Raw genomic sequence first — 57,671 nt, 5'->3', positions numbered from 1 at the left:
ACCGATTTATCAGGACGGACCGTGGGTGGCGGTGGTGCGGCGGCAAGAGGACCGGGTGGGCTCGGTCACCAACGCTGTCGGCTTGTTGCAGGTGCCGGGATGGACCGTGTTAACCCGCGCGGGCTACAGCCATGGAGAATGGCTGGACCGGCTGTTTGCGTCGCTGCCGGTGGTGCGGCGGACCAGCCCGAGCGATCCCGCGCACCTTTTGGCGGCGGTGGCGGCCGGGCGGGCCGACTGCGTCTTCATGGCACGAGAGGAGGCCGAGACGTTGCTCGGGCTGCAGTCCCGTTTGGGCGCTTCCCTTCGACTGGTGACGTTGACGGACTCACCGGCCGGTCCGACCCGCCACGTGATGTTTGGACCGGCCGTGCCGGCGTCGTGGATTCAACGGTTCAACGACGCGCTGCGCGAGCATGAACAACCCGAGATGCACACAAACCCTACCGGGCCGGCGGGAGGTTCGACCTGACGGACAACTGCCGGGCCCGCGCGATTTCCGGAGCCCATGAACCGGCGAGCATTGTTCTGGACCGTGGCGACCGCGACCCTGATCGGGTATGGAGCCTGGGTGGTGTGGTACGAGGCGGCCACGCGGCGGAGGGCCTTGATGGAGCTGGACCAGCATGCCGCCGTGGTGGCACCGGCACTCTGGCATCTGGACCCCACGCTTTGTCAGGACTACCTGGAGCTGGCGGCCCGGTCGCAGGTATTCGAGCTTTTGCAGGTCAGGGACGAGAATGAGACAGCGTTCGCCAGTGCGAGCGGTCCCCGGTTGAGAGGCGTGGACGCGTTGTTGCAGCGGTTGGGGCTGATCCCCCGGGTGACCCACCAACGGCCCCTTGTGTATGAGGGTCGTGTGATCGGCCGCATTGAGGGGATCCGGCATTTGCGGACGATCCACGCAGAATTGGCGGTGCTGATGGGTCTGTTTCTGGGCTGGGGACTGCTGGAGCGGCATCTCCGGGTCCGGGAAATGCGCGATGCGTTGCAGGTTGAGGTTGCCGAACGCACGCGCGAGCTGACGGAAACCAATGCGGCGCTCAGAACCAGCGAGGCCCGCTATCGCAGTTCCGTGGAGCAGAGTCCCGATCTGTTCTGTCGGTTTACCGCCGAAGGTGTGTTGACCTATGTGAACCCGGCGTATTGCCGGTTCTTCGGCAAACGGTGCGACGAGTTGGTGGGGCGGCGTTTCTGGCCCCTGATTCCCGAACCCGACCGGGCGACCGTGGAGTCCCTGCTGCAACGGGGATTGAGTCCCGAGATGGAGCCACTGACGCTGGAACATCGGGTGATGGCCGGGGACGGTTCCCTCCGCTGGGTGCGCTGGACCCACAGTGCGGTCCGCGACGACCAGGGTCGGTTTCTCGATTATCAGGCCATCGGCCACGACATCACCGAACAGAAACAGGCCCAGCTGGAACTTGCCCGGAGCCACGAGATCTATCGCCGGGCCATCAGCGCCGCGGCGGCCGTGCCCTACCAGATTGAGCTACCGTCGAATCGCTGCGTCTTTGCCGGGGAGGGGTTTCAGGCATTGACAGGGGTTGAACCGGGGTCACTGGCCACGGGCCGGCTCTGTGAGATGGCCGAGGAGATCCTGCTGATGGGTCGGTGTGCCGGCCTTGGCGTGGAGGAGGCTCTGCGTCAACTGGCTGCCGGAACGCTGGACCACTGGCAGGCCGAGTACCGGTTCCGAACGCCCGGGGGCGAGGTTCGGTGGATTTCGGATTCGGCCGTGCCCGTCCGAAATGACGAGGGCGAGGTGGTGGGCGTGCTGGGGATCCTGCAGGACATCACCGAACGGCGTCGCACGGCCGAGGAACACGTCCGGCTTGCCGCGGCGGTGGAAGCCGTGGAGGAGGCGGTGTTCGTTACGGACGTCAACGGCGTGATCCTGTACACCAACCCGGCCTTTGAACGGATCACGGGGTTTGAGCGCACCGAAGCCCTGGGTCAGACGCCCCGGATTCTGAAAAGCGGGCGCCATCCGGTGAGCTTTTACCGCGAGATGTGGGAAACGATCCTCGCAGGACGATCGTGGATCGGTCGGGTCACCAACCGTCGCAAGGACGGCCGGTTGTATGAGGCCGAGGCGATCATCTCGCCGATTCGGGATGCTGCGGGTCGGATCACGCATTTCGTGGCGGTGAGTCGTGACATCACCGAGCGGGTTCAACTGGAGGAACGACTGCGCGCGTCGCAAAAGCTCGAAGCCATCGGCCGGCTGGCGGCCGGCATCGCGCACGAGTTCAACAACATTCTCACGATCATCCAGGGCAATGCCCTGTTGATGAACCGGGACGCCCTGGGTCCCGACGACGCCACCTGCGTGGACCAGATCGTACAAGCCAGCCAGCGGGCGGCCGAGCTGACGCGGCGGCTGCTGATTTACAGTCGGCAACAGCCGATGCAGACCCGGGCCGTGGACGTGGGCGAGCTGCTGCATCGCACGGCCCGGATGCTGGCGCCGGTGCTGGGCGAGATGGTGCGGTTGCGTCTGCAAATGCCGGCCGAACTGCCGGTGATCCGGGCCGACCCCGGTTTGCTGGAACAGATGCTGGTGAACCTGGCCGTCAACGCGCGCGATGCCATGCCGCAGGGTGGCGAATTGACCTTCTCGGCCGCGGTGTGTGAGTTTGGCGTGGGTGAGCTGCGCCATCAGCCGGAGGCCACGCCGGGCCGGTACATCTGCCTGAGTGTGCGCGACACGGGCACCGGCATTGCGCCCGAGCACATGCCCCACCTGTTCGAGCCGTTTTTCACGACCAAGGAGGTCGGCAAGGGAACGGGCCTGGGTCTGGCGTCGGTGTACGGCACGGTCCAGCAACACCACGGGTGGATTGAAGTGGAGAGCCAGGTGGGCGAAGGGACGTGTTTCCGCATTTATCTCCCGGTGGGTGAGCCGGAGCAGTCGGCCGCGGGTGCCGGGCCGGAGCCGCGCGTGCTGCCTCGCGGGCAGGAGACCCTTCTGGTGGTGGAGGATGACCCTTCGCTGGCGCGGTTGACGGAGGGTGTGTTGCGTCGTTGCGGTTACCGGGTGTGGACGGCCGGCGATGCCGAATCCGCGCTGGCCCTGTGGGCGTTGCACCAAGCGGAGATTGACCTGGTGTTGACCGATGTGGTGTTGTCGGGCGGGGTGTCCGGGGTGGCGTTGGCGAAGCGGTTGATGGAGGCCAAGCCCGGGCTGAAGGTCGTTTACACGAGCGGCTATTTTGAGGAACCGTTTCGGGAGGAGGTGCCCCTGGTGGAGGGCGAGAATTTCCTGCCCAAGCCGTACCGGCCGCATGAGCTGGCCGGGTTGATCCGGCGTTGTTTGGATCGCGGGTGATGCGCCCGGGTTCAGACCGGAGGGACGGATGGGTGGGCCCGTGGCGGGGCAATCAGCGGCCGAGCAGGCCGTAGGGTTGCAGGTTGTCTTCGCCCACGCGGTACTTGGGGGCGGCCTTGAGGGAGAAGGCGAAGGCCACGGCGTAATCGGTCGGGCCCTGGCGCGGGTTGCGCACGCGGAAGGTTACGGCCCCGGTCCAGCTGCGGAAATCGCGGTAGACGGTGTAGAACTGTTCCTGGAGCTGACCCTCGTCCACCTCGTAGTGGTGCGTGATGCGGAAGGCCCAGTTGTCGTCCCAGCGCCACAGGAGGCTGTGGAAAAGGAGATGATGGCCCGGTCCCCAGGCGGTCGGGTCGTTCCGGAAATCGTCGTGCAGGTAGTAGTGGCCGAGGGTCCAGTTCCAGCGGTCGTTGGGCTCGAGGGTGAGTGAATGGAAGGCGAGCCGGAGCTGACCGGCTTCCGGGGCGACGCGCACGGCGGAGCGAAGGACGGCCCATGAGCGGGGACGGAACACCAGGTCCGAGAGCAGGTCGTTCCATGTGTCCTGTCCGGGCCCGGTTTCCAGAGCCAGGTCGGTGTACAGGGACCACGCGGCCAGGGTGCTGACGGTGCGGTTGCGTTTGGTGTACCATCGCTGGTGCAGGCCGAGTCGCAGGACGTGCATTTTGTCCAGGGCATCCACGGCGTTGTAGGCGGGGAAGTCGAGCGGCAGCATCCAGAGGCTGGGCTGGAGGCCGTCGAAGCGGGGCAACGCCGTCGGCCGCGGGTGGGGTCGGGGCATGAACAGGTACCGGACCGAGGGTTGAACCACGTGTCGGAGTCCATCGAGGTCGAGCCATGCGGAATGAAGTTCCGGCCACGTGCGAGAGGCTTTGAAAGAGAGGTCGAGGCCGGTGTGGAAAAGGGCGCGGGTCTCGTCGCTGGTGCGGGCGCCGGGTCCGTCCGCTTCCCCGTACGCGGTGAGCCGGCCGCCGATTTCCGGGGTGATGTGAAGCCAGTCGCCGACCGTCCAGGGCCAGATCACCTGATGGAGGGAATCGCCACGCCAGGCTTCCACCCGGGGTTCGATCCATCCGTTGGTTTCCGGGTAGCGGAGACGGTAGAACCCGAGGCTGCTCTGGCTTTCGTAGAAGAGTGGGGTTTGGCCGATGGGCTGGCGCCAGCCGTTCAGGCGCACCTCGGGCAGTCGTTCCACGGTTTGGAAGAAGTCATTCACGCGGGGCTCGGCCAGCAGTTCGAGGCCCCAGCGCTCGGCGCTCTGTTCCAGCTCGAAAAAGGTGCGGGGCTGGGGATTCCGGCGGTAGAGGCTTTCGAAAAAGTCTTGTTCGACCCGTGGATCGGTGAAGTACCGCAGTTGGGCGCGGAGGGCGGTGTTGGTCCAGGGTCGGGCCAGCCACGCAAGGGCAAGCCGGTGCCGGTCGGGGTCAATGGTCCCGCCGCGTGGGTCGGTTCCGGGATCGGTGTCATGGGCGTAGTAGTATTCCAGGCGCGGGTCCCCCCATGGGCCGGCGTGACCCTGGAGGTCCAGGCCTGCGCCCGGGCCGCGCTGGGTGCGGTAGTCCAGGTGAACGGCGCCCTCGAGTTGTGGGGTCAATTGCCACCACCAGGTACCCAGCAGGTAGGCGCCGAACCGGCTGCGGTAACCGGGCACCACGTCCCAACGCGGCCCGCTTTCGGCCAGCGACCGCCGGTAGTACGGAAAGTAAAACACCGGCACCGATCCGAGGTACAGCGTGGCGTGTCGCAGTTCCACATACTGGCCGGGCACAACCACGATCTGCCGGGCTTCGATTCGATCGAACGGGACGGCCACGTCGTCGGTGGTGAGCCACGCGTTGGTGGCAGTGTAGACGGCCCCGGCGGTATCGGCGTCCAATCCCTCGGCCGCGACGAACACGGGAGGGCGGCCCGTGCGGAACTGTTCCGCCTGCATGCGCCGCGTTCGGAAATTGTAGCGGATCCGTTCGCCGACCCATACCTGGTCGGCGTGCATGATGCGGACGCGTCCTTCGGCCACGGCCTCGCCGGTTTCCTGGTTCAACCACACCACGTCCGCGGTGAGGGAGGCTTCGCCGTAGCGGATGACCACGCCGTTGGTGCCCAGGACGATGCCCTGGGCGGGCCTGTATTCGAACCGGCTCTGGTCGGTCAGCGAGTACAGTTCCCAACCGTCCGCCGGCTTGAGGGGCTGGTCCTGCCCGGCCAGGGCGAGGGCGATCCACCCGAGGGCTGCCAGTGCTGCGATTCGAAAACGACCGGTCATTGGGCGCGGTCAGGAAACCAGACCCCGCGTGCAGTTGCCAAGCCGATTAACGGCGGGCTGCGCCAGCTTGCCGGGGAAAACCCGGGTCACCTCCGCAGGAAACGGCAAATTCTCCGGCAGCCGGTGTTTCCATCCAGCGTGTAGGGTTGCCTTGGAATTCAGTCGTGCAGGCCTGCCGGCACCGGAAGCAGGGGGAGACGGGCTTCCCGACGAATCCGTTCCCGCGCGGCAAGCCGGGGCGCGGTGCTGCCCGGTGGGTTCCCTGTCCCGACTGCACGGCCGGCCGGGGCGATTGTTCAACGGCACGGCGGCGATCGTGCTTCAACCCCATCAGGCCGGAGGTCACTTCGTCCCTGCCGAACGGGTCCAGGTCCGGGGAGCACCGGTGTGCCGGCCCTGAACCAGCCCGGCACTGACGGCGGTGGTGGCGTAGTGGCCCGGGATTGGGCGCCTCACTCCACGATTTTTGGCACCAGAAACAGGCCGTTGGTCCGGGCGGGGGCGTTGGCCAGGGCTTCCTCCCGGGAAAGACCCGGGCGCGGTTCATCAGCCCGCATCACGTTGACGCGCGGCACGGCGTGAGCCGTGGGTTCGATGCCGGACACGTCCAGCTGCTTGAGCTGATCCACGTAGGCGAGGATTTGACCGAGCTGGGCCTGGAACAGGGCGGCCTCCTCGTCCGTGAGCTCCAACCGCGCCAGGTGCGCGATGTAGCGGACGTCCATGCCCGCGGGGACGTTGCCGGATGGAGCGCTCATTCCTCGTTGAATTTGTTTTTGACCAGGGCCTCCAATTCGGCCAGGGCCTGCGGCGCATCCGCCCCGCGCACGTGGAGGGTCAGGCGGCTGCCCGGCCCGGCAGCCAGCATCATCAGGCCCATGATGCTTTTGCCGTTGATGGTTTCGCCGTCTTTTTCCACAAGGACCTCGGAGGCAAACCGGTTGGCGGTTTTGACGAAAAGGGCGGCCGGGCGGGCGTGAAGCCCCAGCTTGTTGGTGATCACAACACTCTTGCGGAGAGTGGGAACCTTTTCGTTGGCCGTTGAGCCGCTCATTTTTGCCAGTGGCTAAATAACGCAAGTCCCACATGAACGCCACTCCAAAGATGGTGCCGCCCGCATGGGAACCGCCGGAGTCGACGTCGGTTGGGGCGGGTATGGGCCGGTGCAGGTTCCTTGACTTGGTCGCGCGGGGCCCGATACGGTGGCTTCCGTGAAACGTGTCCTGTTTTGGGCAGGTTGCCTGCTCTGGCTCGGCCTGTTGACGCCGGTTCGAGTGCCCGCGCCGCTGATTTACACGCCGGGCGAGGGCTGGACTTATGAACCGGTGGGAGGGGAGGGAAAGTGGCGTCGGGCCCGGGCCAAGGATCAACTGGACGTGGCGCGGGCAGCGTTCGAGCAGGGGGATTACCGAACAGCGATCAGGGCGGCCCGACGGGTGATCCGGGTATGGCCGCTGTCGGACTACGCGCCCGAGGCGCAGTTTTTGCTGGGCCGTTGCTACGAGGCCCGCAAGCAGGACGAAAGGGCGTTCCGAGAGTATCAGCGGTTCATCGAGAAATACCCCAGGGCCGAGCAGGTGGAGGAGGCGCTGGAACGCCAATACGCCATCGCCCTGCGTTTTTTGAACGGTCAATGGTTCAAGCTCTGGGGGTACATCCCGTTCTTCCCCTCCATGAGCAAAACGGCCGAGATGCTGGAAAAGGTGGTGCACAACGGCCCGTTCAGTTCCGTGGGACCCGGGGCCCAGCTGGCCGTCGGCACCGCGCGCGAAAAGGCCCGGGACTACGACCTGGCCGTGAAGGCCTACGAAACGGCGGCCGATCGGTACTTTGATCAGCCCGACGTGGCCGCCGAGGCGATGTACCGGGCGGGCATGGCCTGGCTCAAACAGGCGCGCACCGCCGAGTACGATCAGAGCGCGGCGGGCAAGGCCATCGCTGCCTTTACGGATTTCCTGTCGCTGTACCCGAATGATCCCCGGGCTGCCGAGGCCCGACAACACATCTCCGACCTGAAACGGGAACAGGCCCGCGGCCACTTCGAAATCGGCCGGTTCTACGAAAAGAACCGTCAGTGGGCCGGCGCGCTCATCTACTACAACGAGGTCCTCCTCCTGGATCCCACCTCGTCGTACGCCGACGAGGCGCGGCGCAGGATCGAACTGCTGAAGCCCCGCGTGCGCCCCCGGGAAACCGCCCGCGCAAACCAGCCATGAACTCGCGGTTCACAGCCTGCTGGCTGTTTCTCCTGCTCTGTCTGACCGGGGGCTGCGCCGGATACCGCCTGGGCGCGCCCGGCCCCGGCGACAAGGTCGGTCGCACCCTGCGGGTCCTGCCCGTGGTGAACGAAACCTTGGAACCCCGGTTGAGCGAGTTCGTCACCACCGCACTGCGCCGCCAGATCCAACACGACGGGACGTTCCGCCTGACCACGGGCGACGACGACCCGGCGGACTGGGTCCTCCGCGCCACGGTGATTGCCCTGGAGCGGCACGGTGTCAGTTTCAACCCCAACGACATCGTCCGGCCCCAGGACTTCGAGCTGATCCTGCGCACCCGGGTGCGTGTGACCGACCGCACCACGGGTCAGGTCTGGCTGGACCGCACGTTTGAAGGGCGGCGACTCATGCGGATCGGCCCCGACCTGACCAGCAGCGAACGGCAGGCCCTACCGCTGGTGGCGGAGGATCTGGCCCGGCAGGTCGTGCTGGCCCTGGCCGAAGGTGATTGGTGAGCGTCACGGCCAGCCGGATGAGCCCGGGCGGGATGCGGGCGGTTTTCGACTCCGCAACAGCCCCGGGGAAGATCAACCGCTGCCTGCAGCGCACACGTCAGCGCCCGGGAACCATCCGCGGGCGTTTTCTCCCGGGTCCTCTTGCCCGGTCGGGCAACGTGGTTCAGTCTGACGGCGCCATGCATTTGGTGGTGGTGCATTATCATTACCGGCCCGGCGGCGTTCGACGGGTGGTGGAGCTGGGGTTGCACGCCCTGCTCTCCCATCGGCCCGGGGCGTGGCACTCGGTGACGCTGGCGGGCGGTGAAGCCCCCGAAACCGCCTGGTGGGAAGCCCTGCGGGCGCAGCACCCCGAAGTTCACTGGCAACTGGCGGTGGACCCGGCGCTCGGTTACACGGCCGAATCACGGTTAACCTCCGTTGAGCGGCGGAGGCGGTTGCGCCGGTTCTGGTCGGAACTTTTCCGGCCGTTCCCGGACGGATCGGCCGTGGTGTGGTTGCATAATCCGGGCCTGGGCCGAAACCTGTTTCTGGTTCGGGAACTTTTGCAGGCCGGTGCCCGGCGCGGGTTCCGGATCATCGCCCATCATCACGACTGGTGGTTTGAACATCGCTGGCAACGGTGGGCCGAGCTGCGGCGGCACGGTGCACGGTCGCTGGCCCAAGTGGCCGGGGTCGTATTTGCCACCCATCCCGCGGTGCGCCACGCAGTGATCAACCGGCGCGATGCCTCGGTATTGGGACGTTATCTGGGACGGCAGGTGGGCTGGTTGCCGAACCTGGTCCAACCGGTGCGGTCGACTCCGGAAACACGGGTGCAGACCGCGCGGCAGTGGTTGCGCAACCACCCTTTGATCCGGGGCCGGCCCGTCTGGATCGTTCCCTGTCGGCTGCTCCGGCGCAAGAACCTCGCGGAGGCCCTGTTGCTCACCCGCTGGCTCCTTCCCGAGGGCTGCCTCCTGACGACCGGCGGACCCAGTTCCGAGGAGGAGATCCCGTACGCCCGGGCGTTGACCGAGGCCGCGCGCCGCCACCAATGGCCCGTGGCGCTGGGTGCCCTGGCCGAGGGCGGCCCGGATTCCCCGGACGTACTGGCGCTGATGCGTGTCAGCGAAGCCGTGCTGCTCACCTCCATCCAGGAAGGTTTTGGCCTGCCGTATCTCGAGGCCGCGGCGGTGGGGCGACCCTTGATTGCCCGTCGGTTGCCGGCAGTCGTGCCCGATCTCCGATCCATGGGTTTCACCTTCCCCCAAATGTACGACGACGTGCGGATCCCCGCCGGGTGCCTGGATTGGGCGGCCGAGCGGCGCCGGCTTCAGCGCGGGTTCGATCGCTGGCGCCGTGGTTTGCCCGGGGCGTTGCGGCGTCACCCGGCGCTCCAACCCTGGTGGGAGCGCGAGCCCGGCCACGTCGCGTTCAGCAGTTTGACCCTGGAAGGGCAACTGGAGGTGTTGCGGCTGCCGGCCGAGGAATCGCGGGCAGCCTGCGCGGCGCTCAATCCGTGGCTGGAAGAATGGCGGCAACGGGCCGGGCGCGGGCAGTTGGTCGTGACACCGTGGCCTGCCACGGCCCAACGGTGGATGAGCCCTGCCGCCTATGCGCGCCGGTTCCTGCGATTGCTGCGGCGTCGTCTGGACCCCCCGCCCGCCGACGCGGCTCGCAAGGTTCAGGAAGCGATGCTGGAGAAAACCCTTGCCGTGGCACTGCGTCACCCGCTTCTCTGGGCTCCGTCGCCATGAAAGTGCGGGCCGTGCTGTTCGACATCTACGGGACGCTCTTCCGGGTGGGTTTACCGCCGGCGGACGCGGATCTGCAGTGGCAGCAGCTCTTCGAAGAGATGCTCGGTGGACCCCCACCACTGAACCGGTTGCATTTCGCGGCTGCGTGCAGCCGGGCGGTCGCACGACGGCACGAGACCGCCCGGGCACGCGGCATTCCCCATCCCGAGGTGCTCTGGCCCGCGGTGGTGACGGAGGTGATCCCGGAGTTGCGGCGGTTACCACAATCGCAGCTGGACCGGTTCATCTACCGCCAGATGCAGATCGGCCGGCATATCGAGTTGTACCCCGGGGCGGTACCGGTGCTGCGGATGTTGTCCACCCGCCACTGTTTCCTGGGTCTGGTGTCGAATGCCCAGGCCTACACCCTGCTCGAACTGAAGCTCCACCTCGGCCGGGCGGGGCTGGACCTGGAACATTTCCGACCCGACCTGCGGTTTTTCTCGTTCGAGCACGGCTACGCCAAACCCGACCCGCACGTGTTCCAGTGGGTCACCAACCGGCTGGATTCCCTGGGCGTGGGCCCGACCGAGACGCTGATGGTGGGCGACCGTCTGGACAACGACATCGAGCCGGCCCGGGTCTTCGGCCTGCAGACCTGGCACCTGCAGACCGCAACCGGCGACGGTCGCACCAGCGGTTCCTGGGACCGACTGCGCGCCTGGCTGGAACAAACCACTGCAGGGGCGGAGTCCGCGTCGGACACGCGTTCCTGATGGATTCGACCTGACGAGGGTACCGGCTCAACCTCAACCCGGCCCTCTCGCACGCCACCGCCCGATGCAACAACACAAGGCCCGCGGACCTTCCGAAGACCCGCGGGCCGGGGATTCTTCAAACCGCGTCGGCTGTCAGGCCGTGGTTTCGCCCACCTGAAACCGCAGGAACCGCCGCACCACAATCTGGTCGTTCAGTTCCCGTCCCACGCGCTCGATGTACTCCCGCACGCTGATCTCCGAGTTCTGTTTCACGTAACCCTGGTCCAGCAGACAGACGGTCTGATAAAACTTTTCGAGCTTGCCCTCGACGATCTTTTGCACCACCGCCGGGGGTTTGCCCTTCACCTGCGCGGCCGCGATCTCCCGTTCCTTGGCCACAATGGACTCGGGCAACTGTTCCCGCGACACCGCCAGGGGCGAGGACGCCGCAATTTGCAGCGTGATGTCACGCACCAGTTGCTTGAAGGCGTCGGAAGCCACGGTTTCCTCGCGGCCGGCCCCCACCTCCACCAACACGCCGATCTGGGCGCCGGTGTGGATGTAGGCGGCAATCATGCCACAACCCTGCACCTCCAGACGGGCATGCCGCGCAATGCGCAGGTTCTCCCGAATCCGGCTGACGGCGTCCTGCCGGAGACTCTCCACGTCCGCGTTGGGGTCCACCGCCAGCCGCGCGGCCACCTCCTGGGCGAAATTGCGAAACATTTCGTTTCGCGCCACGAAATCGGTCTCGCAGTTGACCTCCACCAGCACGCCGGCACGGGCCCCGGGCAGCACATGCGCAACGATGACCCCTTCCCGGGCCTCGCGCGCCGCCTTGTGCGCCGCCGTGGCCGCCCCCTTCTTGCGCAGGATTTCAATCGCCTTCTCCATGTCGCCCTGCGCCTCCATCAACGCGCGTTTGCAATCCATCATGCCCGCGTTGGTGATCTCGCGCAGTTTGGCAACCTGTGCAGCTGTGATCTCAGCCATAAAAACCTCCCCTGGTCGTGATGCTCCTTCCCATACGCCCGGTTTCCGTCAAGCGGCAGGCGCCGCGGTCCCGGTCTCCTGCCCGGCAGGCTCCACACCGGAGGCGGGCGCGGCCACCTCCACAGGGGTCGCCGCAGCAGAGGAAGGCACCTCGGCGGCCGCGGCACCTTCAGCCACACCCGATGCAGCCGGTGACTCCGCCGCCGCTGCGGCCCCAGCCGCAGCCCCGGCCTCCGCACGGCCCTCGCCGCGCCGGGCCTGGCGCGATTCAAACTCGGCGCGCGCCTGCAAAATCGTCTGCGCCACCACTCCCAAAATCAGACGAATCGACCGAATCGCGTCGTCGTTGCCCGGAATCGGATAATCCACCTCGTCCGGGTCACAGTTCGTGTCCACGATCGCGACCACCGGGATCTTCTTCTTGCGGGCTTCAGCGACCGCGTTGTGTTCCCGTTTGGTGTCCACCACAAACACCGCGCCCGGCAGACGGTCCATGCCCCGGATCCCTTCAAAATACTTCCGCAACCGGGCCGCCTCCCGCCGGAGCCGGGATTGTTCCTGTTTCACGTAATTGTTGATCGCGCCGCTGGTCTCCAGCTTCTCCAGCTCATCCAGCCGCCCCATCGAACGGCGGATGGTAACAAAATTGGTCAGGGTCCCGCCCAGCCACCGCTCGGTGACCCAGAATTGACCGCACTCCTTGGCGGTGTCGCGGATGACCTGCTGTGCCTGCTTTTTGGTCCCCACGAAGATGATCCGATCGCCGCGCAGCACCACCTCCCGCAGGAAACTACAGGCCGACTCCAAATGCGCCAGCGTCTTGCTCAGGTCAATGATGTGGATGCCGTTGCGTGCATCGAAGATGTAGGGTTTCATCTTCGGATTCCACCGGCGCGTTTGATGACCGAAATGCACGCCGGCATCCAGCAGTTCCTTGATGCCAATGCTCAGCACAATGATCCTTTCCCTTCCACCCACCGGTCCGCAACACGATGGGCCATCCCGGCATCGGCCGGGATTGAAACCGATGTTGTTGGGGTCCCCTGCATGCCCGCCATGCAGGTTTTTTAAGACCGTTCAACCCTGTGCGGCTCACCGTTGCGGCGGCGGTCCCGGCACAAGGGACCGCCAATCTAGCAAAACCGTCCTGCCCCGCAACTCCGGACTCGACCGACAGCGCGCCGTCCATGGCGCAGGCGGCCCGGCGATTCCGGCTGCTGCGGCGTGGCGATTCCCTACCCGGCCGCTCCATCGCCCCGCTGATGCCCCTGTGGCATGCGTCGGGCGCGGCTCCCAAACCGAGTCCATCCCGACCCTCCACCGGCGGGGTTCGGGCCGGGGAATACTTCCCCGCTGATGACCCGAACATGACGACCGGGGCCGGGTCCGCATCTGGTCGAACCCGGCCCCGTCGCGCCTGTCATCCAGCGGGCCTCAGAAGCCCGTCACTGCCCGCGGCCCTACCGCACCACTCGGAAGTACTTCGCCGTACCCGTAATCGGTATGACCGCAGGATTGTCCGTCGTCTCCGTCGTCCACGTGGCACCCGGACCCAGAACCGGACTGCTCTCCAGCCGACCTCCCGCCGGACTCCACGAGATCACCACGTTGTTCCCCTGCCGACCCACCGTCAGCACCGGCGGCTCCACCGGCGCAGGCGCCGCCATGTACCCAATCACAGCCCCGGTCAACAAGGGCGCATCCCCATCCATCGGATCCGGAGCGTTGTACAACTTGTACGTCACCGCCAGGTTGTCCCCGCCGCTGCCCTCGCGGTGGATGGCTTCAATGTAGTACCGCCTCCCGGCCTCCAGGCGGATCCCCATCGAGTACGGGAACGTCATCCCACCATCCGGACTGAACTGGTCCGAACGCCGCTGGCTCGGGTTACTCCCCGACACCCACATCCGCGCATCGTTCCAATTCGGCTGATGCGCAACCCACACCTTGGCCGACGGCTGGTCACTGTTGGTGCTGATGAACAAACGACTCTCATCGTCCGAACTGATGAAGAACACATAGTCGCCCGTCTGCGGCGGGATGAAGAACCCGCTCACCCGACGAGTGTAGTTGTCCGCAATGTTCGTGCCCGACTCAAAGATCGTCCATTCATTCACCTGTGCCGGAGCCCCCACATTCCCGTACAGCACCGCGTCAAACCCAGCACCCGGGAAGTACTCCTCCTTCAGCTTGCCCGGCACAAACACCGTGTCGGTCAACACCGTCACCGTCGCCGGCTGACTGGTCACCGACCCGTACGCGGACAACGTCACCACACAGTCAATCTGCGCCCCGTTGTCGTTGGTCGAGGCCACAAACGAGTAGACCGTCGTCGTGGCGTTGGCAATCGGTTGACCGTTCCGACGCCACTGATACGTGGCCGGATACACGGCGTCGGTCTCCACACCCACGGTAAACACCGCCGGATGCCACGCCCGCACCGCCACGCTCTGCGGCTGCTGCGTAATCACCAGCGACGTCGGCGCCGGCAGCTTCAAACCAATCACGTTCCCCCGCAGGTTCGAAGGCGTACCATCCGCCGGCGGATTCTCTCCCAACAACGTGTAGTACACCGCCACGTTGTCGCCGCCGGTCCCCTCATGATGCACCACCTCAATGTAGTAGCGCTGACCGGCCGTCAATTGATAGCCATTGGCACCCGGCATGGACCCATCCGGGGCCACGTACGTGCTCGAGTTCCGTTGCGACACGTTATTGCCCGATTGCCAGGCGCGCGTCCCGTTATACGAGGTCTGCTGCGCAATCAGGCGCTTGTTCGCCTCGTTCTCGTCCGTGCTCAGGAACAGGTCGCTGTCGTCATCCGACGAAAGATAGAACACATACCGACCCGTCGTCGGCGGCACAAACCACGTGCTCAACCGCTGCACGTAGTTGTCCGCCCAATCCGTCACATCCATCGCCGTGATGTACTCCTTGATGTTCGGTTCCCCGGCAGTCCCAGCTTCCACCATCGCCCGGGTCACGCTGCTGTTGTTGGGACCCCAAACCTCCCGCCGGACAATGCCCGGCACAAACACCGACTGTTGGACCGTCAGCGTGGCTTCCTCACTGGTCACCGTCAGGGCCGTGCCCGGAATCCTCACCACGCACCGGTACCTCGCCCCGTTGTCCGCCATCGTCGCCACAAAACTCAACGTCGGCAAGGTCCGACCCGGCAAATCCACCCCGTTGCGCTGCCACTGATACGTGGGCGTCAACTCCGAATCCGTGTTCACCACCACCCGGAACGTCACATCCAACCCCTCCCATTGGGTCACCGATTGCGGCTGCTGCACAATCGTCAGCGTCGTCGGCTGCCAGGTCAGCAACCGAATCAACCCGTTGGTCAGATTCGAAGGTGTCCCGTCGGCAGGTCCCCCGCTCAAGTACTCGGCACTGTCGGTCGTCAGGAAGTACACCCCGAGGTTGTCCCCGCCGCTGCCTTCCCGATGGATGGCCTCAATCCAGTACTTTTGGCCCGCCACCAGCGGAATCCCCATGCCGTACGGCTGGGTCATGCCACCGTCCGGACTCCATAGATCGGAGCGTTTCTGCGTGGGCGCCAGCGGGCTCCCCCCGCCGCCGTGGGTCAGCCAGTTGTTGCGGCCTGACCAACCCTCCTGTTGGGCAATCAACCGTTTGCTGGCAGGGCTGGCATTGGTGCCCAGGTACAAATCCGCATCGTCGTCGGCCGCGATGAAGAACACGTAATTACCCGTCACGGGCGGGACAAAGAGGCCACTGACCCGGCTGGCGTAGTTGTCAGCGTAGTTAAAAGGTGCGTCAAACGCGGCAATGGCGCGGATCTCCGCAGGTCGTCCGTGATTGCCCGTGCGCAGGTCGGTCAGAGTCCGACCCGGATAGTATTCCCATTTGAGCGAGCCAGCGATCTCCACGGGGGCCACGACGGTCACCGTGCCGGTGGGGCTGTAGATGGAGGCGTCGCCGACGGTGGCACGGCAGTAAATTCTCAGGCCGCTCTGGACGGTGCTGGGAATGAAGGAGTACTCGCTGCCGGTGGCGTTGGGCACCGCCTGGTCGTTGATGTACCATTGATAGCTGCCGGAGCCCAGCAATGCGTTGGCCAACGCCCGGTTGGTGACCAGGAAACGGAAGGACTGCAACACACCCTCAACCGCCGTGACATCGGCAACGGTGGTGCTGACCATCGCGAGATCGGGCGGCGGCGGCGGCGCCTTGGCGGCCATGTAATTCACAGCGTTCAGGAACAATTGGGGACCGATGCCCACCAGGTCATAGATCCCGGCGATTTCAGACGACTGGCCCGAGGCTTCACGGCTGCCCGTCAGGAATACCATGCGCGGACCGGCCAGGGTTGCGTTACCGGCCCCGGCCATGACCGCACCTTTCTCCCACTCGCCAATGATCATGCCACCGTAGGCGGGGTCCCCTTCGGTGCCCACCACGGCAAGGACCGTGCCGTTACCCGCTACGGGATCGGTATTCACCGAGATTCCGCGCTGGATCACACCGTTCCACTCCACGATGGTGGCATAGGGATCCACGGTGACGTTGTTGGCATCGAGATTCACGCCATTGAAGATGGGGTGGGTGGGTTGTAGCACCCTGAGCCTCAGATCATAGCTGGCAGTATCGGGAATGGTGGTGCCGGTGGTGAACCCCAGGCGGTTGTTGCGCAGCACATAGCCACCCAGAATCATGACCGGTACGCGCAGCCCGTGCCAGGCGGCATTCTCGGTGGCCGTTTCGTAATGGGCGCTCGGGACCGAGCGACTGATGATGACCAGGTCATACTGATTGAGGAACCCCACGGTTTCGGGGGTGGCATTGTCAAAGGTGACCACACGGGTCACCGTATGGCCGTTGGCCCGAAGCAGTCGGGTGTACGGCTCGTCGGGTGCATTGGTGAAACCAAGCCCGGCCGCACCTGCAGAAGGCGAGTTATCAGCCGGGTGGAAGCTGATCCAGGCAATGTTGGCACCCCGGACCTGAACCGTCACCAGGGCGCCGCACAGGAGGAGGGTACGGAGCAGTTTCATAAGGGAGTTGTCGGGTTCGGAGGTTTGTACCGGATCGGCCGAAACAGATCCGGCTTTGGTGAGACCACTTCCCGCAGGCCCACCACCGGATGCCGACCCACCGCGGGGTTCGATCGCGGCAGGTTCCACACCGGCCGAGCCAAACCGCACGCTCGGACTGGTTGCCGACGGGAACCACTACGAGTCCCTTGTAATCTCCAAGCGGGCCGACTGTCAAGCCGCCGCAACCGACTCACGCCCGTGCCGAAACTTTGCAGGGCCACAGCGCATCCGGGGGGTTGGCAAAGACCATCGGGCCGGGACGCCGGATCGAGGCTGCGGGGAGCGGGCACGCGGGTCATGCGGGCCATGCCCTTCAGAGGGTTCGGGCCCTCTCGAAGGGCGGGCAGCCGCGAGGTCAAAGGTCCTCAGCGGTGCGGGCGGACTCGGGCCGGGCCGGTGACCACGGCTCGAAATCTTCGAGGGTGTTCGTGCTTGAGCCGGTCGGCGGGCGTGCGCCCGCGGTGTCGGGTGGAGGAAATGCGGGCAACAGGGCGGGACGGTAGGTTTGGGCCCGCCGAGTTCGGCGTGCGGCTCCGGGAGCGGGCCTGTTTCGGGCTTGCATTGCGGGTGGGCCGCGGGATTTACTGGGAGCAGGCGAGAACTGTGCATGAGCAGCCCTGCCGCCAGCCGGGTTCCACAAGAAGTCCAAGGGCGCCCCGTCGTCTTTGCCGTGGACGACGAGGTGATGATCCTGGAGCTCATCGCCATGGTGCTGGCGCCCCATGGATATCAGGTGGTGACTTTTGACGATCCGGTCCGGGCGTTGGAAGCGGTGCGGGCCGAACCCAACCGGGCCGCGCTGATGATCACCGATTATGCCATGCACAGCATGAACGGGATGGAGCTGATCGAGCAGTGCCGGGCGGTGGCGCCGGATCTGAAGGTCCTCCTGATCAGCGGCACGGTGAACGAGGCCGTCTACGCCGGCGCGCCCGTGCAGCCGGACGGTTTCCTGGCCAAGCCCTTCCCCACTCACCAGCTCCTGGCCAAGGTCCGTGAACTGATCGGCCGCTGAAGATCGGGCACCGGTCGGTCGTCCAAGCCCTTACCTATGATGACCCGACGGACGTTTCTGCGGGGCGCCGTGGCCGCTCTGGCCGGGGCGCGGTGGCTTGCCTCGGGGGCCGCTCCGGATCCACGGCGCGACCTGCCCCTTCCAACCCCGGCGCGGCTGCCCCGTTGGCGGGGGTTCAACCTCCTGGAAAAGTTTGTGGCCCGTCCCGGGGGCAATCCACCGTTTCAGGAGTCGGACTTTGAGTGGGTGGCCGGCTGGGGGTTCAATTTCGTGCGGCTGCCGATGTCGTACCGGTGCTGGGCCAGCGCGGAGGAACCGCGGAAGCTGGACGAAAGCCAGTTGAAGCACGTGGATCAGGCCGTCGAATGGGGTCGGCAATATGGCATTCACGTGAACCTGAACCTTCACCGGGCCCCCGGCTACTGCGTCAATCCGCCCAAGGAACCGTGGGACTTGTGGACCGAGCCGCAAGCCCTGGATCTTTGTGCGTTTCACTGGGCGCATTTGGCCCGCCGTTACAAGGGTGTACCGAACTCCCAACTCAGTTTCGACCTCCTGAACGAGCCGCCGGACATTCCCGAGGAAACCTATGCGCGGGTGATCCGACACCTGACCGCAGCCATCCGGGCCGAGGACCCCGACCGGTTGATCGTGGTGGACGGTTTGCGGTGGGGTCGCGACCCGGTGTTCAGCCTGGTGGATTTGGGCGTGGCCCAGAGCACCCGCGGTTACGATCCGATGGAGATCTCCCATTACCGGGCCGGCTGGATTCCGGGGTCGGATCGCTGGGCGGAACCGACCTGGCCGCTCCAGCGCGGCGACCGGCGTGTGGACAAGGAGACCCTCCGCCGGGAACGGATTGAGCCCTGGATCCGGTTACAGTCGCGCGGTGTGGGTGTGCACGTGGGGGAATGGGGCGCGTACAACCAGACGCCGCACAAGGTTGTGCTGGCATGGATGCGCGACTGTCTGGATCTCTGGCGGTCGGCCGGCTGGGGCTGGGCACTCTGGAACCTGCGCGGTCCGTTTGGGATCGTGGACAGCCGGCGTTCCGACGTCACCTACGAGAACTTCAAGGGACACCAGCTGGACCGCGCGATGCTGGAGCTGTTGCAGAACGGCTGACCCGCCCGCGCGTCCGGGGTCGGCGCGCAGCCCGCCGGGGAAAGCCGGGAGCCGCCCGGCTCACGACGTCCGGATCATCCCGGACGGCGGCCGGTCCCAACGTGGCCGGACCTGGCGGGTGACATTCTACTGCCTTCGCACCACCCGGACGCCGAACACACCCCCGGCGTAGTTGCCCGGGTGCGCTTGAAACCGCACCTCGACCCGTTGTTTCCCCCGCGTCAACCGCTCGGGCAACGGGTACACCTTGTCCCAGAACTCGTTGGGACGGTCCATGTGCAACCGGGTCGTATCAATTCGTTCGCCCTCCACCAGTACGTCGAACGTGCGGTTTCCGGTCTCGCTCCCCCAGTAGGTGATGACCAGGTCGGCCGGTGCGTCCGGGGGCACTGCGACTTCAAAGGCGAACCAGCCCCCGTCCCAGGCATGTCGGAACTTGCGCCCGTTGAACTCGCCGGGGGCGGTCTTTTCGCCCTTCAGATTGTGGTCCCGCTCCGGCTGCATCTCGCCAATGGCGAAGCGGTCCACCGTCCGGGCCTCCAACTCGCGCAGCCGTGCCTGTTCGGCCTCGTACTCGGCGCGGCGTTGTTCCCACTCGGCCTCGGTGAAGAGGTCCCAGTACACCATGTGCCGCACGTCGTAGGTCGCGTAAAACGGCTTGAGCCAGACGTCGCGCGGACGACCCACGCCCCGTGTTTGGAATTCCAGCGGGCGACCCCAGCCCGGCATCAGCCACTCGGACACTGGCCGGTCCCCGGTCACCAGCACCGGCACCGGATCATCAGAGCCGGGTGAGCCCACCTGCCCGGCCAGCAGGATGGGACCGTAAAAAATGGCCACGCGTCGCGGGTTGTCGGGCATTGGTTCCCAACGGAGGCTCATCGGCATCCGCACCACCAGCACATCCTCCGGGTGCCAGTCGCGTCGAATCCGCGCGTAACTGCCGGGTCGAGAGGGGACGCTCAACGGCTGACCGTTCAGTTCCAGCTCGAACCCGTTGGTGGCCCAGAAAGGATGCCGGATGTAGAGGGTCAGGTGCACCGGCCGGTCCGGGAAAAACTGGAGCCGCACCTCCGGTTCCTCCGGGAAATGGGTGTGCATGCGCAATCTCAGGCCCTTGTCCGGCCAGCGCAGCTCAGACGCAATGAACTGGTCCACCCAGAGGGATTCGGTCCCGTGGAAGAAAATGTTCTCGTTGTATCGGGCATGATTCTCCATGCCCGTGCCGCTGCAGCAGGTGAACGCATGATCGTCCATGAACCGTTTCACGCCGCCCTGGCGCAACGGCAGGAAGTAAAGGACGCGACCGTCCTCGGGGTTTTGCGACGCCAGGATGTGATTCCACAGAGCCCGCTCGTAGTAGTCGCCCAGGGACGCGTCCGGATGCCACCGGTACAGGGCCCGGGCCAGTTTGAGCATGTTGTAAGTGTTGCAGGTTTCGGTCGTGTTGTCGCCGAGGCGGCGGCTCAACTGTCCCGGCGGCCCGAAATGTTCGCCCTCGCTGTTGCCGCCGGTGGCATAGGTGTGACTGCGCAGGACGATGTGGAAGAAGTTGCTCGCCACGGCGGCGAACCGGGCCTCACCGGTCAACTCGAAAATCCGTGCCGCGCCGATGGTTTTGGGAATCTGCGTGTTGGCGTGTTTGCCCTGGAGCTCGTCCCGGCCCTCGGCCAATGGATCCAACACCGCCCGATGGTAAAACTTCCGCGCCAGATCCAGATACAGGCTGTTCCCCGTGCGGGCCGCCAGCTCCGCCAGCACCTCGTTCATGCCGCCGTGTTCGCAGGCGAGCATGCGCTGCCATTGGGCGTCGTCGAGGTTCTTCGTCACCCTGGCCACCCAGTCTCCCAGGCGCGCCGCCACCTGCAGGGCCTGTGCATTGGTGCAGTAGGCGTGGGCGTCCAATAACCCGGCAAACACCTTGTGCAGGTTGTACCAGGGCACCCAGGATCCGTTCAGGTCGAAGCCGCCGGACCGGATTTCGCCACGGGCGATCTCGTCAAAGATCCGGCGGCTCTCCGGCATGCCCCCCACGAATCCATCCCCGCGCGCCTCCTGGCAGGCCGCCAATTCCTGCACGATGTAGTCGACGCGCTGCTTGAACTGCGGGTCTCCCAGCGCCTGATACATTCGGGCGCAGGCTGACAGGTAATGCCCCAGGCTGTGGCCGGAGATGCTCTGCGATTCCCAGCCGCCGTACACGGGCGCCTTGAGGGGCAGTCCGGCCTCGCGCCGGTACGGCGCCAACAACCGGTCCGGCTCCAGCCGCAGCAACCAGCGCGCGTCCAGTTCCTGGGCCGTGCGAAAGGGTCCGTCCAGCAAACGGACCTGTGCCGGCGCAAACGGCTGCGCCTCCCAACGCACCACCTGGTCGGCGGCCGGCCACCATTCAGCCGCCCCACCGTGCAAACTTCCTCCAACCGCAATGCCCACGGCGCATGCAATGACGCGCGACGTCCATCCGCCGCCGCATCCTCTCCGCCCGGCCGCACGCCCGGCTGCCGGGCATTGCGTCATCCCTCCCTGTTCCCGGTCCGACCGCCAGCGTTGGTTCACTCCACGTTTCATGGTTGCCGTCCTTTGTTTGACCATGTCCAGGCCCGGTCGCAGGTGCCCACGGCCCCGGGGCAGGCACACCGGTTTTCCCGGGATCGAACCCACCTGCTCCGCCGCGCCGGTCGCACGTGGGTGGGGACCGTGGCGCAGCGGTACGGTTTCATTGTGGCGCAACCGGGTGCTGAACTCGACGCCAGTTTGCGACTTTTTCTCACCAAAATCCGCACCGCCGGTGCCCGGCAGTGCCGGTGCAGGGCCGGGTCGCCGGCCTCGTGGGAGGTTGCTTCAAGCGGACGTACAAGACCCGGGGGCCTGTTTTCGGCCTGAAACGACTTTGCATGAGCCGGGGAACCGTGGCGCCCCCGGCCGGTCGGGAACAATCGGGTTTCTCCCGCCGGCTGTCGGGCTCCGGCATTGACCCCGGCGGCTGCGGGGAGTACTTGGGGAACCAAGATGCTGCAGCCTCAAGACACCGCCGTTACGACGTTGGGTCCGTGCACAATTCCTTCACCGCTTCGACTGGGGCGGCAACCGGAGGCGGGCGTGCCCCCGTTCGTGTCCGACACGGCCCGGGTGCGCTTCAGGGTGGAATGCGATCCGGCCTGCCCGGCTGAACCTGACGTGTTTTTCGAGAAGGCCGGGCCGCGGGAACGGCTTTTTTTCGATCCCCGGAGGGTGCGTGCGGCGATCGTGACCTGCGGCGGGCTTTGCCCCGGCCTGAACAACGTGATCCGGTCGGCCTTTCTTGAACTGCACTACAACTACGGAGTACCGGAGGTGCTGGGGCTGCGCTACGGCTACGCGGGGTTGAATCCCGCGGTGGCGGAGCCGCCGCTCCGGTTGACTCCGGAGCTGGTGGACACCATTCACGAGGAGGGTGGAACGGTCCTGGGAACTTCGCGCGGTCCGCAACCCGTGGAGGTCATGGTGGACTTTCTGGCGTCGCGGGGCATTGACCTGTTGCTCTGCGTGGGTGGGGATGGGACGTTGCGGGGCGCCAGGTCCATTGCCGAGGAGGTTTTGCGGCGGGGACTGAAAATCGCGGTCGTGGGCGTACCCAAGACCATTGACAACGATGTGATGTACGTCGAGCGGACCTTTGGGATGCAGACGGCCGTGGACAAGGCCCGCGAGGTGCTGGATGCGGCCCACAACGAAGCCAAGAGCGCGTACAACGGGGTGGGCCTGGTCAAGGTGATGGGCCGGGACGCCGGTTTCATTGCGGCCATGGCCACGCTGGCCAGCCAGGAGGTGAACTTCACGCTGATCCCGGAAGTGCCGCTGGTCCTGGACGGCCCCCGTGGGTTTCTGGAGACCCTGCGGCGGCGGCTGATTGCCCGGCATCATGCGGTGGTGGTGGTGGCCGAGGGCGTGGGCCGCGAACTGCTGGCCGGTGAACCGGTGGAGACCGACGCCTCCGGGAACCCCAAGCCGCCCGACATCGGCCCTTTCCTGAAAAACCGGATCGTTCAGCACATGCGAAAGTATGGCGTGCCGGTGGACGTGAAATACTTCGATCCCAGCTATCTCATCCGCAGTGTGCCGGCCAACAGCGACGACGCCATCTTCTGCGACGCGCTGGCCCGGCACGCCGTCCATGCCGCCATGGCCGGCAAGACCAACGTGGTGGTCGGCCTCTGGAACGGGGTCTTTACCCTGGTGCCGATCCCGCTGGCCGTTTCCGGCAAGAAGCACGTGGACCCGGCCGGCCCGCTCTGGAAGAGCGTGCTGGCCTGCACCGGTCAGCCGCCCGGTTGGACCTGAATCCGCTCCGGGCAGTCTCCCGGGTCAACGACTCCCCGACCGTGCGGCCGCCCGGACCGCGCTGCGGTTCCTCCTTTGCGCCGGGTCTCCGGCAATGGAACGGCTCTTGAGACCTGGTCCACGGCAGGGGTTGAACATTGCCGCGAACCGGGGCTCGCATACTTTGAATGCCGTGGAAGCTCGGGCACAACAACTCCAGGTGGGGCAGCGCCTCACCCTCCGAATCGAAGACCTGGCCTTCGGCGGAGAAGGCGTGGGCCGGGTGGACGGCTTTGTGGTGTTCGTGCCCTTCGTGGCCGTGGGCGAGACGGTGGAGGCGGAGGTCACCGAACGCAAATCCCATTATGCACGCGCACGGTTGATCCGGGTGCTGGAACCTTCCCCGGACCGGGTGCAACCCGAGTGCGCCCACTTCGGTCGTTGCGGCGGCTGTCAGTACCAACATCTCCGTTACGAAACCCAGCTCCGCATCAAACAAAAGCAGGTGGCCGATCTGTTGCAGCGCATCGGCGGGTTCGATCCCTCCCTCGTGAGGCCGGTCATTCCGTGTCCCCGTCCCTACGGGTACCGCAACCGCATCATGGTCCGCAGCCAATGGAACAAACCCGAACGCCGAATGAACGTCGGTTTCCTGCGCTGGGACTGCGGGCTGGTGGAGGACGTCCTCGAATGCAAGATCGCCGAGCCGGAGATCAACCGACAACTGCAGGACGTCCGGGCTCATCCACCGCCCAAAAGCGGGCTCAAAGTGGTGCTCCGGCTTCCGCCCGCCGACTGGGTGGTACCGCCCGACTCATTCTTCCAGAACAACTTTCATTTGTTGCCCGAACTGGTGCGCACGGTCCGGGAAGCGGTCCGGCGCAGCGGAGTGCGTCACCTGGTGGACCTTTACTGCGGAGTGGGCTTCTTTGCCATCGAACTGGCCGATGCGGTGGAAAGCTTCATCGGCGTGGAATACGACCAGCGCGCCGTGACCGCCGCCCGGGAAAACGCCCGTCGGCGCGGCATCACCAACGGCGCTTTCCTCGCCGGCCGCGTGGAGGAGCTGCTGCCCGAAATCCTGCAGCGAACCCCGCCCCATCAATCCGCCTTCGTGGTGGACCCGCCCCGCAAAGGGCTGACCCCCGAAGCCGTTCAACTCCTGCTGCAGGCTCACCCGCAGGCGCTGATCTATGTGTCGTGTCATCCGGCCACCCTGGCGCGCGATCTGAAACTCCTTTGCAGCGAGGGCACCTACCAGCTCGTCGGCCTCACGCCGCTGGACATGTTCCCGCAGACCCAGCACGTGGAATGCGTGGCCGAATTGCATCGCACCCCGCCCGTGGCGCAAGGGTCGGGTTCCGACCACGCCGGCCCGGACCCCGCACCGGATGCCGGTCCGATCCGGCCCGCACCGGCCGCCGGCCCGGCGGCTGCCTGACCCCTTCCTGCACGAGCCGGAGGAACGCCGGAGCTCCCCGGGCCCGGTCTCTCTGGTTCTCCGGTTGCCGTCTTTGACCGGCCCCTTCGCGGTACCGGCTCTCGTGTCACCATCCTTTCCTGCGGCTTTGACACCCGGGCGGAATCGTGAGATGCTCCGCGTCACTTGACTTTGCGTTCCGGCGAACGCGCTCAACCGTATGAAGTCGTTTTTGGTCACGTTGCTCATGGTGTTCGCCCTGGCCCTCTGCGGCTTGGTGGCGTTTCAGTGGAAGCGGGAAGTACGGCTGCGGCAGCGTCTGCAACAGCTCGTGGACGAGGTGCAGGACCAGAAAGAGGCCATTCAAAACCTCAACGGCCTGGTCAAGCGCACCGAGGAGGAGGTCGAGCGGCTGGAAAACATCCGCAAGCAGCTCACGAGCACCATCCAGACCAACATGGCCGAGCTGAGCCGGCTGGACAAGGAACTGGACAAGGCCCTCCGCGAGAACGAACAGCTCAAGCAGCAGGTGGAGGTTTACAAGGAAGCTCTGACGCAGGCCAACGCGAACATCGAGCGACAGAACGAGATTATCGCCCAGCAGAATGAGGAGATGCAAAAACTCGCCGAGGAACGCAACGCCATCGTCGTCAGGTACAACGACCTGGTGCAGCAATTCAATGACCTGGTGCAGAAGTGGAACGCGCAGCAGGAGGCCCTGGCCGCAGCCGCCACCAACGCGCCAGCCACGGCACCGCGCCGCTAACCCGGCGGCAGGCGTTGCTCCCTCACCTGCCCCGGTTCTGCGGGCTAAGACCGCAAGCAGCCCTTGTTGACGAAACCAGCCCGGGTCGCCGGCCTACATGAAGGGTCCGATCCCTGGACCCTCAAAGTCTGATCACCGGCACGAAGTTCTTCCCCGGCCCTTTTCTCCCGCTTGAACCGATTCCTCCGACACGCCGGCAGCTCCCACGAGCGGGCGTTACCTCGGCCGGCCCGCCGGTTGGCGGGGTGAGAGGCACGGAAAAGCTAGATCCTCCGGGCCTGACCGGTTTGGGACCCCGGGACCCGGCAGGCGTACTATCTGGACTCCTCGGGGCCGCTGCTCTGGGGCGAGATGGCGAACGAGACCTTTTGGATGCCCTCGCGCCGCACCACGTCCAGCACCCGGATCACCGCCCCGTGGGTCGCGTCCTTGTCCCCGCTGATGTACACGGGGACGTTGGTGTTGATCCGGTACTTGTTGGAAAGGTACAGCCGCAACTCCGCCAGGGAAACGCGCTGTTTCTCGATGTATACGTCGCCCAGCTTGTCCACGGCGATGTTGATGATGTCGGGCTTGAAATCGCGCGTGGCGGCCGTGGCCGTGGGCAGGTCCATCTTGATGGACTGCAGCCGGATCATGGTGAGGCTGGCCATCATGAACGACGCCAGCAGGAAGAACATGATGTCGATCAGCGGAATGATTTCGATCCGCGCCTTCTTGTGCGGCAGAGGTGAACCGATTCTCATGACGGCCTCATCGGCAAATGGGTTGATTCAACGCCGGCTCCGGCCGGCGCCACCGGCTCAGGAATCTCTCTCCCGGGCGGCTTCCGCATGGAATTCCATGGTGTCGAAGCCCCGCTTCTTGGCCGCAGCCACCATGACCTCCAGGTTGGTGGCCGCTGATTCCAGCTCGAATTGCAACCGGCTGACCTTGCTGGTGAAGTAGTTGAACGGAATCAGACAGATGATGGCGATGGCCAAACCGCACATGGTGGCAATCAATGCCTCGCCGATGCCGCCGGTCACCTTTTCCACGGCCAGCTCCACGTCGCCGATCGACAGGAACGTGCGGAAAATCCCCGACACCGTGCCCAGCAGCCCCAGCAGCGGCGCCAGCGTCACCATTGTGTCCATGACCGTGAGAAACCGTCCCGCCCGTTGCAGTTCGGCACCCGCGGCCACCTGCAAAGCACCCTGCAGGGACGAGTGATGGTGATTGAGCCCGTGCCAGATCATCCGGATCACCGGATCGCTGGAGTCCCGCGACAGCTGGGCAGCGCTCCGAAAGTCGCCGTTCTCAATCGCAGCGAAGATCTGTTCCAACTTCTCCGGTTCCCGGCGGAACCCCTCACGGATCCACCAGAAGGTTCGTTCGCCCACCACGGCCACGGCCACGATGGCCGTGACCAGGATGGGCCACATGATCCAGCCGCCCATCTCGAAGTACTCCACCAGAATGTTCGCCAGCATCATAATCGTTGCTCCTGCTTTTCAACCTGCACTTCGGGACGACCTCCGGCGTGCCGCCCCATCGTTGTCTGCACCGGGGACCCGGGTCCTTTGCAGCCCTCTCGGGATGCCAGGTCCCCCACGCCGTCATTTGGGCAATTGATACACAAACGGCACGTAATAGGCCCGGGGCGGTCCCGGCGGCCAGCGCCAGTGATCCCGAACCCATTCCAGGGCATGCCGATCCAACGTACCGTACCCGGAACTCTCGTGTATGGTGACCGAGGTGGGCTGACCATCCGTCCCCACCTGCACCAATAACGTTACCGTCCCCTGCTGTCGCTCCAACAGGGCCTGCCGAGGATACGACCTCGGCCACGGAAAACTCCCGACCTCCTTCCCCGTGGGCACAAATCGTGTGGGCGCGGGCGGTGGCGGTCTTTGCACCCGGGGAGGCGGAGCCGCAAATCGCGCCGGAGCCAGGATCACCGGGCCCTGGACCGGCACCGCAAAAGCAACGTTGGCCGGATCCGCCGCCACAACGGTGGCCACCACCGGGGTGTCCAAAGTGGGTTGGGACAGGTCCTCCTCCGGCGGCTGCTCCATGGTGTCTTCCTGGGGTGTCGGCGGGGGCTGATCCGGCGGCGTGAACACCACCGGCACGATTTCCACCGGTTCCGGAATCGCCCGCACATGCGGCTCCGGCATCTTCAATCCCACCAGCCCCACCAGCAAAAAGGCCGCACAAATGGAGTTCACATAAGCCAGGCGCCGCAACGAATCCCGGCTGGCCGCCGGAAGACACAGCTTGGCCAGGTCCGAGTTCAGTTGATATGCCGTTGCTGCCGGACTTACTGATTCGCTCATTGGCTTCTTCAACGCCACGCTCTTCGTGCCGTACCAACCTGGTTGGCCTCGGTGCGCGGACAGACGAACTCACAGCGGCCCGCCCGTCAACACGGGGTCCCGCCCGGCCGCGTCGGCCAGCCAAGGGTTTTGTACGCCCGGAACAGGCACGCCCGGGGGGCTCACCCCGGTTAAGGCAACAAAGTGTATACCTCCGCAAATGCTGCGCAAGCCCGCGAATCAACCAGGCCTCCCAAGGGGTACGTCCCCGTTTTTGCACCCCTGGGTCGGCCGCGGACTTCCACCCCGGCAGCCCCAACCCCTCGGAAGCCGCAACTTCAACGGTTTCTGCGCCCAAACCGGGAGGGTGCCGCTGAAACGGTTCCGGAGGTCTTGGTGGCAGCCCCGGCCCGGACAGGCCCCGTCCCAGGTCGAAAAACGCGGGTGCCACAGGACTGAAATGAATCCCATCAACAACGCGGGCCGGCCCTGGCGCCTCTGCCCCGAACCACCAAAAGGCCTTCCAACCTCGTCCCGCTCCGGAAACCAGGCAGTCCCGGAGACCCGCAAACCCGGGCAACTTTGGCCGGGCACCGGTGTTGTCCCCCTTGGCAACCATGAACAGGGACGAGCTGGAACGGTTGCGGGCGGAACTGTGGCGGCGGCCTTTGCGGCCGGAAGAGTCCGCCCGGCTCCGGGCATGGCTACAGGCACATCCCGGGGCGCGCGAGGAATGGGCACTGGAAGAGGCCCTCACCCGGCTTCTTTACGAGTTGCCCGACCGGGAGCTCCCCGCCGGTTTTGAAGCCCGGGTTCGGGCCGCGATCGAGCGGGAAATCCGCCGGCCCGCCCCGGTCATACCTGCTGGGTGGGACTTTTGGGCCGCGGCACGCGCAGCCTGGTTCCGATGGGCCATGGTCGGGGCGACCGCCCTGTTGGCGGGGGTGGTGTGGTGGAGGGCCCACGTCGCTTTCCAACCGGTCAGTCCCGAGGTGGTCCGGGTCTGGAACGAATGGGCAGCCCCTCCGGAGGTCTGGGCCGACTTCGAAGTGGTCGCCCGCCTCCCCGCCGGTCCGGGTCCCGACACGGAACTGCTCACGCTCCTCCAGTAAATGGCCGGCTCCGGGTCCATCCCCTGCGCGCTTTGCACTGGACAACGTCTCCGCACCGGCGGAGCCGGGGGACGGGCATGGCTCGTGGCGCTCTGGCTGGGGCTCATTGCGGGGATGCTCTGCGCCGCCGAAACCCCGGGAGGCACCCGATCCACGCTCCCGCCCATGCCGCCACCGAGCTCGCCCGTGGACTTTTTCCGCGAGTTGCTGGCCATGCGACCGGCCGAGCGGGAACAGGCCTTGAGCAACCGCACGGAGGCCGTCAAAGCCCGGATCCTTGCCAAGGTCCGCGAATACGAGGCGTTGCCGGCCGAGGAACGGGAATTGCGGTTGCGCGCCACGGAACTGCGCTGGTTCCTCACCTCGCTTATGCAACAGCCCCCGGATCACCGGCCGCCCCTCGACCAGGTCGTACCCGCCCATTTGCGCCAGGCGGTGGCGGACCGCCTCGCCATCTGGGATGCCCTGCCCGAGCCGGTGCGGTATCAGTTCCTGCGGGATGAGCTGGCGCTGAACTACTTCAGTCGGGTGCCCCGCCTGCCGCAGGGCGGGGGCGCCGCAGAACCCATGGGGGTGGCGGTCCGCACCGGTGCCCCACCCCCGCCCCCGGACGACACCGACGCCCGTCTCGAAGGTCGGGACCTGCGGGAAGTGGCCCGTCAACTCCGCCGGCTCTTCGAATGGACACCGGAGGAGCGCCAGAAAGCCCTGGCCACGCTTTCGGAATCCGAACGCCGCCAGATCGAGGAAAGTCTCCGGCGGTTTGAGCAGTTGCCCGGGGAACAGCGTCGCAGGGTCATCGCGTCCTTCGAACGGCTGGCCCGAATGACGCCGGCAGAGCGCCGCGCCTTTCTCCAAAATGCCGAACGCTGGAGCGCCATGAGCCCGTCCGAGCGCGAACGCTGGCGCCGATTGGTGCAACAAGTACCCGAACTGCCGCCCCTGCCGCCGGGGTTCTACGAGGCTCAACCCCCGCCGCTGCCTCCCGGTGCAGGCCAGCCGTCCGTGTCACACCCGGCATCCAACGCCGTGCCGCTGCCATGACGGAGGCCCCGGATCAAGAACCGGCCGCTCCCCGGGATGGAAACACCCCGCCGCAGACCGATGAGGCGTGGCAGGCCGGCCCCGTAACGCCGGCGTCCGGAGAAGGTCCATCGGATCGTGAATTGGTCGGGGCGGCCTGCAGTGGCGACCTGGCCGCGTTCGAGGTCCTCATGCGTCGGCATGGCCCACGCGTTTTCAGGACCGTCCGACGCTACGTCCGTCGGGAAAGCGACGCCGAGGACCTGGCACAGGAAATCTGGATCAAGGCGTTCCAAAAACTCTCCGCCTACCGCGGGGACGCGCCCTTCGAGCACTGGCTGATGCGCCTGGCCGTGCGAACCTGTTACGACGCGCTCCGGGCCGGCCGCCGGAACCGGGAAGCCAGTTTCACCGACCTTTCCGAGGTCGAACAGCAGTGGCTCCTCGACCAGGTCCATCACGCAGCCGATCCGGATCCTTCCCGAGCCGAGGCGGCTCGGCATTTGGTGGAAAAGCTGATGGAACAGTTGAACCCGGCCGACCGGCTGGTATTGACGCTTTTGGAACTGGAGGATCGGTCCGTGAAAGAAGTGGCTGCCCTGACCGGGTGGTCGGTGGCCACGGTCAAGGTGCGGGCATTCCGGGCCCGGTCAAAGATGCGCCGGCTGCTGGCCCGCTGGCTGGAGGAACATTCGAACGATGCCCTGTAACCCCGGGACAACGCAAACCGTCTGAGACTTGGGACAGAATGGAACATGAAGCACGACGTTGAACATTTGCGCCGGGCACTGATGCGCGCCGCTCGCGCCTGTCCGCCCTCCGCAGCCGTGCCGGAGGGGTTTGAACGGCGCGTGTTGGCACGGTTGCGCCAGGGGGCTCACGAGCCCGAGCCGGTGCTGGCCTGGGTTCATGGTCTGGTCCGGGCCGCCTGGGCCTCGGCGGCTGTGGCACTGGTGCTCTGTGCCTGGTTGTGGGGCAGCAATTCCGTCCCCTCGGGGACCGGCCCTGCCCCGGACCTGGAGACCACCCTGCTGGCCGTGATGGAAGATTCAAGCTCACTCGGTTGGTAACCGGGGCCCTCGCGTCAGGCCGCCCCGGGCCCCAACCCCCGGAGTCGTACCATGAGCACCAACCCGAATGAAAGTACACCGTCCACCAGGCCGGCCTTCTCGCCTGCCTGGTGGAAAATCGCCCTCGCCACGGCGGTGATCTTTGCCGCCGGAGTTGTCACCGGGGGCGTGCTGGTGGGCAGGTCCCTGCGGCATGAGGCACGACTCGCCCGGGCACATGAGCCATTCCGGCCCCCGACAGAATCACCCGCCCCGCCACTGCTGCCGCCACCAGCCGAATGGCCGCGCCGGCCCGGACCCGAGTTGCAACGGCGCCTGGAACAACGTCGGACCGACTTCCTGCTCCGCGCAGCCCGGGAACTGAACCTGCGCCCGGAACAGCGGGCGCGCATCGAACAAATCATCCGCGAAAGCCAGGACCGAATCCGCGAGCTCTGGGACTCCGTCCAACCCCAAATCCAACGGGAACTGGCCGAGGCCCGCGAACGGATCCGCCAGGAATTGACCCCGGAACAGCGCCGCGCCTTTGAGCGATTGCTCCGCCGGGAAAACGGGCGCCGCATGGAGGAACCCACCCCGCCGGGGCCCTCCGCACCGCCGGAACCGGGTCGCCGAACCGATCCGCGACCCGGCCGTTGAGCCGGTCCACCTCCGGTTTCTCCAAGCCGGTTGCCGGTCCCCGGGAGGTATCCGGACGAGGGTCGACCCCGCTTCCGGTCCCCGCCGACTCGACGGGTCAGGTCCCCCGGGCTAACCTCCCGCTCATGGATCGCAACACGTTGGCATCGGTGCCGGATGCGCGTGGTCATTTTGGCCCTTACGGCGGCCGGTTCGTTCCGGAAACGCTCATGCATCCGTTGGAGGAGCTCGAGCAGGAGTATCGCCGCGCCTGGGCCGACGCCTCTTTCCGGGCCGAATTTGAGTATTACCTGCGGGAGTATTGCGGCCGGCCCACACCCCTCTACTTCGCCGAGCGTCTGACCCGCCAGCTGGGCGGTGCCCGGATCTACCTCAAACGCGAAGACCTCCTCCATACCGGCGCCCATAAGATCAACAACTGCATCGGCCAGGCCCTTCTCGCACGGCGCATGGGCAAACGCCGCGTCATTGCCGAAACCGGCGCCGGCCAGCATGGCGTGGCCACCGCCACCGTCGCCGCCATGTTCGGCATGGAATGCGTGATCTACATGGGCGCCGTGGATTGCGCCCGCCAGGCCCTCAACGTGTATCGCATGAAACTGCTCGGGGCCGAGGTCATCCCCGTCACCGCCGGCCAGCAAACCCTCAAAGAAGCCATCAACGAGGCCATGCGCGACTGGGTCACCAACGTTCGCACCACCCACTACATCCTCGGCACCGTCTACGGCGCCCACCCGTATCCCGAAATGGTCCGGAACTTCCAAAAGATCATCGGCGAGGAAGCCCGGCAGCAAATCCTTGAAAAGGAGGGGCGCCTGCCGGACCTGCTCATCGCCTGCGTGGGCGGCGGCTCCAATGCCATGGGACTCTTTTATGCTTTCCTCGGGGATTCCGCCGTTCAGATGGTCGGGGTTGAAGCCGGCGGCGAAGGGATTCTGCCCGGCAAACACGCCGCCCGCTTTCAGGGCGGTTCTCTCGGTGTCCTGCAGGGCACCCGATCCTACCTCCTGCAGGATGAATGGGGCCAGATCCAGCTCACCCACAGCGTCAGTGCCGGACTCGACTACGCGGCCGTGGGGCCCGAACATGCCTGGCTGCGCGATCAGGGCCGCGCCGAGTACACCTACGCCACCGACACAGAGGCCCTCGAGGCGTTCGAACGGCTGGCCCGAACCGAAGGAATCCTGCCCGCGCTGGAAAGTGCCCACGCCGTCGCCGAGGCCATCAAACGCGCGCCCCGGATGCGGCCCGACCAGGTGATCATCGTCAACCTCTCGGGCCGGGGCGACAAGGACGTGGCCCAGGTGGCCTCCCGCCTGGGACTGAAGCTCCCCGGCGGTGTCCAACTTCAGTGAAACCGAGCGCCCGCCGCGTCGCACCCGCTGCACACCCCCGGGATTTGCAAGGGGTTCGATTCTGCGGTTAGATATCATCCGTCATGTGCCTGGCAGTACCAGGGAAACTTTTGAGCGTGAACGGTGACGACCCGCTGGAGCGGACCGGCCGGGTCAGCTTCGGCGGCGTGGTCAAGGACGTCAGCTTGGCCTGCGTCCCCGAGGCCAAACCCGGCGATTATGTCCTGGTCCACGTCGGCATGGCCCTGAGCGTCGTGGACGAATCCGAGGCGCAACAGGTCTTCGAGTACCTGCGGCAAATGGAAGATCTGGAGGAGCTTGCCGCACCGGGCCTGGCCCCTCCCCAAAACCCCGGCTTTTCGGATGAAATTCGTGGATGAGTATCGGGACGCCGCCGGCGTCCGGCGCTTGGTCGAAGCCATCCGCAAATGTCAGACCCGGCCCTGGGTGATCATGGAGGTCTGCGGCGGGCAGACCCACGCCATCGTCCGGTTCGGACTCGACGAGTTGTTGCCCCCGGGCCTGACCCTGGTGCACGGCCCCGGTTGCCCGGTCTGCGTAACCCCCGTGGAGTTGATTGACAAGGCCGTTGCACTGGCCCGGCAGCCCGGGGTGATTTTCTGTTCCTTCGGCGACATGCTCCGCGTGCCGGGCACCAAGGAGGACCTGCTCTCGGTGAAGGCCGCCGGCGGGGACGTGCGCATGGTTTACAGCCCCCTCGATGCAGTCGCCCTGGCCCGACGCCACCCGGATCGGCATGTGGTCTTCTTTGCCGTGGGGTTTGAAACCACCGCGCCGGCCAATGCGCTGGCGGTGCTTCAGGCACACCGTCTCGGCCTGAAAAACTTTTCCCTCCTGGTTTCCCATGTCCGGGTCCCGCCCGCCATCGTGACCCTGCTGAGCTCGCCGGACAACCGCATCCAGGGATTCCTCACCGCCGGACACGTCTGCACCGTCATGGGTTACACGGAATACGAACCCCTGGCCGAACAATTCCACGTGCCCATGGTGGTCACCGGGTTCGAACCTCTCGACATCCTGCAGGGCATCTACCGCTGCGTCCGACAACTTGAGCGCGGCGAGGCGCGGGTCGAAAACGCCTACGCCCGGGCTGTCCGCCGCGAAGGCAATCGCCCTGCCCAGGCATTGATGCAGGAGGTGTTCGAGGTGGTGGACCGGCAATGGCGGGGACTGGGCCGGATCCCGGCCAGCGGTCTGGGCCTGCGCGAAAAATACGCCGCTTTCGACGCCGAACGTCGGTTCGACCTGACGGTGGACTCCCGCCCTGAAACCGGCGAGTGCATCAGCGGGTTGGTCCTTCAAGGACGCAAAAAGCCCATCGAATGCCCCGCCTTCGGCACGCGTTGCACACCGGAACATCCCCTGGGCGCCACCATGGTTTCCAGCGAGGGCGCCTGCGCCGCCTACTACCGCTACCGGCGCAACCCGGCCCGGCCTGCGCCGACAACGGGTTGAACCCGGCCCGGCCCCACAACCGCCCCAAACGCGCTTGCCTCGCACCCGCCCAAGGCCGCATACCGATCCGGCCATGAACGACATTCCGACGGGAACGAGTTGTCCCCTTCCGATCAGCCGCTACGAAAACATCCTGCTGGCGCACGGCGGCGGCGGCCGGCTCATGCACCGGTTGTTGGAAGAGATCTTTCTCCCGGCGTTTGACAACCCCGCCCTGGCCGCCCGTCACGACGGCGCGCAACTGAACCTGGGGGGCGAACAACTGGCCTTCACCACCGACGCCTACGTGGTGCGCCCCCTGTTCTTCCCCGGCGGCGACATCGGCACACTGGCCATCAACGGCACCCTCAACGACCTGGCCATGTGCGGTGCACGGCCGGTGGCACTCTCGGCCGCGTTCATCCTTGAGGAAGGTCTGCCGGTCGACACCCTCCGGCGCGTGGTGCAATCCATGCGCCAGGCGGCCGCGGCCGCGGGCGTCCCCCTCGTCACGGGCGACACCAAGGTCGTGGACCGCGGCCGGGCCGACGGTCTCTATATCACAACCACCGGCCTCGGCCGGATCCCCGCCGGCGTACGGATCGGTCCCGACCGCATCCAACCCGGTGACCATCTCCTGATCAATGGGGACGTGGGTCGACACGGCGTGGCCATCATGGCCGTGCGCGAAGGGCTCGGCTTTGAGACCTCCATCACCAGCGACTGCGCGCCGCTGGTGAATCCGGTCTTCCGGCTGATCGAAAACGGAGTGCAGGTGCGATGCCTGCGGGACCTGACCCGCGGCGGCCTGGCCAGCGCCCTGGTTGAACTGGCCGAAACCACCGGACTCGACCTGCTGGTGGACGAGTCCGCCGTTCCCGTGAGTGAGGAAGTGCAGGGCGCCTGCGAAATCCTGGGCCTGGACCCGCTGCACGTGGCCAACGAAGGCCGGTTCCTCGCAGTCGTGGCACCCGGGGATTCCGACCGCGCCCTGGAACTGCTGCGCGAGGCGGCACCCGACCTTCCCGCAGCCCGGATCGGCGAGGTGCGCGGACCCGGCCAGGGCCGGGTCACCCTCCGAAGCCGCATCGGTGCCCCCCGGATCCTCGACATGTTCAGCGGCGAACAATTGCCCCGGATTTGTTGATCCCCCGGCGGACCGCCCCCGCTCACGGGCCGATGCCACCCGGCCGGCACGCCGCCCGACCCTGCGAGTGATCCGCAACCTGCCCCCGCCAGGTCAGCCCGCCAACCCACCGGCGCCCCGCCCTACCCGCCGCCGGACAAACACGAACGACCTCGAAACCGATCGTGTCTTCCGTTCCGAACCCCGTTACACTGCAAACCGCATGATCAAGTCGGTGCGCATCGAGCGATTCAAGTCGGTTCGACACCTGGAACTGGACTGCCAGCGGATCAACCTTTTCATCGGCGAACCCAACACGGGCAAGTCCAACCTCCTCGAAGCCCTCGGTCTGTTGTCGTGGTTGGGCTGGCCTTACGACGACCTGCAGCGGTTCGTCCGCTTCCAGTTCACCCATCAGCTCTTCCATGACGGACTGACGGAGGAACCGATTTGCATCCGGTGCCGCGGCACGCCGGACGTCGAGACCCTTATCCGGTTCGAAGAGGCCGCCTATCTCGTCCAGGTGGCCGGGCAGGTCGTTTGCAGGCTCGATCCGCACGGACAGGGCAGACGGCCAGAACCCATCCCGGACCTGTCCGCGGTGCGGTTCTACCGCTACGACGCTGCGCCCCGGCCGGGCCGGGCCGAACCCGGTATCTTGATCCCACCCCACGGGCCCAACCTTTTCTCCGTGGTGTACGGTTCCAAAGCCCTGCGGGAATGGGTGGCGGAACTATTTCGGCCCTACGGATTGGCCGTCGTGTTCAAACCTCACGAACAGGCCGTGGAACTGCAAAAACTCAAAGATGGCGTGGCGATCAGTTATCCACTGGGCGTGGCCTCCGACACCCTGCGCCGCGTGTTGTTCTACAAAGTGGCCATGAGTTCCAACCAGCCGGGCGTGCTGGTGTTCGAGGAACCTGAGGCCCACGCCTTCCCGTACTACACCAAGCACCTGGGCGAGCAGATCGCAGAGGACCCACTCCACCAGTACTTCATCGCCACCCACAATCCGTATCTGCTCGCCGCCGTGATCGAAAAGGCACCCCAACAAGACGTGTCCGTGTTCGTAACAAGGTACGTGAACCACGAGACCCTGACCACGCGACTCAACGAAGGTCAGATCTCCCGGTTGCTGGAGGCCGATCCGTTCCTGGATCTCGAAAGCGTCCTGGAAACCCCGTGATGGTATACGTCGAGTGTTATGCGGACAAGCTGCTGGTTCAGGTCCTGGGAGTCCCCGGCCACCTGGTCCTCCACGCACGTTGTAAAGGCAACGTCATGAACGGGCTGCGCCGTGCTCCCTGCGGGTTGGGTATGGTGGACGAGGATCCCGGCGCGGCCCAACCTCAAGAAATGTCGAATTATTGTCTCTTGAGTCAGCTTCAATGGACCGTCCGTCTCATCCACACCACACAGCCCCAACGACACCTGATCGTCCTGAAGCCCCGGCTCGAGGACTGGCTTTACCACTGTGCCGGCGCTGCAAAACTGGATCCGTCAAGGTTTGGCCTCCCCGACACTCCTGCAAAGCTGCGGGATAAGCCGCGTTTCGATAAGTCACCAGGCTTCCACAACTTCCTGCGGGCCCTTTCCGAGGTCAGTCCGGAATTGCAGACCCTGCGCAGGTGGGTCCATGACATCCTTCACCTGAATCCGGCCTGAACCGCGGGGTCCGCTTCGTCCCCTGCCTGCCTGCGACAAACGGACCCGGTCGTTGCGCTGTCCCGGACCGAGCTATCGGTCGGCCGACCCCCGTGACGCCGGGCCGGACCGCGGAACAAACGCGGTCGCGTTCGGCTCGAGATTGCGGCGACTGTTGCTGTTGTGACCGCCCGGGGCCGTCACGGGCCGGGAGTTGCGTTGGGCCCTTTGCGAAGGGCCAGAAACCGCCACAACCGCGCCGGTTGGTCCGTGATGAGACCGTTCACACCCGCGACCAGCACCCGCTCATAATCAGGGTCTGCATTGACCGTGTAGACCCAGACTTTGAACCCCCGCTTTTGCGCCGCGCGCACGCCGGCCGCGTGGATGTGGTAATGATCCCACACCAAAACCCGAGCACCGGTAGGTTCCGCCCGGCGGGCCCGGGCATCGTCCAGGGAGGGATCGGTCTGATCCCCTCGGGAGCCGTCGGGAAGCCTCGAGGCGGGACCAAGGGCGGCCAGTGTTATCTCGGGGGCCTCCTCATGCACGAGTCGCAGGAAGTGCCAGTCGAAGGATTGCACCACCACTTCGCGGGCCACATTCAGTTCGCGCAGCAGCCGGGCCAGATCGGCTGGCTCACCGGCCTTGCGTTCGATGAGCGGGATGCAGCCCCCGGTGCGGATGAGCCGCACTGCTTCGGTCAGGGACGGCACCCGGGTGCCGGCGTACCGGGGTTGAAACCATGAACCGGCGTCCAGTGCGCACAGTTCCTCCCACGTGACGTTGCGCACAGCCTGCCTGCGGCGTCCGCGGCGCGACACCGCATCGGTCGTGCGGTCCAACGTGGCGTCGTGGATCACCACCCACACTCCATCCGCGCTCCGGTGCACGTCCAGCTCCACCAGATCCGCCCCGGCCGCCAGTGCCAGCTGAAAGGCCGGCACGGTGTTCTCGGGTGCTGCAGTCGAAAACCCCCGGTGCGCGATTACCAGGGGCCGCGCGATCTCAATCACGGCTTCCGCAGGACCGGGGGTCCGGTGTTGAGCCGGTGCAGTCATGGACGTGACGAGGGCCGGGGACCAAGGGCCCGTGACTCCCGGGCAGCCGGTGCGTCGCATGGAGCCGGCCGGGCGCACGGCCGCATGAGCTCCAGGTGGGGGCCGGGTGATGGATGGGCAGCACGGTCGGCCCGGCGCATGCCGGTCAGACGATTTCGACGGGGCATGGGGGCAGGGCCTCCAGGAACGCGCGGCCGTAACGTTTGGTGAGGATGCGGTTGTCCAGCACCACCACAATGCCGGTGTCGGTCTTGGTCCGGATCAACCGCCCGACCCCCTGCCGGAACTTCAGGATCGCTTCCGGCAGGGAAAACTCCTGAAACGCGTTGCCGCCGCGGGCCTCGATGGCCTCGATGCGCGCCTCGATCAGGGGATGGTCCGGCACCGCAAACGGCAGCCGCGTGATGATCACGTTGCTGAGGGCCTCTCCGGGCACGTCCACCCCCTGCCAGAAACTGTCGGTGCCGAACAACACCGAGTCGACGTCCTCCTTGAACCGTTCCAGCAGCACCGAACGCGGCGTGCCGGTGCCCTGTACGAGGCATTCAATGCCCAGCGCGGCCAGTTTGGGCTCCAAACGCGCGGCCAGCTCATGCATCAGCCGGGTGTTGGTGAACAGCACGAACGCCTTGCCGTGCGTCAGCCGCAGGAAATGCTCGATCCAGTGTTCGAGGGCGTCCCGGTAACCGGGTTCGCGCGGGTCGGGCATTTTGCCCACCACGTAGAGTTTCATCTGCCGGGCATAGTCGAAGGGGGTGCCCACCTGCAGTTGCACCGCCGATTCGCCACCGACGCGGCGTGCGAAATAGTCGAGGCCACCGGGGCCGGTCCCTTCCCGGCCCGGCCGGGCCTCCGCAGGGTTGGGTCGCGGACCTTCATCCGGCCGGCGCGTGGCCAGCGTGGCGCTGGTCATGATGATACTGGTGCCGCTCTCAAAGAGGCGGCTGCGCAGATAATCCGCCACCTCCACCGGGGCGGCGTTGAGCGTCAGGTTTTGCTGCGTGCGGCCGGCACGTTCCACCCAATAAACATGGTGCTCCGCGCTCTGGCTCAGGAACACCGCCACCGCCTCGCGCAGTTCGCCCAGACGACGATTGCATTCGGCCAGTTCCTCGCCAATTTCACGGTCCTCGCTGGCCTTGATCAATTCCCCGATCGCCTCCCGCAACCGTTGCAGCGGCACCGTGAGGCGGTCCGGCACAAGATCGGGTCGCCGGATCCGCAATTCGGTCCAGCCGGCGGCCCCGCCGCGTTCGCCCTCGTCCCCGTCGCCCCCGCGGCCGCTTGGCCTGCTGGTCCGTGCCAGTTCGTCGCAGGCCGCTTCCAGTTCCCGGAAAAACGCCTCGGCCGCCTCCAGCGTCTCCGCCACCCGGGCCACCGCGGCCCCCTTGCGGAGTGTGGCCAACAAGCCTTTTTGCGTCCGCGGGTTCCAGAGCCGCTGCAGCGTGTACCGCACCTGCGCGTACGAAAGGCTCAGGCCGATGTGACGGGCCGCCACGTTCTCGACCGTGTGTGCCTCGTCAAAGATCACGAAATCATTCTTGAACAGCACGCCCCCGTCCGGCGGTTCCTCGTCCCACCCCCCCAGCAACGTAAACAGCAACGTGTGGTTCAACACCAGCACGTCCGAGGAAAGGATCTTCTGCCGTGCCCGCTGGTAAAAACAAACCCCGTGTTGTTGGGCGAACTCGGACTGCGGTCCGCACAGCCGGGGCGCGCACAAACCGCGCTCCGAACACACCTGGTCCCACACCTTCGGATCCGGTTGCGGGTCCAGATCCGACAAACTGCCGTCGTCGGTCTGTTGTGCCCATTGTCGGATCCGCTCCAGTTCCGCCTGTTCGGGCGAGGTGAACAACGCGGGGGCCTGTTCCAGCGCCTTGTGCAGCCGGCGCGTGCACAGGTAATTGGCGCGTCCCTTGAGCATGCAATAGCTGAACTTGACCGGCAGGATGCGCTCCAGCAGCGGCAGATCCTTCTGGATGAGCTGTTCCTGCAGGTTGATCGTGTGCGTGGAAATGATGGCCCGTTTCCGGTGCCGGACCGCAAACAGGATGGCCGGGATCAGATAGGCCAGGCTCTTGCCCACGCCCGTACCCGCCTCCACCAACAGGCTCTCTCCACGCACCAGCGCCCGGGCCACGGCCACCGCCATGGCCTGCTGCTGGGGACGGTACTCGAAGTTCCTGGCCCTGGAGAGCAGACCGTGCGGGGAAAAGATGGCCTCGACCTGCGCCACCAGGTCGTTCGCCTCGGCCAACGGATCCACCACGGCAATCATGCGGGGTCCCTGCCTCCCGTGCGTCTGCCCGTCTCCGTCGCCGACGTGTCAGGTGCCGGACGCCGGTGCGCCGGGCGGGCCCGGTGGGGATGTCGGCGGCGCCGCGTTCGTTCCCGCCAAAGCCGCCTGCAGGGCCGCGACCTGCTTTTCCAGTTCCGACACGCGGCGCAGCAGGTCGGGCAGTTGTTGCAGGGCGATGATCTGGCGCTTGGCCTGGCGATCCGGCTGCGCCGGGATGCCCAGCCATTTCTGGCCGTCAGGGATGTCGTGCATGACCCCCGACTTGGCCGCCACGCTCACCCGATGGCCGATCTTCAGATGCCCCGCCAGCCCCACCTGCCCGGCCAGCACCACGTAATTGCCCAAACGCGTGCTGCCCGCAATCCCGGTCTGCGCCACGATCAGACAACGCTCCCCCACCGTCACGTTGTGGGCGATCTGGACCAGGTTATCAATCTTTGTCCCGCGCCCGATCACCGTGGCCCCCAGCGCGCCCCGGTCCACCGCCACGTTGGCCCCGATCTCCACGTCCTCCTCAATGATCACCGAGCCCACCTGCGGCACCTTCAAATGCACCGGCCCGTCCTGCACGTAACCGAAACCGTCACTCCCGATCACTGTCCCGGAATGAATCCGGACCCGCGCCCCCAGCTTCGTCCGCGGATACAACACCACCTGCGGAAACAGCCACACGTCCTCGGCCAGCTCACAATCCTCCCCCACGTACACCTGCGCCCACAACACCGACCGCGGCCCCACCACTGCACGCGCCCCGATCACGCACCACGGCCCCACGTGGGCCGTCGGATCCACACGCGCCCCCTCCCCCACCACCGCCGTCGGATGAATGCCCGGTTCCGGCCGGACCTCGGGGAAAAACAGCGGCAACACCCTGGCAAACGCAATCCGGGCGTTGGGAACCCGGATCAGCGTCTTGGCCGACTGCACCGGTCGATCCACAAGGATCGCCGAAGCCCGACCCTGTTCGGCCCGGGCCAGAAACACCTCGTTCTCCGCAAAGGTCAGGTCTCCGGGTTCGGCCCGGTCTGCCGGTGCAAACCGGTGGAGCAGAACCGACCCGTCCCCGATCACCTCACCCCCCAGATGCCGGGCAATCTCAGCCGCTGTGAATGGCATAGGTAACAGGCCGCAACCGGGCAGGTTGCCGGCCCGGACCTCCACTATGGAACGGCCCGCCTCCACACGCAACCGCAAGCTCCACCCCTGCCCACCGTGGCCCGGGGCCGAAGACAGGCCCCGGCCCGGTGGGGGAACCCCGGCGATCTCCACCCCCTTCAAGCCGTCGGTCTCAACCCACCAGCCGCACCCACCCGCACCGGTTCAATCGAACATCTTGCCGGGATTCAGGATCCCCTGCGGGTCCAGCACCTGGCGCAACTGTTTCAGCACCCGCATTTCCACCGGGTTCAATTGCAATGGCAGGAATGGCTTCTTCGCCAGCCCGACGCCGTGCTCGCCCGTGATCGTTCCGCCGAGCCGGATGGCTTCCTGAAAAATCTCGCGGGCGGCGGCCTCCACCCGGTGCATCTCCTCCGGATTCCGCTCATCGGTCAGGAAGGTGGGATGCAGGTTGCCGTCGCCCATGTGGCCGAACGTGCCGATCTTCAGATTGTATTTTCGGGCCACCTCCTGAACGAACCGGACCATCCGCGCCAGTTCACTGCGCGGCACGGTGGCATCTTCGAGAATGGTTGTCGGGGCCACCCGCGCCAGGGCGGAAAACGCATTGCGGCGGGCCGCCGCCAGACGCATCGCTTCGGCCTCGTCCCCGGCCACGCGCACCTCGCGCGCGCCGTTGCGCCGGGCAATGGCCTCCATCCGGGCCGCCTCCTCCTGCACCGCGGCCGGGTGCCCGTCGGTCTCCATCAAGAGCACCGCCTCGCAATCCAGCGGCAACCCCACATGAGCATATGCCTCCACACACTGCAACGTGGTCCGGTCCAGAAACTCCAGCGTGCAGGGAATGATCTGGGAGGCGATGATGTCCGACACCGTCTGGGCCGCCGCCTCCATCTGATCGTACAGCGCCAGCAGGGTTTTCTTGGCCGCCGGCCTGGGGATCAACCGCAGCAGCACCTTGGTAATCACGCCGAGCGTGCCCTCGGACCCGATGAACAGGTCCTTCAACGAATAGCCCGCCACGTCTTTGACGCATTTGTTGCCCGTGAAAAACACCTCGCCATCGGCCAGCACCACTTCCAGGCCCATCACGTAATTGCGGGTGATGCCGTATTTGAGCCCGCGCAGGCCGCCCGAGTTTTCCGCGACGTTCCCGCCGATGGTGGAGATTTTCATCGAACCGGGGTCCGGCGGGTAGAACAGTCCGGCCGCAGCCGCCGCCTCGGCGATGGCCTGGGTGGTGGCCCCGGCCTCCGCCAGCAGGGTCAGATTGGCGCGGTCCAGTTCGAGAATCCGGTCCATCCGCGCCAGGCACAGCACGATGCAATCCGGTACCGGCACGCTCCCGCCGCTCAGGCCCGTGCCCGAGCCGCGCGTCACCACCGGCGTGCGCGTCCGCTGCGCCAGTTTCAGAATCGCAGACACCTGGGCCGTCTCGCGCGGGAACACCACACACCCCGGCATCTGCTGCAAAGCCGCCGTGCCGTCGAACGAGTACGGAATCAAATCCTCCGGCGCCGTCAGCAAATGATCCGGCCCCACGATTTCCCTCAGCCCGGCCAAGACAGGATCAGGCAAGCCCATACGCAGCCGGCAGCATCGGTAAAAACGCCCGCCACGGCAAGTTAGTGTTGAACCAGGGCCCCTCCGGACAAGAGTTCCTCATACACGGCCAACGTGCTCCGGCACATGGCCTCCAGCGTGTACGGTGGTCCCACCGGTCGCGGCTCCGGCGGACTCTCCAAAAACCGACTCACCACCGCCGCCGCAGCGTCCACGTCCCCCGGCCGCACGGCGCCCTCGGGCAGGAACACCCGTAACTGTTCGCCCACACCGCCGTGATCGTATCCCACCACGGGCCGCCCCAGGGCCAATGCCTCCAACGATGTCCGACCAAACGACTCCGGCTGGCGCGACAACGAACACACCACATCCGAAACGGCCAGGATCTCCCGGACATCGCTCCGATGCCCCAAAAACCACACCCGCGACTTCAACCCCAGCCGCTCCACCTCCCGCAACAACTCGCCCCGATACCGCTCCTTGCCCCGCGCCACGCCACCCACCACCACGCCCGCCACGCCCGGCCACCGATCCCGCAACCGCACCAGTACCTGCAAAAAATCCTCGTGCCCTTTCAGCCGGGTCAACCGACCCACCAGCGTCACCAGCCGGCGCCCGTTCAGTTGCGGATGTTCGCGCCGCCAACGTTCCCACCAGGTCGCATCCGGACGAAACCCCCGTGGAAACTCCTGCGGATCCACGCCACGCGGAATCACGCGGATGCGATCCGGTTCGGTCCCCGGATAATGCCGCAAAATGTAGGCGCGGATGCTGTCCGACACGGCAATCACCCGCTCGCCCCGCATCATGATCGCCGAATAGGCGTTCACGGAATAAAACCCGTGCACCGTGGTGACGAGCCGCGGGCGCCCGGCCGGATCCAATCCGCGCCAGGCCAGCCAGGCCAGCCAGGCGGGCCAGCGCGATCGCAGATGCAGAATGTCGGGCCGCTCCCGACGCAACCAGCGGCGCAACGGCCGGATCCAGAGCAGGCCCAGAGGCCCCTTCCGATGCACCGGCATCGCCACGTGACGCACCCCGGCCGCCACCAACACCGGGACCAACCGGCCGCCGTGCGAGATCACCACCGCCTCGTGCCCCTCCCGCACCAGAAACCGGCCCACCTCCAGCGTGCCCCGTTCCACGCCGCCCTCGTTCAACTCGGGAACGACCTGCAACACCTTCATGGCGCGTGTCCCGGGAAAAACCGTTCCAGGATCAGCGCGGCGCAACGGGCCGTCTCGTGCAGTCGCCGCGGCGGCGGCAGACGGCGCCCCTGCAATCGCCACGCCGGAAACAAGGTCGCGTACCGGCCCTCCACCAAGGTTTCCAGGGCGCGCACCGGCCCGCCGCCGGCATCCCGCACGGGCATGGGAAACAACCCCACCCGCGCACCGGCCGTCACCGCCTCAAAGGCCATCGAGACGCTGTCGCTGGTCACCCATACCTCCTCGGCCACCAACAGTTGTTCCAACAACTGCCGGCTCGAGGTGCGTTCCCGCGGCAAGGGTGTCACCGGCACACCCGCACGCACCACCGCGGTCAGGAATCCCGCCGGAGTCCGATGCGAATCGGCCGCCGCCCAATGCAACTCCGGTCGGGCCGCAACCACCTCGTGCAACCACGGGATCAACGTGTCCCCGGCCCACTCGTGGCTGCGGGAGGGGCCGCCCAACAGAATCAACCCGCGCGGTTCCTTGGGGGGGAGTTCTTCGGGAATGCGGCTCAGGGCCCCCCAGGTGGGAACGACCCGGGGACCGGCGCGGCCGCCTTCCAGGTCATGGCGTGGCACCAGGCAAAGGTCGAAGAGGAACGTGGGCCAGGTGGGTTTCATGATGACCACCGAGCGCGCACCAAAACGGCGCGCCGCCAACCACAAGGCCAGGTGGGTCTTGTGACCGGCCCCGAGGATCAGGTCCGGCGCCGGGCCGCCGTGGCGCACGGCCGCCCACCACCGCAAAGGCGGCCCGCCAACGTCGGGTAGCCGTTGACAGTCCACCGAGGCACCCGTGCGCCGCGCCAGAGCCTCCGCCAACCCCAAACTCTGGTTCTCATGCCCCGGACGCCCGTCGGATAGCACCCGGATCCGGTGCAGCCGCCGCCCCACCGGTCCGGCGCTGGCAGCCACGAACGATTGCATCGGGCCCCCGTCTCCGGCCGCAGCCGGTTCCCCCCGCGGTTACCGACCGTAAGCCAGCCGCTCCGCCAGCCGCTCGGGCAGGCCGGCGGCGCGGATCTTTTTCTGCGCCGTGGCAATGTCGTAGTCCAACCGCCGCAGCTCCACCGTGCCCTCGTCCACGTCGTACACCACGTAGGCGGCCTTCGGATTGCCGTCCCGCGGCTGCCCCACGGCGCCCACGTTGATGAAGTACTTCTTGCCCGGCTCGATCTTGAACTTCGAATAGGTGCCGCCGCGCACCACGCTGTCCCGCACAAAGGCCACCGGCACGTGCGTGTGCCCGAAAAAGCATACCGGCGTGTTTTGGTAGGGGAAACTGGCCGCCGCAGCCAGCTTGTCAAACACGTACCCCCAACGCTGCGGCGCATCCAGCGTGGCGTGGACAATCGTGAAATTGGTCACCATGCGGACATACCGCAGGTCCCGCAACCACTGCCGATCCTCCTCGCTCAGTTGCTGGCGGGTCCACATCACCGCCTCGGCCGCCAGGGGATTAAAACCCTCGGCATCCTCCTCAATCGAGCAGTACTCGTCGTGGTTGCCTTTCACGCACGGCATTCCCATGGACCGGATGATGTCCAGGCATTCCTTAGGATTGGCGCCGTAGCCCACCACGTCCCCGATGCACGCGTAATGCGTGCACCCCTGTTTCCGGGCATCCTCAAGCACTGCCTGCAGCGCCTCGAGGTTGCCGTGAATGTCCGCCAGGATCGCAAACTTCATCGCTATGACCTGTCTAACCTACAATTCGAAACCCTTGCATGCCACCCACTGCTTCGGACCAACTGACCTCCTCGCCCCGGATAAACCCGCCCATGGAACTCCGGATGGCCTCCCGAAACGCTTCCAGCTCCTCACGTGTCCCTTCCGCAATCAACTCAACGCGCCCGTCCGGCAGGTTCCGCACCGTCCCGGTGACGTCAAACCCTCGCGCCACCTGACTGGTGGTGTATCGGAAGCCCACACCCTGCACGTGGCCCGAATACAAAACCGTCATTCGGAATCGGCCGGTTTCTGCCATGGCATCCCGAATTCGCAACCCGCCGGCCCGTCGGTTGCTCCAACGCTCAACCCTGCCCGGGCCGAAATCTCCCGCAGCATGAAGCCACAACCACCCCGCGCGCGCAATGCTTTTCCCGGGCACCCGGCCACCCAGGCCCGAACCGCCCCCTGCAACACCTGCGGGCTGCAAAGCCCCAAATCCCGCAGAACGCGGCGCCACTTTCCCCGAGCGGCAGCACGGCGCATACCGGCTCCGAGCCTGTCCCCGTCCCGACGCTCCACCCTTCGTCGCCGCCCGGTTCTGGAAAACCGGGTGCGGACGGCCGGGATCCCACGCGACCTCTGATGGTTGTGCGCCCGCCCGGGAATTTTTCAGCCCCCGGGCAAACCGCCACGCGCGGCAGGGCACGGCGGACGACCTCAGGTTGGGCGGCCTTCCAGAGATCCGGACCCGGACCATGGCCCTCCACCGCCCCCCGCGAGGCCGGTTCGTGCCCTTTGCACCCGCACCGCAAGGGCTATAGAACCGGTCGAGCACCCCGCAAGGGTCCAAACCTGCACCCCTGCAATCTTCCGGCCGGCCGGATCCAATCCGGCAAGGCCGGCTCTGTGCAGCTCCCCGGGCGGCACGGGCTTGAACCGCCAATGTACACCGCCGCTGCGGATTGCCCTCGGAGTCGCAAGCACCTCTACGACCGTCTCTCCCGGGGCAGCCGGACCGCCGGTCTCGGGGATGGATAGATCCGGGCCGTGCGCGCCGGCAGGCGTGGCCGGGCGCAAACTCCACCCGACACGCGGGAGCGGTCGGGCCGACTTTTGCGCTGTGATTTCGGCCGGGTTTGGCCTTTAATGCGCAGCGGCATGGCATGGTGGAATGATTTGGAACCGTTGAAGCAGGAGGCCCTGGCCGCGTTTGCGGCCGCGGGTGATCTGACGGCGCTGGATCAGGCCAGGGCGGCCTGGCTGGGCTCGCACGGTCGGTTCACGGCCCTGATGAAGCACCTCGGCAGCCTGCCGAAGGAGGAACGACCCGCCGCCGGCAAGGCCATGAACGCGGTCAAGGCGGAGTTGGAGGCGGCCCTGGCGGCGCGACGTCGGGAACTGGAACTGGAGGCGGCCCGGCCCAAGGTGCCGTATGACTTCACGTTGCCGGGCCGGCGACGTCGGGTGGGTCGGTTGCATCCGTTGACCCAGGTCATCGAGGACATTGTGCGAAGTTTCCGGCGGCTGGGGTTTGCGGTGGCAGACGGGCCGGAGCTGGAAGATGAGTACCACTGCTTCGATGCACTCAACACGCCGGCGGATCATCCGGCGCGGGACACGCAGGATACGTTTTACCTGCCGGACCCGGCCGGGCCGCGGGGCCGATGGCTGCTGCGCACGCACACCTCCAGCGTTCAGATCCGCGTGATGGAAAGCCAACCGCCGCCGGTGCGGATCATTGTGCCGGGCCGGGTGTACCGGCGGGACAATGCCGACGCGACGCACAATCCCACCTTCCACCAGATCGAGGGCTTGTACGTGGACCGCGGGGTGACCGTGGGGGATCTGAAGGGCACGGTGGAGCATGTGTTTCGCGAGTTGATGGGGCGGGACGTGCGGATCCGGTTTCGACCCCACTACTTCAGCTACACGGAGCCGAGCTACGAAATTGATTTCAGCAACGCGCTGACGCGGAAGATGGGACGCGAATGGCTCGAGATCGCCGGATGCGGGATGGTGAACCCGGTGGTGTTTGAGACGGTGGGCTACGATCCGGAGGTGTGGACCGGCTGGGCGTTCGGGTTCGGAATCGAACGGATCGCCATGTTGCGGTACGGGATCCCGGACATCCGGCTGTTTTACGAGAACGACCTGCGGTTCCTGCATCAGTTCTGAACTCTGCGGTCGCGCCGGGTCAAGCTGCCCGGCGGCCGGTCGGCAGGCTTCCGTGGTTGGGGTCGACGCACTCGAAAGGTGGAGGGGTTGCATGCACGGCAGGGGCACGACCAGGTATTCCGGACCGGACGGTCCGTGGGCATGTCTTTGCCTTTGGATCGGTTGGATGGCGGTCGGTTGCGGACCGGCAACGGTGCAGGCGCAGGTGGATCCCGAATCGCGGGACCTGATCCAGTTTGGTTACAACCAGGCGTTTCAAGGGCATTCGCCCTTTTCGGGCTATGCGTTCTACTACCGCAATCAACCGGGCTTTGCCGCGTCCAACCTGACCCTCCGGTTGGCGGTGGCGCCGGTGTATCTGGACAGTGAACTGGTGGTGCGCGAAGCGCTGGGTCGGGAGACCCACCTCGCGTTCGGGGTGGCGGGCGGCGGCTTCGGTGAGAGTTACAACGAAATCCGGCGCGGCCGCTACATCCCGGCCGAATCGTTTGTGGGACACGGGGGGTCGGCCTCGGTCGCTCTTTACCACCGCCTCGACCCCGGCTGGCGGGTGCCGCTGCAGGCGGTGCTCCGGTTCTCAGGGTTCTACGCGGATTACGACGAGGAAGACGACACCGCGCCCGGGTTTGCATTGCCCCCGGACCACTTCGGATGGCGGATGCGGACGGGCTTGCGGTGGGGCGGAAGCGAACCGGTCCTGTTCCCCCGGGCCGCTCTGGAACTGTCGCTCTGGTACGAGCTCGAACGCCGGACCCGCGCCGGAGCCTACGGGTTCGGCGGAGACCGGATGCTGGAGTGGTGGAATCATCGTGGGTGGTTGCGCCTGCTGCTGGCACATACGCATGAGGAGTTGGGGGTGCACTGGTCCGCCGGGCTGACGGCGGCCTGGAGCGCGCAGACGGACCGGCTGGGCGCGTATCGGCTGGGGGCGGTGCTGCCGTTTGCGTCGGAGTTTGCCGTGGCCTTGCCGGGCTACTATTTCCAGGAACTGTCTGCGGAGGGTTTCGTGCTGGGCCACGCGTCGCTGTCGTGGCCGCTGGACCCTGCGGGCCAATGGTTCGCTACGGTCTCCGGTTCGGCAGCGTGGGTGGATGACCTGCCCGGGGTGCCGCTGGCGGGTCGGTGGCACGAAGGGGTGAGCGTGGGCGTAAGCTACCGCAGTGCCGCCTGGCAGGCGATGCTGGCTTACGGCTACGGGGTGCGCGCGCTGCGTTCGGACGGGTACGGCGCGCACAGCGTGGCTCTGTTGGTCCAGGTGGATCTGCAGAAGAGCCGGGCCGCGTTGATCGGTCCGGAAAACCCGTTCCGATCGCGCGCCTTTTTCCGGCTCTGGCGTGGGAACTGAGCCGGGCGAGCCGGTCGTTTCGGTCCACGGGATCCCCCAAACGGGGGAATTGCCCCCGTGTGCGTTTTGTGCGATGGGAGATCTGTCATGTCTGCCAGGTTGGGTTTACGCACAGGGAGGTCGTTGGCCCGGTGGGGATGGGGTTGGCTGGTGGGTTTGCTGCCGGCCCTGCAACTGGTGGCGCAGGATCTGGTGCTCGAGGGCGGGGTGCCCACCTATGCCGGCCTGACCAACGTGTTTGTGGTGGTCACCGGCCGTTGCGAACTGCGGTTGACGGGTGCACCCCAACCGTTGCCCGGCAGCACCGTGAGCCTCGATTCGCCGGATGCTTACCTGGTGTTCACCTCGATTCGCCCGTCGGTGGTGGCCACCACGCTGCTGAGCCGGGTGCAGATCGCCCGGGCGGCAGCCGTTGTGGGCGGTAATTGCCGGGTCGTACCCTACGGGGACGGCACGGTGATTGTCCCGCACGGAACTTCATTCCGCCCGTTGACGCTGTACTCCGGACCGCATTTCACGGGCGCGTCCACGTCGCTGACGTCCTACGTCTATTTCCGGGGAGCCGGGCTGGGATCGTGGTTGGGGGCGGTGCAATCGTTCCGGTTGAAACGCGGTTACGCGGTGACCCTGGCGGAACGCGAGGACGGCACCGGCTTCAGCCGCAACTACGTGGCCGCCGACGGCGACGTGGAAATGGGGTTGCTTCCGCCCGAGCTCAGCGATCGGGTCCGCTTCGTGTATGTGATCCCCTGGAGATGGACGTCCAAAAAGGGAATCGCCGGGGACATTGAATCGGGGCTGAACGTGGGCTGGAAATACAACTGGAACCTGAACCGGAACTCGACGGCGGACCTGGAGTATGTGCCGATCAAGCAGAACCGGTGGTGGCCGGGATTGAACCAGGACTGGCGCGCCCGCGGCTCGGTGCATCTGCTGGGGTTCAACGAGCCCGACCGACCGGACCAGGCCAACCTGAGCGTGGCCGATGCGCTGGCCGCGTGGCCGGAACTGCTGGCCACGGGTCTCCGGGTGGGTTCGCCTGCCCCTTCGGATGGAGGCCGCAACAGCTGGCTGTATCCGTTCCTCCAGCAGGCGGATGCAGCCGGGCTGCGCGTGGACTTCGTCGCAGTCCACTATTACTGGTGCTACAACCCGGCCGACCCCGCGGGAGCCGCCAACCAATTCTACAACTTCCTCAAGGCCACCTACGACCAGGTGAAACGGCCGATCTGGATCACCGAATGGAACAACGGCGCCAACTGGACGAGTTGTGCCGACCCCACCTTTGCCCAGCAACAGGCCTGCATCGCCGCCATGATCCAAATGTTGGAAGACACGCCCTGGGTGGAACGGTACGCCCTCTACAATTGGGTGGAGGACGTCCGGCGTGTGAAATGGGACGACGGCAGCCTCACACCGGCCGGAGTCACCTACCGCGACCAACCCTCCCGCATCGGATATCTGCAAACCGGGTTTGATCCCGGCACGCGCGGCATCGCCCAGTTCTCCATGGACGGTCATGTGCGGGATGAATCCGGCCACGGCAACCACGGCGTGACCACCGGCAGCCCGGTCTTCACCAACGGCGTGCGCGGACGGGCGCTGGTCTTCGACGGGGTGCAAACCCGCGTCAGCCTCCCGCCGGGCATTGCACGGTCCAGCGGCTTCAGCTTCGCTGCCTGGGTGTACTGGCGCGGCGGTGCCAACTGGCAGCGGATCTTCGACTTCGGCAACAGCACCACGCAGTACATGTTCCTGACACCCCGCAGCAGCGCCGGCACCCTGCGCTTCGGCCTGCGCAACGGCGACACGACACAATTCGTCGAAACCTCCGCCCTGCCCGTCAACCGGTGGACGCATGTGGCCGTCACTCTCAGCGCCACCAGCGCCCAGCTCTACGTCAACGGGGTCCGGGTCGCCACCGCCACCACCTCCATCACGCCGGCCCAGTTCCAGCCGCGGTACAACTTCCTGGGCCGGAGCCAATGGCCGGCCGACCCGCACTTCTCCGGCATCCTGGATGAGGTGTTGATCACCGACTACGTCATGACCGCCGACCAGATCGCACGCCTCCTGACCAATCAACCGCCGCAGTTCACCAACCAGGTCTTCGACCTCGGAACCGCCGTGGGGGGCCAACCCTTCTCCGCCACGCTGGCCGGAACCGCTTGGGACCCGGATCCCGGCGACACCCTGGTGGGCTTCCGCAAAACCGCCGGCCCGGACTGGGTCCAGGTCGCCCTGAACGGCCAGATCACGGGCACCCCGCCGAGCGATGCCGCAGGCCCCCAGTACGTGACCGTCCGCGTCACAGATGCCGCCGGACTCAATGCGTTCGCCGTGGGGATCATCCAGGTCCGCCCCACCCAGGCCAGCGGCCGTTGGGTGGCTGATTCGGACGGCCTGTGGAGCGACCCCTCGCGGTGGGAGGGCGGCCGGATCGCGGCCGGTCCGGGCCAGACCGCCGATTTCTCCACCCTCAACATCACCGCCCCGCGCACGGTGTGGCTCGATACCCCTCAAATCATCGGCACCTTGCGGTTCGGCGACCTCAGCGGTGCCCAGGGCTGGACCCTGGCGGGCACGAACGATGCCACTCTCACCCTGGACTCGGGCACCAGTGAATCGCCTCGACTCTATGTCACCAACTTCGTCACCCTGGCCGTCCCGCTGGCCGGTACCAACGGCTGGGCCAGGATCGGCCCCGGAACCCTCATTCTGGCCGGTGACAACCGCTGCACCGGCACGGCCTACCTCGACACCGGCAGCACAACAGCGTCCGACGGCATCGTTCGGGCCGCCCATCCGGGGGCGCTGACCACGCTGCAACGTCTGACCCTGCGGAACAACAACAGCGGTAGTTCCATGCTTGAATTGGACGGTGCCCAGGGATCCATCGTGGTGCCCGGATCCATGCTGATCCATTGCCGGAACCATTCGGGTGCCGCCGTCCGAAATGTCTCCGGCACCAACCTTCTGAGCGGTCCGATCTACCTCGAGGTCGGCGGCAACCGGGTGGTGTTCGAATCCGGGGCCGGCCTGCTGCGCGTGCTGGGTCCGATCCAATACATCGGCAGCCTGACCGGTGGCCGGGACGTGGTGTTTTCCGGTTCGGGAGATCACTGGGTCACCGGCTCGATCCGTGCCGCCACCAACGGCGCGCCCATCGGCCTGATCAAGATCGGTACCGGCACACTCACGCTGGGCGGCACGCACTCCTACACCAACACCACCCAGGTCCTGGGCGGTACACTGTGGGTCACGGGCACCCTGGGGTCGGGCCCGGTCACCGTGGGTGCCGGCGCGGTCCTGGGCGGGACCGGCACGATTCCGGGCCCCGTGCGCATTCAATCCGGGGGTACTTGCGCCCCGGGTGTGGATGGGGCGGGTCGACTGACCGTGCGGGACGTGGATTTCCAACCCGGCAGCGTTCTGAGGATCGGGCTCGATCCCCTGCAAGCCACGCAGGCCGTGCTGCGTGTCCTCGGCAGTGTCACGGGCACGGCCGCCCTGACGATAACGAACCTGTCCGGACAGCCCGGTGCATTCCAGCCGGGGCAGGTCTTCACCTGGCTTGAAGCGGTCAACCCCTCGGTGCAGTGGTCCGCGATCAGCCTGCCGCCCCTGCCCCCGGGGCTGGGCTGGAACACGAATCTGCTGTCGCAAGGGGGCCTGGAGGTGGTGCGGGTCCCGGTCGGCGAACGTCCCCGACTGAACTTTGGGTGGGAACCGTCGGCCGGGCAGGGGCGGCTGACCTGGCCCGACCCGTATCGGGGATGGTTGCTGGAGACCAACGCGACCGATGTGACCGATCCGGCGGGTTGGTTTGTCGTGCCCGGGTCGGCTTTCACCAATGCCTGGCCCTGGCCGGCCGGGCCCGGTCCGGTGTTCTATCGGTTGCGCGCCCCTTGAGCCCGGAATGCCCGGTGCCAGCCTACGAGGCTTGACCGGGCGGCGGTACTTCGCCCAGCAGAACCCGCAGGAGGGCCGGCCCTTCCGAATAGTCCGCAATCACCACCTGCGCCCCCGCCGCTCGCAGCGCACGGACCCTGGCCTCGTCCAACCGGCCGCGACCGGGATTCGTCTCGTCCACGGCCACGCCCACCGCCAGCCCGCCCACGGCGCAGGTGTCGCCAATCTCCACCACGCCATCGCCAAAGGCCAGCAACTGCCGGCCCCTGAGGTCGTGCCGGCGCAGGATCTCTTCAATCACTGCAGCTTTCGTGAAGGACTCGTCCCGGGCCCCAAACAACGGCCGTGCAAAAAATTCCTCCAACCCCAGCAACCGAACCTCCTCCTCCACGGCGGCGGCGTCGGTACCGCTGGCCAGGTACAGAACCAGCCCCCGCTCCCGCAGGTGCCGCAGAAACGCGCGGGCACCCGGCACCAGCCATCTCTCCGGCGGCACGGTCCCGCGCCGCACCGCCTCCTTCCGCGGTTCCACCGCGCCGGTCAACCGGCGCAGGAACTCCCGCTTGTACGACTCCGGTTCGTCCGGTCGCCCGCCGCGCTCGCGAATTCGTTCCGTCAACCGGATCATCTGGTGCAACGTTTGCCGGCCGTTGAGGCTGAGGATGTCCTGCAGCGCCAGTTGCCGCCGGGCCTCGTAACTTTCCCCCGGCAGGGCCGGTAACGACCCGGCGTAAAGATCCGCCATGACTTCGGCCCAGCCCGAACGTAACAGGGAGAGCGTTCCGTCCAGGTCGAACAACACCACCCGAATCTCCGGCCGCGGCTCGAATGCCGGAGCAAATTCGATGGACCCGCTCAATGACAGAGAATGGTGCATGAGGACGCGGTCCGTGGCCCGTGCGGTGGGTTCATCCCGTCTTGCGGCCGGCGGGTCCCGGAGGCGCGGAATCGTGCAGCGTGGGCTGCCGGGGTGCCGCGGGCTGGATCTGCGCGGGATCGGGCCCCGGCAACGGCACGGGGGCGCGCAATTTCTTGTACAGCCACGCCTCCAGGGGTCGGAGCGGCCGCAACCACCGGTAAAACGGCGAATAGATCAACCGGATCCGGATCACGGACAACAACATCGTCAGCGAGGTGCGGAACAGGCGCACTTTGGAGCCGATCTGGTCCGTCCACTCGGTCGGTACCTCGAGGATGCGGTAGCCGGCCCGTTTCAGGCAGTAGAGCAGGTTGATGTCGAAGGCCATGTCGGCAATGGTGAGATGGGCGTGGATTCTCTCGATCGCCTCCCGCCGCATGACCTTGGCGCCGCACTGGGTGTCCCGGATGTTCATGCGGAACAACAACTGGACGATGGCGTGAAACACCCGGCTGGCAAAGCGGCGGGGGCTGCTCTGGGGAATGTGCAGCACGGCCCCCGGCAACCAGCGCGAGCCGATCACGCAGTCAGCCTCCCCGAGCCGTCGAACCAGCGCGTGAAACGCCTCCGGCGGCGTGGCACCGTCAGCGTCCACGTAACCGATCGCCTCCGCCTGCCCCGCCAGTTTCAGCCCTTCGATGAGGGCGCCACCCTTGCCGATCGGATCGGGAAACTCCAGCCACCGGATGCAGGGATGATCCCGCGCCACCCGCTCGACCACGCCGCGCGTGTTGTCGCGGCAGCCGTTCAACACCACAACGATCTGAAACGGGCCGGTGTAATGGCGGCTGAAATACTCGGCGTACCGGCGCAGCACCGGTTCGATGCGCCGCTCCTCATTGTACGCGGGAATCAGGAGCAACAGGCTCGGCTCGGCCACGCCCATGGACTAGCACAGGCCGGGCGGAGATGAAAGGCTGCGCCTGCGCGAATCCAGTGCCGCCACCGCCGCGGCGGGTGGTGCCCCGCGCAATCCGGCCTCCGGTCCGGCCCACCACACCGCCCATTCAAAACGGTCGCGCTGCAGGCACCAGGCGATGTCGTCCCGCAGTCCCGCCCGCGCGGCCAGACGACGGGCATTGGCCGAGTACCGGAGAGCGGCCGACAAATCCCCGGCAGCCCGGCACCACGCCAGCCAGGCCGCCGCGGCCGCGTCCGTCCATGCGGCCTCCGTGTCCATACCCCGCCACAGATCCAAAAAAGCCCCCGCCGCCAGCACATCTTCCAGGGCCGTCTCCGGGCCCGTACCGGCACAAACCAGCGTGACCCGGCGGGGTTCAAGCCGCCGCACGACCTGCACGGTGGCGCCCAGGTTCAGAAACGAGCCGGCCAGCACGGCTTGCGCCGCCTCACACGCCTGCAGCGCGCGGCTCCCGTTGGTGGTGGTGAAAACAATGAGACGGTCCCGGACCCGTTCGGGCGTGAACTCGCGCGGAGAGTTCCCAAAATCGAACGGCACACCGCCGGTCTGATCCGGACCGGGCCGCAAACCACCCCGTTCACCGGCCAGCAAACATTCCGGATCGCGCCGGCGCCATGCCACGGCCTCTTCCAACGTGCCCACCGGAATCATTCCGCGGGCCCCGTGCGCCAGGGCGGTAACGACCGTGCTGGTGGCCCGCAGCACATCAAAGACCACGCAGATCGTGTCCGCACCCGCGGCCCGACCGGGCACGGCCCATTCCGCCGGGCTCAGGAGGGCATGGATGACTGCGGGCATGCCGGCGACGGGGCTGCGCCCCCGGACCGAAAGGATCGGTGGCGGGACTGCCGTTCAACCAATGAAGGCCGCATGCACGGCCCGCATGGCCTGCTCGGCCCTGGCCAGGTCAATCACCACCGAGATCTTGATCTCGCTGGTGGAGATCATGTCGATGTTGATCCCCTCGCGGGCCAGGACCTCGAACATTTTACCGGCCACGCCGGTGTGACTCTTCATGCCAACGCCCACGATGGAGAGTTTGCCAATGTTCTCGTTGGCCAGCACCTCGCGGAACCCCAGCTCGGGCTGGAGTGCTTCAATGACCTTGCGGGCCTTGAGCAGGTCCGCCTTGTCCACGGTGAACGAAAGGTCCGTGGTGGGCGGACCGTCGCCGTGGCTGATGTTCTGGACGATCATGTCCACGTTGATGGCGGCATCGCCCAGGGCCTTGAAGATGCGCGCGGCCACACCGGGCCGGTCCGGCACACCCACCAGCGTGACCTTGGCCTGGTTCTTGTCCAGCGACACGCCGCGCACCACGATCCCTTCCATGCTTTTGGTTTCCTCTTTCACGATGGTTCCCGGGTTGTCGTTCAGGCTGGAACGAACTTCAAAAACCACGCCGAATTTCTTGGCGAATTCCACCGAGCGACTTTGCATCACCTTGGCGCCCAGACTGGCCAGCTCCAGCATCTCATCGTAGGAGATCTCCTCCAGCTTGCGCGCCGTCGGCACAATGCGCGGATCGGCCGTGTAAACGCCGTCCACGTCGGTGTAAATCTGGCAAAGATCCGCCTTCAGCGCCGCCGCCATGGCGATGGCGGTCAGGTCGGATCCACCCCGGCCCAGCGTGGTGATTTCGCCCTCGGGGGTCTCGCCCTGGAAACCGGCCACAATGACCACCGCGCCGGATTGCAACAGTTCGCGCACGGCCTTGGGCGTGATGTTGCGGATCCGGGCCTTGGTGTGGACGCCGTCGGTCACAATGCCCGCCTGGGCCCCGGTCAGCGAGACCGCCGGCACACCCAGCGCGTGCAACGCCATGGCCGTCAGGGCAATGGTCTGTTGCTCGCCGGTCGCCAGCAGCACGTCCAGCTCCCGTTCGTTGGGCAGCGGCGTGATTTCCTTGGCCAGTTTGATCAGCCCGTCGGTCACGCCGCTCATGGCCGAAACTACCACCACCAACTGGTCGCCCCGCCGATGATATTCGGCCACCCGACGCGCCACGTTTTTGATGCGCTCGGTATTGGCGACCGAGGTCCCCCCGTACTTTTGCACGATCAAAGCCATAGATCCCTGCATCCGGCGCCCGGCAATCCGCGGATTTTGACCGGCACGGCCGGTTGCCGAACCTCCACCCTACGCAAGCCCGAGGCCGTTGAAAAGCCCGGACACGGTCGCCACCGGCGTCCCCCCAAACCTTAGCCATCGCCTGAGGTATTGCACCGGCGGGTGAAGATTTTTTGGGTTCGGCGTTGAATAT

At 66.3% G+C, this 57,671-nt stretch carries 47 protein-coding genes (1 of these 47 running past the window's edge); 25 read left to right on the top strand and 22 right to left on the bottom strand.

The window, feature by feature from the left end; all coding sequences use genetic code 11:
* Together G4L39_RS03280 and G4L39_RS03275 are read left to right on the top strand one after the other, a co-directional pair.
* Positions 1-472 carry the 3' end of a substrate-binding periplasmic protein gene (locus G4L39_RS03280; protein WP_165105880.1) on the top strand. It extends 515 nt beyond the left edge of the window, so 472 of the gene's 987 nt are visible here — the last part of the coding sequence; its start codon lies off the left edge, out of view; its stop codon occupies positions 470-472.
* A gap of 36 nt (positions 473-508) precedes the next feature.
* Positions 509-3,331, top strand: coding sequence for a PAS domain-containing hybrid sensor histidine kinase/response regulator (locus G4L39_RS03275; RefSeq protein ID WP_165105879.1), 2,823 nt, complete (start codon positions 509-511; stop codon positions 3,329-3,331).
* Positions 3,332-3,383: 52 nt separating this feature from the next.
* Here G4L39_RS03275 and G4L39_RS03270 read toward each other — a convergent pair whose 3' ends face one another.
* The 3 genes from G4L39_RS03270 to G4L39_RS03260 all read right to left on the bottom strand — a co-directional run bounded on the left by G4L39_RS03270 (position 3,384) and on the right by G4L39_RS03260 (position 6,648).
* On the bottom strand, positions 3,384-5,594 hold the full coding sequence (locus tag G4L39_RS03270; protein WP_165105878.1) for an LPS-assembly protein LptD: 2,211 nt from the start codon (positions 5,592-5,594) through the stop codon (positions 3,384-3,386).
* A gap of 452 nt (positions 5,595-6,046) precedes the next feature.
* A complete protein-coding gene (gatC, locus tag G4L39_RS03265) occupies positions 6,047-6,352 on the bottom strand; it encodes an Asp-tRNA(Asn)/Glu-tRNA(Gln) amidotransferase subunit GatC (protein ID WP_205880748.1) in 306 nt (101 codons plus the stop codon).
* The gene (locus G4L39_RS03260; protein ID WP_165105876.1) at positions 6,349-6,648 is read right to left on the bottom strand and encodes an HPr family phosphocarrier protein; all 300 of its coding nucleotides are present in this window, start codon (positions 6,646-6,648) and stop codon (positions 6,349-6,351) included. The genes gatC and G4L39_RS03260 overlap by 4 nt, the downstream gene beginning before the upstream one ends.
* A gap of 157 nt (positions 6,649-6,805) precedes the next feature.
* Between G4L39_RS03260 and bamD the strand changes: the two genes are divergently transcribed.
* The 4 genes from bamD (at position 6,806) to G4L39_RS03240 (ending at position 10,822) form a co-directional block, all read left to right on the top strand.
* The gene (gene bamD / locus G4L39_RS03255; protein WP_165105875.1) at positions 6,806-7,810 is read left to right on the top strand and encodes an outer membrane protein assembly factor BamD; all 1,005 of its coding nucleotides are present in this window, start codon (positions 6,806-6,808) and stop codon (positions 7,808-7,810) included.
* Positions 7,807-8,328 carry an LPS assembly lipoprotein LptE gene (gene lptE / locus G4L39_RS03250; protein WP_165105874.1) on the top strand — a complete coding sequence of 174 codons (522 nt, stop codon included), beginning with the start codon at positions 7,807-7,809 and terminating at the stop codon, positions 8,326-8,328. Before bamD ends, lptE begins: the two co-directional genes overlap by 4 nt.
* Before the next feature lie 179 nt (positions 8,329-8,507).
* Positions 8,508-10,067, top strand: coding sequence for a glycosyltransferase family 4 protein (locus G4L39_RS03245; RefSeq protein ID WP_165105872.1), 1,560 nt, complete (start codon positions 8,508-8,510; stop codon positions 10,065-10,067).
* The gene (locus tag G4L39_RS03240; RefSeq protein ID WP_165105871.1) at positions 10,064-10,822 is read left to right on the top strand and encodes an HAD family hydrolase; all 759 of its coding nucleotides are present in this window, start codon (positions 10,064-10,066) and stop codon (positions 10,820-10,822) included. Before G4L39_RS03245 ends, G4L39_RS03240 begins: the two co-directional genes overlap by 4 nt.
* 135 nt (positions 10,823-10,957) lie before the next feature.
* Here the strand turns inward: G4L39_RS03240 and tsf are convergent, their stop codons facing one another.
* The 3 genes from tsf to G4L39_RS03225 all read right to left on the bottom strand — a co-directional run bounded on the left by tsf (position 10,958) and on the right by G4L39_RS03225 (position 16,818).
* Positions 10,958-11,797 carry a translation elongation factor Ts gene (gene tsf / locus G4L39_RS03235; protein WP_165105870.1) on the bottom strand — a complete coding sequence of 280 codons (840 nt, stop codon included), beginning with the start codon at positions 11,795-11,797 and terminating at the stop codon, positions 10,958-10,960.
* 48 nt (positions 11,798-11,845) lie between these two features.
* Complete coding sequence (gene rpsB, locus G4L39_RS03230; protein WP_165105868.1) at positions 11,846-12,751, bottom strand: 30S ribosomal protein S2; 906 nt, start codon at positions 12,749-12,751, stop codon at positions 11,846-11,848.
* A 506-nt stretch (positions 12,752-13,257) separates the two neighbouring features.
* Positions 13,258-16,818, bottom strand: coding sequence for a PA14 domain-containing protein (locus tag G4L39_RS03225; RefSeq protein ID WP_165105867.1), 3,561 nt, complete (start codon positions 16,816-16,818; stop codon positions 13,258-13,260).
* Between the two features lie 649 nt (positions 16,819-17,467).
* On the opposite strand from G4L39_RS03225, the gene G4L39_RS03220 reads away from it, so the two are divergent.
* Both G4L39_RS03220 and G4L39_RS03215 read left to right on the top strand, forming a co-directional pair.
* The gene (locus G4L39_RS03220) at positions 17,468-17,875 is read left to right on the top strand and encodes a response regulator (RefSeq protein WP_165105866.1); all 408 of its coding nucleotides are present in this window, start codon (positions 17,468-17,470) and stop codon (positions 17,873-17,875) included.
* 36 nt (positions 17,876-17,911) lie between these two features.
* Positions 17,912-19,000 (top strand): cellulase family glycosylhydrolase, encoded by a 1,089-nt coding sequence (locus G4L39_RS03215; RefSeq protein WP_205880747.1) that lies wholly within the window; start codon positions 17,912-17,914, stop codon positions 18,998-19,000.
* A 126-nt stretch (positions 19,001-19,126) separates the two neighbouring features.
* On the opposite strand, the gene G4L39_RS03210 is transcribed toward G4L39_RS03215, so the two are convergent.
* Positions 19,127-21,568, bottom strand: coding sequence for a glycoside hydrolase family 127 protein (locus G4L39_RS03210; protein WP_165105864.1), 2,442 nt, complete (start codon positions 21,566-21,568; stop codon positions 19,127-19,129).
* A 441-nt stretch (positions 21,569-22,009) separates the two neighbouring features.
* Between G4L39_RS03210 and G4L39_RS03205 the strand changes: the two genes are divergently transcribed.
* From G4L39_RS03205 to G4L39_RS03195, 3 genes are all read left to right on the top strand, one after another.
* Positions 22,010-23,320 carry an ATP-dependent 6-phosphofructokinase gene (locus G4L39_RS03205; RefSeq protein ID WP_165105863.1) on the top strand — a complete coding sequence of 437 codons (1,311 nt, stop codon included), beginning with the start codon at positions 22,010-22,012 and terminating at the stop codon, positions 23,318-23,320.
* A gap of 172 nt (positions 23,321-23,492) precedes the next feature.
* Complete coding sequence (locus G4L39_RS03200) at positions 23,493-24,740, top strand: TRAM domain-containing protein (RefSeq protein WP_205880746.1); 1,248 nt, start codon at positions 23,493-23,495, stop codon at positions 24,738-24,740.
* A gap of 199 nt (positions 24,741-24,939) precedes the next feature.
* Positions 24,940-25,485, top strand: a complete 546-nt coding sequence (locus G4L39_RS03195; RefSeq protein ID WP_165105860.1) for a hypothetical protein — start codon at positions 24,940-24,942, stop codon at positions 25,483-25,485.
* A 314-nt stretch (positions 25,486-25,799) separates the two neighbouring features.
* Here the strand turns inward: G4L39_RS03195 and G4L39_RS03190 are convergent, their stop codons facing one another.
* The 3 genes from G4L39_RS03190 to G4L39_RS03180 form a co-directional block, all read right to left on the bottom strand.
* Positions 25,800-26,231, bottom strand: a complete 432-nt coding sequence (locus G4L39_RS03190) for an ExbD/TolR family protein (RefSeq protein WP_165105859.1) — start codon at positions 26,229-26,231, stop codon at positions 25,800-25,802.
* A gap of 57 nt (positions 26,232-26,288) precedes the next feature.
* On the bottom strand, positions 26,289-26,960 hold the full coding sequence (locus G4L39_RS03185; RefSeq protein ID WP_240893762.1) for a MotA/TolQ/ExbB proton channel family protein: 672 nt from the start codon (positions 26,958-26,960) through the stop codon (positions 26,289-26,291).
* A gap of 123 nt (positions 26,961-27,083) precedes the next feature.
* Positions 27,084-27,803, bottom strand: coding sequence for an energy transducer TonB (locus G4L39_RS03180; RefSeq protein ID WP_165105858.1), 720 nt, complete (start codon positions 27,801-27,803; stop codon positions 27,084-27,086).
* Between the two features lie 596 nt (positions 27,804-28,399).
* Here G4L39_RS03180 and G4L39_RS03175 point away from each other — a divergent pair.
* From G4L39_RS03175 to G4L39_RS03125, 11 genes are all read left to right on the top strand, one after another.
* Positions 28,400-28,894 (top strand): hypothetical protein, encoded by a 495-nt coding sequence (locus G4L39_RS03175; protein ID WP_165105856.1) that lies wholly within the window; start codon positions 28,400-28,402, stop codon positions 28,892-28,894.
* A 165-nt stretch (positions 28,895-29,059) separates the two neighbouring features.
* Positions 29,060-29,938 carry a DUF3106 domain-containing protein gene (locus tag G4L39_RS03170; RefSeq protein WP_165105855.1) on the top strand — a complete coding sequence of 293 codons (879 nt, stop codon included), beginning with the start codon at positions 29,060-29,062 and terminating at the stop codon, positions 29,936-29,938.
* A complete protein-coding gene (locus G4L39_RS03165; protein WP_165105854.1) occupies positions 29,935-30,627 on the top strand; it encodes an RNA polymerase sigma factor in 693 nt (230 codons plus the stop codon). The genes G4L39_RS03170 and G4L39_RS03165 overlap by 4 nt, the downstream gene beginning before the upstream one ends.
* Positions 30,628-30,672: 45 nt before the next feature.
* Positions 30,673-30,987: a hypothetical protein gene (locus tag G4L39_RS03160; RefSeq protein WP_165105852.1), complete on the top strand. Its 315-nt coding sequence runs from the start codon at positions 30,673-30,675 to the stop codon at positions 30,985-30,987.
* Positions 30,988-31,038: 51 nt separating this feature from the next.
* Complete coding sequence (locus tag G4L39_RS03155) at positions 31,039-31,626, top strand: type 2 periplasmic-binding domain-containing protein (RefSeq protein WP_165105851.1); 588 nt, start codon at positions 31,039-31,041, stop codon at positions 31,624-31,626.
* A gap of 125 nt (positions 31,627-31,751) precedes the next feature.
* Positions 31,752-32,981, top strand: a complete 1,230-nt coding sequence (gene trpB / locus G4L39_RS03150) for a tryptophan synthase subunit beta (protein WP_165105849.1) — start codon at positions 31,752-31,754, stop codon at positions 32,979-32,981.
* Between the two features lie 83 nt (positions 32,982-33,064).
* On the top strand, positions 33,065-33,361 hold the full coding sequence (locus tag G4L39_RS03145) for a HypC/HybG/HupF family hydrogenase formation chaperone (protein WP_165105848.1): 297 nt from the start codon (positions 33,065-33,067) through the stop codon (positions 33,359-33,361).
* Positions 33,345-34,457: a hydrogenase formation protein HypD gene (gene hypD / locus G4L39_RS03140; protein ID WP_165105847.1), complete on the top strand. Its 1,113-nt coding sequence runs from the start codon at positions 33,345-33,347 to the stop codon at positions 34,455-34,457. Before G4L39_RS03145 ends, hypD begins: the two co-directional genes overlap by 17 nt.
* A 73-nt stretch (positions 34,458-34,530) precedes the next feature.
* Positions 34,531-35,583, top strand: coding sequence for a hydrogenase expression/formation protein HypE (gene hypE, locus G4L39_RS03135; RefSeq protein WP_165105846.1), 1,053 nt, complete (start codon positions 34,531-34,533; stop codon positions 35,581-35,583).
* 202 nt (positions 35,584-35,785) lie between these two features.
* A complete protein-coding gene (locus G4L39_RS03130) occupies positions 35,786-36,748 on the top strand; it encodes an AAA family ATPase (RefSeq protein ID WP_165105844.1) in 963 nt (320 codons plus the stop codon).
* Positions 36,748-37,227 (top strand): hypothetical protein, encoded by a 480-nt coding sequence (locus tag G4L39_RS03125; protein WP_165105842.1) that lies wholly within the window; start codon positions 36,748-36,750, stop codon positions 37,225-37,227. Before G4L39_RS03130 ends, G4L39_RS03125 begins: the two co-directional genes overlap by 1 nt.
* Before the next feature lie 179 nt (positions 37,228-37,406).
* Here G4L39_RS03125 and G4L39_RS03120 read toward each other — a convergent pair whose 3' ends face one another.
* The 8 genes from G4L39_RS03120 to G4L39_RS03085 form a co-directional block, all read right to left on the bottom strand.
* A complete protein-coding gene (locus G4L39_RS03120; RefSeq protein ID WP_165105841.1) occupies positions 37,407-38,222 on the bottom strand; it encodes a glycerophosphodiester phosphodiesterase family protein in 816 nt (271 codons plus the stop codon).
* A 190-nt stretch (positions 38,223-38,412) separates the two neighbouring features.
* Positions 38,413-40,548: an ATP-dependent DNA helicase gene (locus G4L39_RS03115; protein WP_165105839.1), complete on the bottom strand. Its 2,136-nt coding sequence runs from the start codon at positions 40,546-40,548 to the stop codon at positions 38,413-38,415.
* A 48-nt stretch (positions 40,549-40,596) separates the two neighbouring features.
* A complete protein-coding gene (gene lpxD / locus G4L39_RS03110; RefSeq protein ID WP_165105837.1) occupies positions 40,597-41,685 on the bottom strand; it encodes a UDP-3-O-(3-hydroxymyristoyl)glucosamine N-acyltransferase in 1,089 nt (362 codons plus the stop codon).
* A gap of 204 nt (positions 41,686-41,889) precedes the next feature.
* Positions 41,890-43,272 (bottom strand): FAD-linked oxidase C-terminal domain-containing protein, encoded by a 1,383-nt coding sequence (locus G4L39_RS03105; RefSeq protein ID WP_165105825.1) that lies wholly within the window; start codon positions 43,270-43,272, stop codon positions 41,890-41,892.
* A gap of 41 nt (positions 43,273-43,313) precedes the next feature.
* Positions 43,314-44,438 (bottom strand): glycosyltransferase family 4 protein, encoded by a 1,125-nt coding sequence (locus tag G4L39_RS03100; protein WP_165105823.1) that lies wholly within the window; start codon positions 44,436-44,438, stop codon positions 43,314-43,316.
* A complete protein-coding gene (locus tag G4L39_RS03095) occupies positions 44,435-45,391 on the bottom strand; it encodes an ELM1/GtrOC1 family putative glycosyltransferase (RefSeq protein ID WP_165105822.1) in 957 nt (318 codons plus the stop codon). The genes G4L39_RS03100 and G4L39_RS03095 overlap by 4 nt, the downstream gene beginning before the upstream one ends.
* 39 nt (positions 45,392-45,430) lie before the next feature.
* Positions 45,431-46,153: a metallophosphoesterase family protein gene (locus G4L39_RS03090; protein ID WP_165105820.1), complete on the bottom strand. Its 723-nt coding sequence runs from the start codon at positions 46,151-46,153 to the stop codon at positions 45,431-45,433.
* A 13-nt stretch (positions 46,154-46,166) separates the two neighbouring features.
* On the bottom strand, positions 46,167-46,451 hold the full coding sequence (locus G4L39_RS03085) for an acylphosphatase (protein WP_240893759.1): 285 nt from the start codon (positions 46,449-46,451) through the stop codon (positions 46,167-46,169).
* A gap of 842 nt (positions 46,452-47,293) precedes the next feature.
* Between G4L39_RS03085 and pheS the strand changes: the two genes are divergently transcribed.
* The 3 genes from pheS (at position 47,294) to G4L39_RS03070 (ending at position 53,567) form a co-directional block, all read left to right on the top strand.
* On the top strand, positions 47,294-48,310 hold the full coding sequence (gene pheS, locus G4L39_RS03080) for a phenylalanine--tRNA ligase subunit alpha (RefSeq protein ID WP_165105818.1): 1,017 nt from the start codon (positions 47,294-47,296) through the stop codon (positions 48,308-48,310).
* 166 nt (positions 48,311-48,476) lie between these two features.
* On the top strand, positions 48,477-49,655 hold the full coding sequence (locus G4L39_RS03075; RefSeq protein WP_165105817.1) for a hypothetical protein: 1,179 nt from the start codon (positions 48,477-48,479) through the stop codon (positions 49,653-49,655).
* Between the two features lie 87 nt (positions 49,656-49,742).
* Complete coding sequence (locus G4L39_RS03070; protein ID WP_165105815.1) at positions 49,743-53,567, top strand: glycosyl hydrolase; 3,825 nt, start codon at positions 49,743-49,745, stop codon at positions 53,565-53,567.
* Positions 53,568-53,589: 22 nt separating this feature from the next.
* Here G4L39_RS03070 and G4L39_RS03065 read toward each other — a convergent pair whose 3' ends face one another.
* The 4 genes from G4L39_RS03065 to G4L39_RS03050 are packed head-to-tail and all read right to left on the bottom strand — an operon-like array spanning position 53,590 to position 57,478.
* Positions 53,590-54,426, bottom strand: coding sequence for an HAD family hydrolase (locus tag G4L39_RS03065; protein ID WP_205880745.1), 837 nt, complete (start codon positions 54,424-54,426; stop codon positions 53,590-53,592).
* Positions 54,427-54,475: 49 nt separating this feature from the next.
* Entirely contained in the window at positions 54,476-55,366 is an 891-nt protein-coding gene (locus G4L39_RS03060) for a glycosyltransferase (protein WP_165105812.1), read from the bottom strand.
* A gap of 9 nt (positions 55,367-55,375) precedes the next feature.
* The gene (locus G4L39_RS03055; RefSeq protein WP_165105811.1) at positions 55,376-56,206 is read right to left on the bottom strand and encodes a 2-phosphosulfolactate phosphatase; all 831 of its coding nucleotides are present in this window, start codon (positions 56,204-56,206) and stop codon (positions 55,376-55,378) included.
* Positions 56,207-56,260: 54 nt separating this feature from the next.
* Positions 56,261-57,478, bottom strand: coding sequence for an aspartate kinase (locus G4L39_RS03050; protein ID WP_165105810.1), 1,218 nt, complete (start codon positions 57,476-57,478; stop codon positions 56,261-56,263).
* Positions 57,479-57,671 lie beyond the last annotated feature (193 nt).

The sequence above is a fragment of the Limisphaera ngatamarikiensis genome (assembly GCF_011044775.1).
Classification (GTDB): Bacteria; Verrucomicrobiota; Verrucomicrobiia; order Limisphaerales; family Limisphaeraceae; genus Limisphaera; species Limisphaera ngatamarikiensis.
This window is presented reverse-complemented; position numbering and strand designations above follow the sequence as displayed.

What these genes read in the sequence shown, in the direction of transcription:
- G4L39_RS03275 (WP_165105879.1), top strand. Translation starts at nt 509, where the DNA reads ATGAACCGGCGAGCATTGTTCTGGACCGTGGCGACCGCGACCCTGATC.
- G4L39_RS03270 (WP_165105878.1), bottom strand. Translation starts at nt 5,594, where the DNA reads ATGACCGGTCGTTTTCGAATCGCAGCACTGGCAGCCCTCGGGTGGATC.
- gatC (WP_205880748.1), bottom strand. Translation starts at nt 6,352, where the DNA reads ATGAGCGCTCCATCCGGCAACGTCCCCGCGGGCATGGACGTCCGCTAC.
- G4L39_RS03260 (WP_165105876.1), bottom strand. Translation starts at nt 6,648, where the DNA reads ATGAGCGGCTCAACGGCCAACGAAAAGGTTCCCACTCTCCGCAAGAGT.
- lptE (WP_165105874.1), top strand. Translation starts at nt 7,807, where the DNA reads ATGAACTCGCGGTTCACAGCCTGCTGGCTGTTTCTCCTGCTCTGTCTG.
- G4L39_RS03245 (WP_165105872.1), top strand. Translation starts at nt 8,508, where the DNA reads ATGCATTTGGTGGTGGTGCATTATCATTACCGGCCCGGCGGCGTTCGA.
- G4L39_RS03240 (WP_165105871.1), top strand. Translation starts at nt 10,064, where the DNA reads ATGAAAGTGCGGGCCGTGCTGTTCGACATCTACGGGACGCTCTTCCGG.
- tsf (WP_165105870.1), bottom strand. Translation starts at nt 11,797, where the DNA reads ATGGCTGAGATCACAGCTGCACAGGTTGCCAAACTGCGCGAGATCACC.
- G4L39_RS03225 (WP_165105867.1), bottom strand. Translation starts at nt 16,818, where the DNA reads ATGAAACTGCTCCGTACCCTCCTCCTGTGCGGCGCCCTGGTGACGGTT.
- G4L39_RS03220 (WP_165105866.1), top strand. Translation starts at nt 17,468, where the DNA reads ATGAGCAGCCCTGCCGCCAGCCGGGTTCCACAAGAAGTCCAAGGGCGC.
- G4L39_RS03215 (WP_205880747.1), top strand. Translation starts at nt 17,912, where the DNA reads ATGATGACCCGACGGACGTTTCTGCGGGGCGCCGTGGCCGCTCTGGCC.
- G4L39_RS03210 (WP_165105864.1), bottom strand. Translation starts at nt 21,568, where the DNA reads ATGAAACGTGGAGTGAACCAACGCTGGCGGTCGGACCGGGAACAGGGA.
- G4L39_RS03205 (WP_165105863.1), top strand. Translation starts at nt 22,010, where the DNA reads ATGCTGCAGCCTCAAGACACCGCCGTTACGACGTTGGGTCCGTGCACA.
- G4L39_RS03195 (WP_165105860.1), top strand. Translation starts at nt 24,940, where the DNA reads ATGAAGTCGTTTTTGGTCACGTTGCTCATGGTGTTCGCCCTGGCCCTC.
- G4L39_RS03190 (WP_165105859.1), bottom strand. Translation starts at nt 26,231, where the DNA reads ATGAGAATCGGTTCACCTCTGCCGCACAAGAAGGCGCGGATCGAAATC.
- G4L39_RS03185 (WP_240893762.1), bottom strand. Translation starts at nt 26,960, where the DNA reads ATGATGCTGGCGAACATTCTGGTGGAGTACTTCGAGATGGGCGGCTGG.
- G4L39_RS03180 (WP_165105858.1), bottom strand. Translation starts at nt 27,803, where the DNA reads ATGAGCGAATCAGTAAGTCCGGCAGCAACGGCATATCAACTGAACTCG.
- G4L39_RS03175 (WP_165105856.1), top strand. Translation starts at nt 28,400, where the DNA reads ATGAACAGGGACGAGCTGGAACGGTTGCGGGCGGAACTGTGGCGGCGG.
- G4L39_RS03170 (WP_165105855.1), top strand. Translation starts at nt 29,060, where the DNA reads ATGCCGCCACCGAGCTCGCCCGTGGACTTTTTCCGCGAGTTGCTGGCC.
- G4L39_RS03165 (WP_165105854.1), top strand. Translation starts at nt 29,935, where the DNA reads ATGACGGAGGCCCCGGATCAAGAACCGGCCGCTCCCCGGGATGGAAAC.
- G4L39_RS03160 (WP_165105852.1), top strand. Translation starts at nt 30,673, where the DNA reads ATGAAGCACGACGTTGAACATTTGCGCCGGGCACTGATGCGCGCCGCT.
- G4L39_RS03155 (WP_165105851.1), top strand. Translation starts at nt 31,039, where the DNA reads ATGAGCACCAACCCGAATGAAAGTACACCGTCCACCAGGCCGGCCTTC.
- trpB (WP_165105849.1), top strand. Translation starts at nt 31,752, where the DNA reads ATGGATCGCAACACGTTGGCATCGGTGCCGGATGCGCGTGGTCATTTT.
- G4L39_RS03145 (WP_165105848.1), top strand. Translation starts at nt 33,065, where the DNA reads ATGTGCCTGGCAGTACCAGGGAAACTTTTGAGCGTGAACGGTGACGAC.
- hypD (WP_165105847.1), top strand. Translation starts at nt 33,345, where the DNA reads ATGAAATTCGTGGATGAGTATCGGGACGCCGCCGGCGTCCGGCGCTTG.
- hypE (WP_165105846.1), top strand. Translation starts at nt 34,531, where the DNA reads ATGAACGACATTCCGACGGGAACGAGTTGTCCCCTTCCGATCAGCCGC.
- G4L39_RS03130 (WP_165105844.1), top strand. Translation starts at nt 35,786, where the DNA reads ATGATCAAGTCGGTGCGCATCGAGCGATTCAAGTCGGTTCGACACCTG.
- G4L39_RS03125 (WP_165105842.1), top strand. Translation starts at nt 36,748, where the DNA reads ATGGTATACGTCGAGTGTTATGCGGACAAGCTGCTGGTTCAGGTCCTG.
- G4L39_RS03115 (WP_165105839.1), bottom strand. Translation starts at nt 40,548, where the DNA reads ATGATTGCCGTGGTGGATCCGTTGGCCGAGGCGAACGACCTGGTGGCG.
- lpxD (WP_165105837.1), bottom strand. Translation starts at nt 41,685, where the DNA reads ATGCCATTCACAGCGGCTGAGATTGCCCGGCATCTGGGGGGTGAGGTG.
- G4L39_RS03105 (WP_165105825.1), bottom strand. Translation starts at nt 43,272, where the DNA reads ATGGGCTTGCCTGATCCTGTCTTGGCCGGGCTGAGGGAAATCGTGGGG.
- G4L39_RS03100 (WP_165105823.1), bottom strand. Translation starts at nt 44,438, where the DNA reads ATGAAGGTGTTGCAGGTCGTTCCCGAGTTGAACGAGGGCGGCGTGGAA.
- G4L39_RS03095 (WP_165105822.1), bottom strand. Translation starts at nt 45,391, where the DNA reads ATGCAATCGTTCGTGGCTGCCAGCGCCGGACCGGTGGGGCGGCGGCTG.
- G4L39_RS03090 (WP_165105820.1), bottom strand. Translation starts at nt 46,153, where the DNA reads ATGAAGTTTGCGATCCTGGCGGACATTCACGGCAACCTCGAGGCGCTG.
- G4L39_RS03085 (WP_240893759.1), bottom strand. Translation starts at nt 46,451, where the DNA reads ATGGCAGAAACCGGCCGATTCCGAATGACGGTTTTGTATTCGGGCCAC.
- pheS (WP_165105818.1), top strand. Translation starts at nt 47,294, where the DNA reads ATGGCATGGTGGAATGATTTGGAACCGTTGAAGCAGGAGGCCCTGGCC.
- G4L39_RS03075 (WP_165105817.1), top strand. Translation starts at nt 48,477, where the DNA reads ATGGCGGTCGGTTGCGGACCGGCAACGGTGCAGGCGCAGGTGGATCCC.
- G4L39_RS03070 (WP_165105815.1), top strand. Translation starts at nt 49,743, where the DNA reads ATGTCTGCCAGGTTGGGTTTACGCACAGGGAGGTCGTTGGCCCGGTGG.
- G4L39_RS03055 (WP_165105811.1), bottom strand. Translation starts at nt 56,206, where the DNA reads ATGCCCGCAGTCATCCATGCCCTCCTGAGCCCGGCGGAATGGGCCGTG.
- G4L39_RS03050 (WP_165105810.1), bottom strand. Translation starts at nt 57,478, where the DNA reads ATGGCTTTGATCGTGCAAAAGTACGGGGGGACCTCGGTCGCCAATACC.